The sequence below is a fragment of the Paenibacillus sp. 2TAB23 genome, from assembly GCF_052115165.1.
GTDB lineage: Bacteria > Bacillota > Bacilli > Paenibacillales > Paenibacillaceae > Pristimantibacillus.
Genome location: NZ_JBFRGD010000015.1, coordinates 1 through 57671, shown reverse-complemented (window position 1 = coordinate 57671; position 57671 = coordinate 1). Strand labels below are relative to the sequence as shown.

Genomic DNA, 57671 nt, shown 5'->3' with positions numbered 1-57671 from the left:
ATTAATTTCCTCAAGTCGGGCACTAGGCCAAAGAAGCCATGCAATCGAGTTTCTCGTATCTGAAAGGTTCACGGAGTACTTTCTGAAGGTTTGTTCGTCCAATTTTTTTATAATGGCATCATATAATGTTAGTTCGGATAAATTCCCAACGGATGAAGAATGTAACCAAGCATGTAGAGAAAAAAACAATTAAATGGCATGGGCATGTTCTTTGGGCTTTAAAATCATTTCATTCAAAGTCTTAAAATTTTCACTCCAAACTGATTGCTGCCCTTAGCTCATCGTGGATTGACTGATTAAATTATGTATGACTTGTCCGCTTGGATTTCCAGATTCTTGATTATAGAATATGAGCCTGTTCATCACCTCCAGATTGTAGAATCTATTTTCACCCATTCTCTTTGTTTGGAGCGATTCATATGCCTGAGGCAGCAGCAACACGCAAACGATTGACTTCCGCTGCGGTTACCTTACACATTTTTTAAAGTGTTCTTTCAGACAAGGAGAAGAAGACTAAAAAAGCTCTCCCAAACAATTACAATCGTGCTGTCATTGTTGATCTTATGTTGATTCGACGCTTCTAATAGAACATGTTGATTTTGCTGGTTTGTAGAAGCTGAATCTCTCAATTTGGATACACACTAAAAGCCGGCGCAGCCAATTGAAAGGCTTTCCTATCAGCCCATGTTACTTTGAATCTCGCTGGCGTGACTTGCTCCAGAAATCCGCGCTGCCTTAAATCCGGTACCATGATCTCCGTCATACGCATGCAAGTCTGCTAATTAAAAGGAAATTATTCCCAAAATTTCAAGCGAAATACTAGGACATGCAAGTGTAGGTATCACTTTGGATCGATATTCGCATACGTATGGTGTTGATTACAAAGCAGCAAAAGAATTTGATGTTGTTATTCAGCAAAGAATTCAAGATAGACTTAGTAGGTTGAAATAAAATATGGGCTATTCCTATAACAAATAAGATCTATTTTTGGAAAGATTATTTGAAACTGAAGAGGAGGATGATGAGGAATACTAAATACTGTAATCCTTCAAAACGGTCCGCAATAACTTAAACATCCTAGGCCAAATGTCACGCCTAATCGCTATTCGTATACGTATTGCGTGGACTACAAAGTTGCGAAGGAACTCAATCATTTGTTAGAGATGCAAGATAAAGGAATAGGTATGAGCGTATATTAAAACATGATATACTAACAAGACTGAATAATTCCACAATCTGGAGGGAATCCTAACAATGAAGAAAATTTCCATTATTAATTACAAGGGTGGAGTAGGAAAAACCACTTTAAGTGCTAATTTAGCTTCAGAATTAGCCTTTAGAAATAATCGTGTTCTTATTGTTGATTTAGATCCGCAAGCAAATCTTACTTTCTCCTTCTTCAAGTTGCCAGAGTGGCAACAACTTGATGCTGATTCTAAAACAATTAAACATTGGTACGATGCTTTTCTTGATGAAGATAGGGATATGTCTTTAAAAGAGCTTATTGTAACTCCTGACAAAGTAAATAATAAGTTAAAAGCAATGAATTCTACTGGATCTATTGATATTATAAGCTCTCACTTAGAATTAATTAATGTTGACATGGAACTTGCTACAAGGTATGGAGGTAATTCTGATAGAACAATCAGAAGTAGTTTTTTGAGATTATTCTCCAGACTTCAAAATGGTTTAAGAGAAGTAGAAGATGATTATGATGTAGTTATAATTGATTGTCCTCCAAACTTTAATATTGTAACTCAAAATGCTATCATCGCTAGTGATTTATATTTAGTGCCGGCAAGACCAGATGTTCTTTCGACTATAGGCATTGACCAATTGGTGAGACATATAGATGCTCTTACTGTTAAGTATAACGATTATGCTGATTCCGCAGGTGGATCTTGGGAGAAAATAACTCCAACAATTCTTGGAGTAATATTTACAATGGTTTCGATTTATGACCAGCAACCAATTTCAACTCAAAGAGAATTTATCACCCAAGTAAGAAGAAGTGGTTATTCAGTGTTTCGGACCTATATGCGAGATAACAAAACTTTGTTCGCTAAGTCCCCTGACTATGGTGTGCCAGTAGTGCTCGATGTTGATCTGACAGGAATATATTTAGACATAAGAAAAGAACTCGAAGACATCGTTGACGAAGTTCAAACCAAAGCCGGTCTGTAAAGATGTATGTTACAATGGAGCAGGAGGTGCAGAAATGAGTGATTCAAAAAAAGACTTTGAAACTGTTCAAAAGATGTTTATTGATTTTATTAGTAATTTGACCAATATTGAATATGAGAAGCTACTACGAGGTGAAGGAACGATTAAGTTTTTTGAAAAAGAAATTTCTCCTTCCCGAAAATCCGAATTGACGGGTTTGTTAAACAACCTTTTGGGTCTAAATGCTGAAAATATTCAAGCACACATCAAGTCAAATCCTGAATTAAAAACTAAAGCGCAATTAATGGAGTTTTGTGATCTATTTAACATTGATGTTAAGAGTAAAGATAAATCAGATAGTATTATATATAAAATAATCGATTTTATTGAATCCAATAGAGATTCTCTTCAAAATACCTTAAACAAAAGAAATGATATAGATTCACTAATTGAGTCGGTTGCGATTGAGTTAGAGAAAATAATGGACATGAACATAGCCCGGGAACTGATTTTAAGTTCTGCCTTCTCATCAAACAAAACAAATTTATTGAAATTAGCAAGAAGATTAGACGTACATCTAGATAAAGATGTGTCTTTGGACAATGCCAAAGAATTAATTGTTGATTCAGTTGTAGGTTCAAAAATTAGATCGCTATCTATTAGAAAGAAAATATAGATATTTTATGTTAGATGCCGTTAGAACATGTTGGCATTGATTAATTCCTTTCAGTTTTTATTTTATTTTTGTTGAATTTAAGTTGATTTATCCGCCCATCCTTTTCAATTGTTGATTCATAGAAGAGATCATTTTTTTAGGGTCGGAGCCACTCTCAAGTGAAGGGGCTACCGGCCTTTATTTTGTCTGTACAGAGGTTTGTACGGTGCTTCTTGAAGCATACGAGCGCACGCTCGGTTCAGAGCTCCATGAAAGTATTTTCAGAGAGCGAGTGTTGAATCCGTGTTGACTCGGAGCCCCGCTGAATACATCGCCCAAAACATTCGACTCATATGACGATGTACTCAGAACGCCCGTCCCACGGGACTTCTCAGCTTTTACTCCTCACCTGTAGCAACCGGATTCCCACTATCAGAACTCCAATCGCTCCAACTCCCCGCATACAACCTAACCTTATTAAAACTCGCTTCCTGCTTCTATTCATGTCTGCTGTTATACCAGAAACAAACCTTCATAATTCGCTCCTGATTGCACACCTCTACTGACTCTGCCGCTTTCTTGAAATAACGCATGGAACCAACCTCAAGGGGAAAACAGAGAAAAATACGAAACGCAAATGCGAATAGCATGCGTTCCCACATCGTGATCACTCACTCCTTCTAAGCTTCGCCTACTCCACTACAGTAACCTTCCAATAATTTCGCGGCATCCATACGCAACGAAGACATTCTATTGAACGCAGGCCGACCCCCATTCACTAGGGGACGGCCTTCTTCTGTTAGCTCACCACCGCTGTTCCCCCTAAAGGCTGCTTTCTTAATTAAACGATTGCTGCAGCTTTTCAGCTGCTTTCTTAATTAAAACAATTGCTGCTGCTTTTCAGCTGTCTTCTTTATTTCCCGCTTCTCTTCATCTAGTTCGTATAATATTGCTCCGCTTGTGTCATAGGCGAACAGACGGTTGGTGCCCGTTGCTTCCGCTTCCTTCTTCGGAATGCGATAAGACCGTGCAGCCAGATACGTACCGTTACTAATAGCCGCATCCTGTTCTTCTCCGTCCCACCATACGATTCGCACCTTATTCACCTTGGGGTCAACTACCTGTCCCATATAATAATGATGCCGATATTTGCCGAAAGTGGAGTAACCTCCTTGGAAATTAATAACCGTGTCATCCTTGAAAGGGGTGCCACTTCCTCCACCGCGATAGCTCCAAAATAGCCCTAGCGTCCTTCTTACGTATAAATGGTGGTACATTCCGTTTTCTTTATCAACGATTTGCAGCAGCTCATAACCTTGACCTGTCTTCACTCGCTCTGAGACCGGGGCATATGGCAGCTCCAGCATATTCAGCGCTTTCCGAGCCACTTCCTCCACACGAAACGAGCTTTGCGAGAATAATACGGCACATAAAACAAAGCTAGCCAGCGCAATAATCAACCAACGTATCATATGCCCTGCAAGGATTCTACTATTCATTCGCTATCTCCCCTCCCTCGAACGACACAGGAAAGGAAAAGGATTGCCCGTATGCTTCATTAAAGACGGTAATGGCTTTCATATCCTCCGGCACAGGATCAAAAATGAAGTCCCCGCGGGATTTAAACAATCTCATTGATCCACTAGACGACTTATAGTCCAGCACCAAGCCGGAATCCGTCTTGATTTGAATATTATTCGGCAGGCTTGGAACGACGAACAGATTCTTGGACGACAAGTAGACAACAAGCTTATCCTCATCGTAAATAACGCCGTCCACTCTTACCTTTTTGCCAAAGTACGTCTGTGTATCCGCGTCAACCTTATAATAATGGCCTGTTTTCTTTGCCTCGCTCACTGCCTGGTCCCGATCAAACAGATCCAAGCCGGGGATTACAAACATCAGCGCTATACCTCCAATAATAATAAGCAATGTCCATTCGATCCTCCGTAATGATTTTCTCATTCTGCCTCCTTACCCACTACCGCGCAGCAATTAAGTTACTTTTAATAAGTTACTTTATTAAAGTTATAATTTGTGATACGATATGTTCATAAAGCGAGACCGTACACGTACGCCTTTATAGTATGAACGCAAACCGCGTTTATTTCCAGTATTTTGAATAGGATGTACTTACTAGGAGTAATCTTTGGAAAGCATACAGAGGATAATGTTCTACATTTATATAGAGGAGGAATTACGATGCCAGCCATTCTAGATCCGCATATTTCGCTTGGCGAAGTGAAGCTGAAGATTAGCCAGTTGGAGAGATCCATTCGATTCTACGAGGAGGTCGTTGGTTTAAAGGTATTATCGCTCGATGAGGCGAACCGCGAGGCGTCCTTTACTGCCGATGGGAAAAACGTACTGCTTGTGCTCCAAGAGGTGCCTAACGCAATCATACCGCAGCGTCGTTCCCACGCAGGGCTGTACCACTTTGCGATACTTCTTCCGGACCGCCAAGCCTTGTCGCTTGCGCTTCGCAATCTGATTCGGAGCGGCATTCATATCGGCCAAGCCGATCACCTCGTCAGCGAGGCGCTTTATATCGAAGATCCCGACCACAATGGCATCGAGATTTATCGAGACCGTCCACGCAGCGAGTGGAAGCAGGATGCAGGCGGCAACTATGTGATGGCAAGCGACCCGCTTGATATGGAAGGCTTGCTTGCAGAGAGCATCGGACTGGAATGGAGCGGCCTTCCGGCTGGTACAGTCATTGGCCATATTCATCTGCATGTCGGCGATCTGCGTACCTCGAAAGCCTTCTATGAAGGCAAGCTCGGTTTTGACGTCGTTGGCGATTACGCTCAAATGTCCGCCGTATTTGTTTCGGCTGGCGGATACCACCATCATATCGGCATGAATATATGGGCAGGAATCGGTGCCGTATTGCCTCCTTCCAACGCAGTAGGCCTTTCTTACTTCACGATTGTCTTCCCTAGCACAGCCTCTCGCGAAGCTTGGCTTACAGCACTGCGGGCAGAAGGGATCGAGACGAAGCAGCAAGACCTTGCCGTTGTCGTGCATGATCCATCAGGCATCGCCATTCATGCAGTTGTCGCTGCCGGTTAATGGAGGGTCGCGCCCTGCCCGTATATCATTCGGTACATTTTGGGAGAAACGCCCTCGGATGAACGAAATACCCGGATAAAATAACTCGCTTGCGAGAATCCGCATCGCGCCGATATCTCTGTCACGGATAGCCCCGTTGTCGCCAGCAGCAGCTTGGCTGCATCGATCCGGCATTCCGTGACGTAATGGTTCGGCGTTTTTCCCATAACCTGTTGAAATAGCCTTAGAAAATGATACGTGCTATAGCCCGCCAGACCTGCCATCCGCTCCAAGCTCCAAGGCTCCGCACAGTGGTGCCGAATCTGATCCGCCGCTATCCGGATCGCGTTCTGCTTCTCTAAAGCAGACGAGCCCTCCAGCCTCTCCGAATGCTGAACCAGCTCTACTAATACCTCATACAGCAGCGCAGAAATACGCGGCTCATTGCTCGTCTCGAATGGCTTGCAAAGCGCGTACAGCTCCTCCGTCAGCTGCATGAACCGCTCCCGGTTCGAGAAGGTAAACAGCCACCCGCCGGTTTCGTCGGCTTCTCTAAGCATAGGCAGCGGAATTTGCGTCTCGAAGTGAATCCAGCGTACGTCCCAAGCATCGCTCGCACTTGATCCATACTCCTGGAAAGCGTTTTTCGGGAACAGAAAGCCGTCGCCTGCCCTCAGCTGCAGCTTCTCCCCCCCGCTGCCATTCATGACATAACCGCTCCCTTCAAAAATCAAATGTAAATTGTAATGCTTCAGCTGGCCTTGTTCCCTTCGCTCGGCATGCTGGGGGAATGCTTTGTATCTTCCTAACAGGTCAGGGTAACATACATACTGGTTAAAAGCCGGACTAGGTACAATATAATGCTCCCGCATCACGCTGCATGCCTCCTCTTCAAGTTCGCAATATTGTATCATTAATCGCATGATATTGTCATTTACGTATGCTTACATTGATTTTAAAATAATAGTTGAAAGCAATGATTCGCAATATATTCGCATGTTCGATCAATTCTCATACTGGAGGAGCATAATATGAAATCTATCGATGCCTTGAAAGAATTCCGCCTCGGCACCTGTTATTATCCGGAGCACTGGCCTGAATCGCTGTGGGAGGATGACTTCCGCCGGATGCGCGAGCTTCATTTCTCCATTGTCCGCGTAGCGGAATTTGCTTGGTCCATCTTCGAGCCGCAGGAAGGCGTCTTCTCGTTCGACCTGTTCGACCGCGCTCTAGATCTTGCCCACAAGCACGGCCTCAAAGTCATTATTGGAACGCCGACAGCCACGCCCCCGGCTTGGCTGACGCATAAGTATCCCGAGGTGCTCAATGTGACGCAGGACGGCGTTACGCTCCAGCATGGGCTGCGCCGTCATTACAACTACAGCAGCACCAAATACCGCGAACTGTCGGCAATCATTACGCGTCAGATGGCTGAGCATTATAAAGACCATCCCGCTGTAATCGGCTGGCAGATCGACAATGAATTCAACTGTGAGATCAGCGAGTTCTACGCGCCTGCCGATCATGATGCGTTCCGGGCTTGGCTGCAGGAGAGATATGGCACGCTGGACAAGCTGAACGCAGCTTGGGGCACCGTATTCTGGAGCCAAACGTACACGGATTGGGAGCAGGTTTTCCTGCCGCGCCCAACTCCTGCCCATAAGCAGCCTAATCCCCATCAGGCGCTGGATGAGAAAAGGTTCATTTCTGACAATACCATATCGTATGCAAAGGTACAGGGCGATATTTTGCGCGAGGTCGCTCCTCATCAGTGGGTAACGACGAACGGCCTGTTCGGACATTTGGACAGCCATCGGATGAGCGACGAGCTGCTAGACTTTTTCAGCTATGATTCTTATCCGCAGTTCTCCACGCTGTATGATTCGAAAGGCGAGGAGAATCCGCTAGCTGACCGCAGCTGGAGCCAGAAGCTGGGCGTTGTCCGCTCCATCTCGCCAAACTTTGCCATCATGGAGCAGCAATCGGGGCCAGGCGGATGGGTCAACCGAATGGATATGCCTTCGCCTAAGCCAGGCCAAATGCGGCTCTGGACGTACCAGTCCATTGCGCACGGTGCAAATATGGTCCTTTATTTCCGCTGGCGGACCGCAACCTTCGGCAACGAGATTTATTGGCATGGAATCAATGACTATCACAACCGCCCGAACCGCCGCGTCCGCGAAGCGGGGCAAATCGGCTCGGAGCTTGCGCTTGCAGGCAACCGCATCGCGGCTTCTGCGTTTAAGGCCGACGTTGCGCTCCTTCGCGATTATGACAATGATTGGGACGGCGAATACGACATCTGGCATGGCCCGTTCGCTTGGCAAAGCGCAGCGTCCTGGTTCAAAGCGCTGAGCAGACGCCATATTCCAAGCGATACGCTGTATGTTCGCAACAGTACTACGATTGAAGATCTGAAGCGCTACAAGGTTCTCATTTACCCGCATCCCGCGATTATGCGCGATGAGACCGCCGCGCTGCTGGAGCAGTACGCACGCGAAGGCGGCATTATTATTTTCGGCTGCCGAACCGGCTACAAGAACGAACACGGCCACGCCTATATGCGGCCATTCCCCGGCGCAGCTGCTGGACTTTGCGGCATTTCCGTCGAGGAATTCACGATGGTGAAAGGAACGCGTGCCGCAACCTCGATGAAATGGAACGGGGGCAATGAAGCAATTACTGGCGCGGACGCCTTTAATGAGATTTTATACGTGGAGGTTGACTCCGTCGAGGTAGTAGCCACCTACGCTTCTGACTACTATGCCGGCAAGCCTGCCGTGACGAGAAATGCTTTCGGCGAAGGCGAGGCTTGGTACTTCGGAGCCGTATTCAACGATGCTTCCGCAGGACAAATCATCGAGCGCCTCGGACTTGCTGCGCCGACTGCGGGCTGGCTGTCACTCCCGCCTGACGTAGAGCTCGCCATTCGCGAAGGAGAAGATGGACCGCTGTTCTTCCTGCTGAACTACAGCGAGCAGCCTGCTGCCATCACGATCGATGAGGAGAAAACCGATCTGCTCACCGGCAATACGCTCAGCGGAACCATATCGCTGGAAGGTTTCGGCGTTATCGTGCTTAGCTAGTTGACCATAAAGAAGCCCAAGCTCGTCATCGAGCTTGGGCTTCTTGCGTTGTGCGGACTAGGTTGTCTCTGTCGTCTATGTTGTCTTTGCGAACTACGTTGTCTCTATCGACTATGTTGCCTCTGCGAACTCCGTTTTCTCTGTCGTCTATGTTGTCTCTGCGAACTACGTTGTCTCTCCGAACTCCGTCATCTCTGCGGACTTTGTTGTCTCTTCGGGCTGTGTTCTCTCTGCGGACTTTATTGTCTCTTCGGCTGTGTTCTCTCTGCGGACTTTGTTGTCTCTTCGGCTATGTTCTCTCTGCGGACTTTGTTGTCTCACGGTCATGTTCTCTCAGCTGTACTGTCATCTATGCGAACTACGTTGCCTCTCCGAACTTCGTCGTCTCAGCGGACTTTGCGGTCTGACGTCCGCCGCTCCATTTGAATAGAACAATGCCGCCGACTATAATCAGAACGCCGAGAAGCTTTGCAGGCGTGAAAGGGACCTTTTCCAAGCCAAGCCATCCGAAGGAATCCCACAGCAATGCGAAGCCAAGCTGGGAAGACAGCATGATCGAGACGCCTAGCGTCGGTCCGAGCAGCCTTATGCCATTCACCAAGCTAATCACTACACCTACCCCGATTACGCCGCTGAACCAATACCAGAGCTGCATATCATGCAGCGCGAACATCCCTTTCCCCTCGAAAAGCAGACCTAGACCGAGCGAAGCGGCAAATCCCAAGCCCAGCACCAATGCCGTCGTTGCCCACGAGCCTGCTCGCTCGCTCACCTTGCTGTTGAATATCGTTTGTATGCCCACCAGCGAACCAGCCGTGATCGCGAGTATAAATCCTGCAATCATGATCCCATCTCCTTATTCGAGCCAGAATGGCTAGCAAGCGCGCTTAACCGTTCCCGGTCTTTAATGTAAATGCCCATCCTGCTGCGTTCCACCATGCCTTCCGCGCACAGCTTCTGTATCACTCTGTTCAGATGCCGATAGCTCGTTCCGATCAGGTTCGCCGTATCCGTAAGACTTGTCGCGCTTAGGTGTCCCCTGAACGCCGAGTCCGTTTCATCATAAGACATCGAGAGCAAATAGCTGGCTAATCGAACTTCTACGGGATACATCAAGTTCATGCTCATGGCATTGGACTTGATAAAAAACTTTTTCGTAATAATATCCAATAAGAAATGGAGCAGCTGGGGATGATGACTGTATGCCTTCAACGACCGATAGTGAACGCCGATCATGACGACAGGCGATACCGCCTCGACTGTATTGATGATATCAATCCCGCGTATATATTCGATATCTCCAATGACCTCAAGCGGTGTTTTAAATGAGATTACGAGTGTTCTGCCTTCCGTTGAGGTGTTGAAGATCTTAATCTTCCCTTTTATCAGTACGTACATTTGATGAGCGGCTTCACCTTGCGTGCATATCAGCTCGCCTTGCTCGAAGCTGCAAAGCGATAGCTGCGGTCGCAGCGGCGCTGGAAAGATCTCTTCAAGCTGATAGGCGTGCAGAAAACTCGTCAGCTGCGCATCATCCTTTATTTCGTTCATCCGACTGTACCGCCTCGCTTCGGGTAAATTATAATTTCAAAATGACTACGCCAGCGACCATCATTCCGATTCCTATCAGCTGAGGCAGCCTGATCCTTCGCTTTTCCAGACCGAACCATCCTCTCGCTTCGATCCAAAAGGTCAGGCATAGCTGGGCAATTAATACCGCTGATATCGTAAAGGTAACCCCCATATGGTGAATAGCTGTCACATTGCCAAAAATGATAACGGCAGCGAACGCGCCGCCTGTCAAATAGATCGGCTTTACCTGTCTAAAAGACTGCCACTGTCCGTCACGGACAACGAGCAGAATAAGCAGTGCTGTCACGAATCCGGTCAACTGGGTGAGGGCTGCCGCCTGCCAAGTACCGATATCCTGGCTAATCCGCGAATTAGCGACTCCCTGCAGGGTAATGAAGGCCCCCGCTAATAACGCAAACAAACTTCCTTTCATACGCTCTCTCCTTCATTCTTCGTCTCTCCATTAAAAGACAGAATGACAGGTAAAGGATAGGACATATGTCCCAAGCGTAAACGGCAGAAGCCGTCCTCTGGCGGCTAAGCTTACGTTTCGCGTAGAAATATAGAGAAAGGATGGCGAAATCATATCCTTTCTCTATATTTTCCAAAAACAGATTTACAGAACAATCTCAACTTGGTTAATAATATACTTCGTCTTTTTAATCCTGTATATTTAATAAAAATAAATTTGCTGCGAAAGAGGAAGTCTCATGCGACGCTTCAAACTAGGAAGGCTGTATATTCCTTTCACTTACAAAATGATGATCCCTTACCTGCTGCTTGTTCTGCTGACTGACCTGCTCATTGGCTATATTTCGTATACGATGCTCATTCAATCCCGAACCGAAATGGCCGAAACGAATATTCGGACAGCTATGAAGCAGACACGCAACAATATTGAATACCAAATGGATGAAATCAACCGGATGTCGAGCACCTTGTTCACCAGCCTTACCTTTCAGAACGCACTTCAGAATGCAGGAGATCCGCTTGAGGTCATGCTCAAAATGAGAGATGATATCATTCCTCAGATGAAAGCGCCGCTTCAGCTGTACGGCAACAACATCCGTCTCGTCCTCTACACCGTGAATGAAAAAATGTACGAGGTTCCCGGCGACAATATGGAGAAGGAGATTAGCAGAAGAGACTATTACGTCCTTCCTGCCAGCAGCATCGCAAACACGGATTGGTTCGAATCGATTCAAGCCATGAATCAGGATAATCTGTGGCTTCAACTGGATACAGACAAGAAACTGAATCATATTTCTCATTTCCGCAAACTGGTTTCGTCCAGCGGTCTTGCGTCTGTAATCGGCTATGTCCGTGTAACAGCAAGGTTCGACGAGCTCTTTGGCAACTTCGATACGTTCCCGATCGACCAAGGCATCAGTCTGCGGCTTGTCGATACGACGACAGGCACAACCCTATACACCCGAGGAGAGGCTGACGCACATTCGAACCAAAGCAACGAGCTCAGCATCAAAGAACAGATTACCGGAACACCTTTCATTATCGAATCTCTGGTACCCCATGCTTATTTGAACAAAGATGCCAGCAGAATGCAGAAAGTGATCGGAACCGTCTGTACGATCAGCTTTTTGGTCATGGCTTTTATCGGCTTTATCGTGGCGAGGCTCTCCGGCAAAAAAATGAAGCGAATCGTCACGCTCGTCCGTTCCTTCCAAGAAGGCAACTTTCATAAACGGATCGTGTTCACAGGCAATGACGAATTTGTCCATATTGCCGATTCCTTTAACCAGATGGCGACGAGCATACAGGAATTGATCAAAAATGAATATGTGCAGGGCATTCAAAAGAAACAGGCCGAGCTTGATGTGCTTCAAGCACAGATCAGCCCTCATTTTTTATATAATACTTTGTCTACGATAGGCAGTCTTGCCAATCTCGGCGAGGTTCAGAAGGTCACCCAGATGGTGCAAGGCTTGTCCAAGTTCTACCGGCTTACCTTAAATGGCGGCAATGTCTATATCTCGCTGGAGAAGGAGCTCGAGCAGATTGAAGCCTACCTCGATATTCAGCGGGTCAAATATGCGGACACGTTCAAGGTCTATTTCGATGTCGAGCCTGAAATTTTGCATACGCCGATCATTAAGCTGATCCTGCAGCCCTTTGTTGAGAATATATTCAAGCATTCATGGTTCGGCAAATCCATAGCCATTCGAATTACCGGGAAACGGCTTGGCGACCATATTGAGCTCAAAGTCATCGATAACGGCATCGGAATGAGACCGGATACCCTTAAGAAGATGCAATCCAATACGCTTCAGCCGGACAACCAGTCGGATAAGTACGGGCTCAAAAACGTGGAGGAACGAATTAAGCTACGGTACGGCAATGACTTCGGCATTCGCATAGGCAGCCATTACGGAGCAGGAACGACCGTACAAATTATTCTTCCGATTGCCAATGCAGAGATAAAGGAAGATGGCGATATCATCGCCTGAACGCAGACAACGATGAGAGGAGCAGACGCATATGGAAATCAATATTTTACTCGTGGATGATGAATCCATTGATTTGGAATGGCTTCGTCGGCGCGTTGTGAGCAACAAGGCTATGCAGCAGCAGAATGTGAGAACGGCGGTCAGCGGCTTCGAGGCGCTTGAGCTCATGGAGCAGCAGCCCGTTGATCTTATTCTCTCCGACATACGTATGCCGATTATGACCGGCATGGAATTCGCGCGCAAAGCGAAGGAGATCAATCCGCAGGTTCATATCGTTTTTATAAGCGGTCACCAGGACTTCAGCTATGCCAAAGAAGCGATTCAATTGAACGCTTCCGGCTACCTTCTTAAACCTGTCGAGGACCGTGAGCTGCATGATATGCTGGATCAGATGTGCAGCAAGATCGAGGAGGAAAGAAAACAGCGCTCTTCCCTCTCGGAAACACTCAGCCTCGTGCATCAGGAGCTGCTGCTGCGCTGGTTCAAGGAGCCTACCCCGGGACAGGTAGAGGATCATCTTCATCGCTTCCTCGCACCGATCCTTGAGAACGGAGCGACAGTCGCCATTATCGAAGTAGATGATCTAGCCTGGAAAATTCATCTTACGACGGAAGAGGAACGGCGATTGTTAATCGCAAGCATCTCCCTCTTCATCCGAGAATTTGTGAACGCGAAAAGCCTAGGAACCTTAATGGCGAGCCACGACGACCATTTCGTGCTGCTGACCACGATTCCGGAAGAGCATATAAAGGCTGTGCTCGAACAATTAATCGAAGCATTCTACAAACAATTCGCCTACTCCATTACGATTGGAACGGGCAAATATACGTCAGAAGTCAATAAGCTGCATGACTCCTATCGGCAAGCCCAAGCGGCGCTAAGCATCAAATGGGTGTTTGGCAAAAACAGGCTCATTCAGGATGCTTCGGCATGGTCTCCCAAGCAGGCAATGGCTTTGAACTTGGAGAAGACCGTCGACCGGATGCTTCAAGCGATGCTCGAATATGACCTGACTGCGATCGACGATTGCTTGCTTGAGCTGTTTAACGGGGATCAGCCCCTTACTCAGAAAAGCGACATCTATGATCTTATCATTCGTATTACCTCCAAGCTTCATGCTGATCTTCAGCAGATGAACGAGCATTTGTACGAAATTTTGAAATGGGAGTCGCATCAGCCCTTTATTTTGTTTCAATTTGAAACGGTGCATGATATTTTATCGTGGCTGCGAAGACGATTTTTTGAATTGTCAGAACTGCTGTATTTGAAGAAGCAGCGGCAGAAACGCAAGCTTATAGATGAGATTACGCGATTCGTCGAGCAGCGGCTCGACCAGAAGATCACGCTGAATGAGGTAGCTTCGCATTTCGACTTCACGCCCAACTACTTAGGACAGCTCTTCAAGGCTGAAACCAATACGTTGTTCACCGATTTCCTTATCGATCTGCGCATGAAGCGTGTATGTGAATTGTTGAAGGATCCGACTCGAAAGGTATATGAGATCGCAGAGCTTGCCGGCTATAAAAACATTGTGTATTTCAACCGGCAGTTCAAGCTGTCCACCGGCATGTCGCCTGGAGAGTATCGCAAGCAGCATAAAATTTAAACTAATCATATGCGAATGCCCGCGTCTGCACAGGACCGGGCAATTTCTTTGCCCTTATACAGGCAATCGTTGAATTAGTATTGGTTTTAGTTGATCACCTTAATTATGCTGCTCTTTTCTATTTCTTATAATGAATGTAGACAAGAGATGAGAGAGGGAGCGCACATGAAACGAAACGGATTTATAAATGATGTAATCAAATACCGCACGATTCTGCTGATGCTAACGCCCGCTGTTTTGTTTTTCCTGCTGTTTGCCTATGTACCGATGGCAGGAATAATCATTGCGTTCAAGCATTATGATTACGCCGGCGGCATTTTTGGAAGCGCTTGGAACGGGCTCGATAATTTCAGATTTTTCTTTGAATCAGGGGACGCTTGGAGAATTACGAGAAATACGGCGCTTTATAACGTCGCATTCATCGTCGTAAATAACGTCTTGCAAATTTTCACCGCGATTCTATTGTTCGAGGTCGGAGGCAAATGGTTCCGCAAAATCACGCAATCCATTCTGTTTCTCCCCTACTTCATTTCATGGGTCGTTGTAGGCGCAATTGCTTATAATTTATTGAACTTCGATATTGGTACCGTCAATTCCCTGCTAAGAGGAATCGGCATGGAGCCAATCGATATCTATAATACACCTGCTTATTGGCCATACATTTTGACGATTGTGTCCGCATGGAAGATGCTTGGTTACGGTACGGTCATGTATTTGGCGGCCATTACGAGCATCGATACGGAAATGTACGAAGCCGCTGAGATCGACGGAGCGAATGTGTTCCAGCGTATCCTGAAGGTGACGATTCCTAACCTTTATCCAACCGTAATCATTCTAGTGCTGCTTGCAGTAGGCAATATATTCAGAGGAGATTTCGGAATGTTCTACAACATGGTCGGCAACAACGGTGTTCTGTTCTCATCCACCGACGTCATCGACACATTCGTATTCCGGTCACTGATTACCTCGAATGATATCGGTATGTCGGCCGCAGCAGGCGTTTTCCAATCCGTTCTTGGATTTACAGCCATTATGCTCGTGAACTACTCCGTTCGCAGATATGACAAAGATCGGGCCTTATTCTAATGGGAGGTGATATGAGATGAGTGGAACTGAGCTTGAAACGAAACCAGTAAGATCCAATCAACGGGACCGCCAATTGCTTTCCGTTATCGGTTATATATCTTTATCTGTCCTGGCTGCACTGTGCATCCTGCCTTTTATTCTAATCCTATCCTCGTCACTATCCGAGGAAAGCACGATTGTAACGAAAGGTTATCAATTTTTCCCGAGTGAGTTTTCATTCGAGCCCTACAAAATTTTGTTTAAGTATCCCGAGCAAATTTTACGTGCATATTCGGTGACGCTGGCTGTTACCGCAATCGGAACCGTAATCGGATTATTCCTGACCGCGATGACCGCGTATTGCTTGTCCAGAAGAGATTTCAAATGGCGGAATCAATTCTCGTTTTTCTTCTTCTTTACCACCTTGTTCAGCGGCGGCCTCGTGCCTTGGTACCTTCTAGTCGTCAATTACCTGCATATGAAGGATACGATTCTAGCCTTGATTCTTCCGCTGCTGCTCAACGTGTTCTATATCATTGTCATGAAATCGTTTATGAGCAATATTCCAGAAGCGATTGTGGAATCGGCTAAAATAGACGGCGCAGGCGACTTTCTCATTTTCCTTCGTCTGATCCTTCCGCTCTCGAAGCCCGCACTCGCAACAATTGGACTCTTTCTCGCACTCGGTTATTGGAACGACTGGTACAACGCCTTGCTTTTTGTCTCGGATGAAAAGCTGATGCCGCTCCAATACTACCTGTACAAGATGCTCGGCAATATGGATGGCATGCGCAAAGCGATGATGGGCTCAGGCGCAGTCGTGACCAACGTGCTCCCTACTGAAGGCTTGAAGATGGCAATGACCGTTGTCGCCAGCGGCCCGATTCTAGTCGCGTATCCGTTTATCCAGAAGTACTTCGTTAAAGGCTTGACGATCGGCGCTGTAAAAGGATGATTCCAAGGAAACTTGGTTTATCGATAAATACGATTCATCACAAGGGGGATATTTCAAATGGTTAAAAAGAAAAGTATAATCATGCTGGCTATGATCATGGCAATGGTGATGATCATCAGCGCTTGCGGAAACAAAAACAATAACGCACCTGCTGCTACAAAGGCACCTGACGGTGGAGAGACAAGCACGAATACAGAGCAAGGCGCGTTAGATACATCTGAAGCGGTTAAACTGAAAATGGTATTTGTAGGACCTAAACCGGTTGATTACGACTCCGTGTTTGCAGCTGTTAACGAGAAATTGAAAGCAAAAATCAACGTAACCCTTGAAGGTGAATTTCTGGATTGGTCCGATTGGGCACAGAAATATCCGTTGAAGCTGGCTGCTAATGAAGATTTCGACCTTATCTACACGGCTAACTGGGCAGGATACAATGACCAAGCGCTCAAAGGCGGCTTCCTTGAATTGACAGAAGATATGCTGAAAACTTATATGCCTACTACTTGGAAAGAAATGTCCGAAGTAAACTGGGATCAAGCTAAAGTGAATGGCAAGCTGTTCATGGTTCCACAGAACCTTGGCGAATCCGTTGAGAAGCTTATCCTCTACCGTGAAGATTTACGCAAAAAATACAATCTTCCTGCCATTGACAGCCCTGAAACTTATGCTAACTATTTGAAAGCAGTAGCAGCTAACGAGAAAGGAATTACGCCTTTCACACCAGAAACAGGCGACTGGAAGATGCACAACCTAGACCGCATTATGTTGAAGCAGCAATATGACTGGAACCTGTTCGATCTAGACATTCCGCTCGGCTTTAAAATTACAGATGAAGCTGGCAAGATCTTCAATGTCTATGAAACACCAGAATTCAAAGATCTGCTCGTTTACTACAAAGATCTTGCAGACAATGGCGCTTGGTCCAAGAACGTACTGAACAACAAAAATGATCATCAGCAAGATTTCAGAGAAGGTAAAACGGCATCTATTACGCATAATATGGGTACGCTCGGCTCACTAATGGCCTTGATGCGCCAAACGAATCAATATGAAGTTGCACTTGCTGACATTAACCCAAACAGCAAGAAGTCCCAAGCTGTCGCTACACAGAACGGGGTATCCGTACATGCGACATCGAAGTACCCGGAACGCGCTCTTATGTTTATTGATTTGATGCAAAATGACCAAGAGCTGCATGACCTTATCAATCTCGGTATTGAAGGCGTTCACTACACAGCTGTTGGCGATGAGAAATTCCAATCGACGGACAAAAGCCCGAACTACACTGGCTTCTCCTTCTGGGGCTTCAACTCCCCTCTAAACCGTGATAACGAGTCATTCCCTGAGGAAGCGACTGCAATGCAAAACGGTTGGGACAGCAGCGTGTACCACTACCCGCTTGAAACGTTTGTATTCGATAACAGCAAAGTAAAAACAGAAGTGGCCAATGTAAGTAACGTCATGCTTCGTTATGCAATTCCTTTAGAGTATGGCGTAATCAAAGACGTAGATAAAGGCCTTGCAGATTTGAACAAACAAATCAAAGCAGCAGGTATCGAGAAGATTCAAGCTGAGCTTCAAACTCAAATCGATGCATTCCTTGCAGCGAAAAAATAATACAAAAAGGAGAGAAGGCGATTGCCTTCTCTCCTTTTATTTTGCCCGCAGCATCCTTTAATAAAATGGCGGAACCTTATTCTCGAAGAGAAATAATACTCATTGCCGAATCCCGTATTTTGGGCAATATCGCTGCCATCCGACCTACTGTCCATGATCTCTATATTACTAGCATTACCCTTGACGTTTAAAATAGTCCGATGTTATGCGTTCTGAAATAATAGCTAAACATAAAACCAACTAAAAACGCAGGAGAGATTAGAAAAAAATAAAATTTCTTTCGTACTCCAGTAACCCGAAGGCATCTTATGTTAGTCATAAACGAAAACCCCGCTTAAGTTAGCGAGGTCTTATTTACAGCTCATCCATAATCAAGTCAACAACTTGTTTTGCGAAAGCAGCGTAGGATTCAACCCGGTCGGGACTTTTATCAATAGCCCATCTGAGGTTATCGATTGCTTTTAATAGCAGCAAGCTTCTCCCATCTGCAAGGTCTTCTGCATTTATGCCATACCCGTCTAGAAATGCATTCAAATCTTCCATTCTCGGGCCTTCTTCTGAACCTAGTAGTTGGTACTGCATCAATTGATTAACAGCTCCATGCGGTACTACGCTTACTTCTGCATTTTCCCAATCCAGCAGTATCACTTGGTTTGCCTGATTGATAATCGTATTCTTTAAAGAGATATCTCCATGATTTAAACCGAAGCGAAACGTTCTTTCCTTCAGATTTTCAAACAGCTTCCGCACTTTTAGCGATTCTGTCTGAGTAAGTACGCCAAGCTCAATCAACCGATCATACTCCGTCAAACTATTGATATTATACTGCACATACCCTAGCCAGCTGCCGTCCGACCCTGGATGAGGAGGTGAGTGAAACTCACCATGGACGGGGTCAATCAGATTTTCCCCGTATCCCTTCACTTGAATCGCATGAATACGTTTTGCATATTCGCCCAGCTGCCTCCAAACATCGGATTTGAGAATCGTACTATCTAGCCCGTTTTCACCATCAACAAAAGCTTGAATCATATATGCGGTTTCATCCACTATGCCAATGGACAACACCGTAGGTCCGGGAATACCAACAGTGGCAGCTTGTTCGATACACCATTTTTCTTTCATATAGCTTGAATATGCATCTTTATTGTTCATGCGAACAACGACTTTACGACTCTCTGTTTCGACTACGCAAACCTGATTTACGAAGCCTTTTCCTATAATCTGATATGAAGTTTTTACTTGCTCAAGAAGAAAATCGCTTGCAATTCGCACTGCTTTTGTAACGATAGAATCTTCCATCCTTGCTTTCATCTCCTCCTGTTTCATGCTTTGAACTAGTTTACCATAGACATGTTGGAAAGTTCGGTTATAACTAAACGACTCTGCCCTACTAATTTCCCACGATCGGTGTTAAAGAAGGGAATCTGGCAGACTTGAAAATATTTAACGCTAGAATTTTATGGTAATTTATATTAAAATACTATTTACTGATTGTTAAGCAATCATTAATAGATGAGGGGTGTCGGATAGAATGAAAAATTTAATTTCTTGGAAAACGCACGCGAAAAAATGGTCGGTCGCATTGCTTGCCAGTACAATTTTGCTATCGCCTGTAGGCTTGCCTGTGTCAAAGGCGGAAGCAGCTTCAAGCCAAGCGGTTGATTCCGTTCAGGGTACGGTGAACAAACAGGATGCTGCCAAATATCGGATTGTTACTTTGGGTGATTCGATTACCGTAGGCTATGAACCAAATTTGACAGCGTTACCATACGGTTATGTAGAGCGTTTATATGAGCAAGGGCTTCTTCACGGACGTACAACGGTTAGCAACTATGGCATAACCGGTTTGAAAACAGGCGGACTAAAAACATTTGTCGATGCGATTCAATTAGGCACAAAAGTAGAGGCTGACGCTATACAGCCTAACCTGTCCGATCCTAATGCAGGGAAACTCGGAGCAAATACGGTGCAAATTCGTGAGAGCATAGCCGCTTCCAATCTTATTGTAGTTACAATCGGAGGAAATGATGTCGCCCAATTGCTTACGCTTGGTGCAACGTTAAATGACCAGCAATTAGCCGAAAGCACATCTTCCTTATTGAATAGCTATGCAGAAAATCTAAATCAAGTCATTCAGAATCTATATAAAATCAATCCAACTGCTGAAATTATTATAGCTGACCAGTATCAGCCCATGCCGGAAATCGCTAACGCAACCTTGTATCCTAAGCTAAATGAAGTATCGAAAAATTTTACTGCTACCGTAGATAAACTTGCTGCAGCTTTTGCTGCCCAAGGCTTGAAAATTAAAGTTGCGCATGTTTCCGAGGCGTTTTTAGGTAAAGAAGCTCAATTGACTCACATGATTTCAGATCGTGATTTCCATCCCAACCAGTCCGGTTATGAACTCATTGCCAAGATTTTTGCGGAAACGATCTGGGGTTCACACACAACGCTAGCAGCAGCCGGCGGGCAATCGATTAATGTGATCGTTAATGGGAAGAGTCTAGAAACACCTTATAAACCAGTCATTAAAGCAGACAGATCTTTTATCGCCATCCAAGATATTGTCCAAGTGTTTGGAGCCGTTACCGTTTGGGATGCAAAGACCAAAACAGCAGCGATTACATACGGTGATCACAAGCTGACGGTTCAAATCGGAGCCTCCCACATTCAATTGGACGGAGCAGCAATAAAGCTGGATACGCCTGCTTTCTTGAATAAAGTAGGCAAAGAACATAAAACGTATGTCCCGCTTGCCGCAATAGCTCAGGGATTTGGACTGGATGTCCAATATTTGGAGAAGCTGAGAACGGTATTTATCAACGCTTAAGCATGTGGAATCGAAATGGCAAAGAAGATGCATCCTTCATGGATTGCATCTTTTTTTGTCTTCCCAGGTCCGAAAAATGTAGCTCTCAGATCATATAACATTTATGAACTAGTACATCCGTAGTAAGTAAGGCAGCCCAAACCGTTGTGTTCATCGACGTCGTCCTCTTAAGGTTATGAGCAGCAGAATGCATATGGCTAGAAAAACCACAAGTAATGAAACGACCATGAACCGATTATTCGACTCCTTTGTTGCAATAGTTTTATCCAAATATTCCTCAGGAGTGCTTGTCATTTTAGAAGGATCGTATCCTACTCCCAATGCTTTTATTTCCTCTTGTGCGGATTCAAGTCTCTTATTCCCCTCACAAAGACCTGTTTCTAGTCGATCTGCGTCGCCATAAGCAAAAACGATAAATTGTTCATTTAATTCGAATCCACCGTATCCGCAACTTGCCGAACTCCTTGCTGTGTAAACAGTCGTTTGAGAACCCAATTCCCCTTTCCAAACCTCTTTTACCTCGAATTCAACTTTTACAGCGTCTGCGGTAGACCAAATTTTCCCTTCAACAGGTTTTGTCAAACGCAATACTTTGCCCGTGAATATTGCCGTTTTCCGTTGCAAATGATCTTCTATACTTGGAGTCTCTGCGCAAGAGCATGCATGGGCTTTTAAAGGCGCGAACGCAAACCACGTACCGAACAAGAACAAAAAACTTAGGATGGTCATCGTTATTTTTTTTTGCAATTAATTCACCTCGTTTAAATGGAAGCCAATTCCAAACTACGATACCTGCTTCGTAATCATCTTTTGTCCGGATTGGGTGCCAACCTCTACATTTGAGTCACGCCTACTCCAAAACCGCGAAGCTTGTAAATAAGATGAACGATTGAAATCGACCTTTTCTATAAATCCTCATATCCGACCAGCAAGAAAATAATAACGCCTACAACAGCAATATGAACGAATGAAGAAGCAACGAGGAGGCCGGCTACACGCCAATCCTTCACCGACAGGCGGGTATTCGAACTTAGTTTATACATGGAAAAACCAATTACATTCGCTATAAGTAAAGACTGCGCCAACCCTCTGGAAACCGTGATGAACGCAGGCGTATTGTTGACAATCGGGTTTAAGAACCAGCTAAACGGCTCCACTAACATCACAATAGGAACTACAATCCATGCCAAAAAATGAACAGGCAAAATATAAACGATTTTTCGTAACGCCATTCTCTTACTCCTTTGTTGGGTTATATAAGATACAACGTATTTTCTTGGAAAAATGTTACTCTTTTTACATCCATCCTCGTATAAATATTCTTTTAGCCGTATAAGCAATGCTCCATACGTCCCCCTCCTTCTTCAGGCTGAGTTTAAAGCATGCTCTGGTCCCTACTCTCATAAACTGGATACGGTTAAAATTACGTTAACTGTTCCACCATTCGGATATACTTTCGAAGCGAGTTTTGCTTCACAAAACTTAAGCGTATGCTTTCGAAGCGAGTTTTGCTTCACAAAACTTAAGCGTATGCTTTCGAAGCGAGTTTTGCTTCACAAAACTTAAGCGTATGCTTTCGAAGCGAGTTTTGCTTCACAAAACTTTAAGCGTATGCTTTCGAAGCGAGTTTTGCTTCACAAAACTTTAAGGAGGTTACATAATGCCCGTGTTAGAGGTGCGTCATTTGCGGAAAAGCTTTGGTGCGGTAAACGCAGTGGAAGACATCAGCTTCACCGTCGAGGCCGGCGAGGTGTTTACGATAATCGGACCGAACGGCGCTGGCAAGACGACTACGCTGGAAATGATCGAAGGCTTGCAGGTACCGGATAGCGGCCAGATCGAGTTCGGCGAGCTTAGCTGGGTCAAAAACAGTGACCAAATTAAAACCTCAATCGGTGTTCAGCCGCAATCAAGCGCTCTATTCGATCTGCTGACTGTTGAAGAAAACTTGGATTTGTTCGCAACCTTCTATCCGAAATCCAAGCCGGCTTCGGAGGTACTGGAGATGATCAGCCTGACCGATCAGCGGAACAAGCAGGTCCGCAAGCTCTCCGGCGGTCAGAAACAAAGGCTCGCAATCGGGCTTGCGATGATAAACGACCCGATCCTTATTTTTCTAGATGAACCGACCACAGGACTTGATCCGCAGGCTAGGCGCAACATTTGGGATATCATACTGAAGCTGAAGGCGCTCGGCAAAACGACTATTCTCACGACGCACTACATGGAGGAAGCCGAAAAGCTAAGCGACCGCGTCTGCATCGTTGACCAAGGCAAAGTCGTCACGCTCGACACGCCTGCCGCCTTAATTGACCGCCTTACGCAGGAGCGCGAGGTTAGGCTCACCTTTATCGATGGTGCCGCAGCTGCGATAGAGACCGAAAAGATTGCGCAGACTCAATCTGCCGTCGTTCGCACAAGCCGCGATGGGGATGCCCTTCAGCTATGGACAACGCAGCCTGAAGAAACCCTGTACGAGGTGTTCGGCTTTACGAAGGAGCGCGGATTCCGGGTTGAGCAGATTTCAATTCGTGAAATGAGCCTGGAAGACGTATTCATTGCCTTCACTGGGAAGGAGTGGAGAGATTAGATGAACAGTACAAAGCAGTTTTCCAAAATGTTTTCCGCTCAGATCAAAATGATGTTTCGCGAGAAACAGGTATGGTTTTGGAATATCTTTTTCCCCGTTATTCTGATGGTGCTGTTTATGGTCATATTCGGAGGCGGCTCCAGCGAAAGCTTCAAAGCCAAAATAGCAATTGTTGATTCCCAGCCGAATGCAGCCTCCGCCATGCTGTTTGAGCAACTGCAGCAAATTCCTGTATTTGAATGGGAATCCGAACAGCCGGTTACTTTAGAGGCAGGCAATAAGCTTGTCGAAAAGCAAGACATTGATGCACTCATTATTCTTCCTGAATCCGAGAGCGCAACGACGATCAAGCTCGTCGTGAACAAAGCAGACGAACAAGGGGCAACGACCCAAGCCGTCTCAGGCATACTGGATCAATTCATTCAACAGACGAATTGGACGGTTGCAGGCACAGCACCAACGTTCAGCCTCGCCAAAACCTCCATTTCCTCCGGCGCAGACGATTTGAATTATGCCGATTTCCTGTTAACGGGCATGATTGGCTTGTCTGTGGCGCAGGGCGGATTGTTCGGCATGGTCGGACTCGTTGAAATGCGCAGGAACGGCTTGATGAAAAGGCTTCGCATGACACCTGCCAGAATGGGACTTTACGGGCTTGCCGGCATGCTGGTAAAGCTGCTGCTCGGCATCGTACAGATCATTATTTTGACACTGATTGGCGTGTTCGGGTTCGGCGCAAACCTCCATATCAACATATTCAGCTTGGTTATCGCCTTCCTTGCGGGTGGATTGGTTTTTAATGCGATGGGCTACCTGTTCTCTTCGTTCAGCAAGTCGATAGAGGCCTATATGGGGATGTCGAACATCGCGAGCATGCTGATGATGTTCCTAAGCGGCGTTTTCTTCCCGCTCGAATCGCTTCCGACCTGGCTGCAGCCTGTTACGCAAATGCTGCCCCTTACCTATTTCGTCGAAGGCATGCGAGATGGACTTATTTATGACTCCGGTATCGCATCAGGCGCATTCTGGGCCGGAATCGGCGTAATGGTCATATGGGGCGTCGTTTCCTTCCTCGTAGGATCACAGGTTTACAAAGCTAAATCCGTTTCGGATGCGCAATAACATGCATATGATGCAGCAACAGCAGGCACAGCAGCTTATCGACTAAGCTGCCGTGCCTGCTGTTTTCGTCATGTTATTTTAAAAATGCAGCCTACACTTTACATTCAGAATGCTTCAGCAAAGACTTCTCTACTTGAATCGTCGTATGCTCAATGTGAAATTCATCCGCAATCTGACTGATCGCTTGCTGCAGCACAGATTGGCAATCGACGGAATCGTCTACCGTGAGATGGCAGCTTAAGGAATCAAGCCCCGAGGTAATCGTCCAAATATGCAGGTCATGCACATCTTTTACTCCCGGAATACGAAGCAGTGTCTTCTCGACTTGCTCCGCATCCACATTGGCAGGCGTACCTTCCATGAGGATATGCACCGTCGACTTAATGATGCCCCATGCACTTTTTAGAATGAGCAGCGCGACGATGACGCTAATAATCGGATCGGCAATGTACCAGGAAAATAACGACATCAGAATACCGGCAATGATCGCTCCTACTGAGCCGATTGCGTCTCCTAGCACGTGCAAATATGCGCTTCGCACATTTAAATTGTCCTTTACGTCAGCTTTCCGCATGAGGAACCAAGCACTCGCCAGATTGGCAAGCAAGCCGATCCCTGCTATGATCATCATCGTTCCGCTGGCTACAGTCGGAGGTTCGCCGAAACGTTTAATCGCCTCGACCACAATGAACGCTGCAATGACGAAAAGTGTAACCCCGTTCAGCAGCGCCGCCAATATTTCGAACCGATGAAAACCGTAGGTACGGCTGGAGGATCTCGGCCGCACTGCGAACCACATCGCAGCAAGGCTTAAAGCCAGCGCTGCTGTATCGCTCAGCATATGTCCGGAATCGGATAATAACGCGAGCGAATTCGTTACCAAGCCGCCTACAAATTCCAGCACCATAATTCCCGCCGTAATGATCAATGCGATCAGCAGGCCGGCCTTGTTGTTAGGTGCATGAGAATGCCCGTGATGGCCATGCGAGTGCCCGTGATGATGGCCATGTTGGTGACCGCTATGGCTATGTCCGGCTTGGCTGTGCTTTCCGCTTTTTAGTGACTGCTTTCCTGTTTCATCATGATTGTAGCCATGCGAATGGCTGCAGGACTCTCCCTCATGGTTATGCTCATGCAGCCCATCCCCGCTTTCATTATCCACTTTCTTTTCTTTTCCCTCATGCTCTCTGTCCGATGGATTGCTCATCTCATTCTCCCCCGTTCCCGACGCCCAGACTCGCTTAGTCTGCTTCCTAGCGGATCTTTTCATTAATACTACCCGTATCCCGATAACATATGAACATGTGCTCATATGTATTATATGTAATATATGCCTCCGTTGCAACCATTTTTGATGATTGCGATACGAATCACTCATCAAAAAGCAAAAAGAGACGCATGTCTGCGTCTCTGATTACCGTTATTACAACACGAGCATACAACCGTGAACAATTAGCTACGAAGCGGCTCAACGGCCTCTACAAGCTTCTCTTCAAGCTCTGCCGAGTAGACAGCATACTGTTCCTCGCTCCAGCCAAGCAGCTCCGCCATAGCCGACATCGCCGCTTCTTTCCACTGCTTCACATGGTCGATCCGGAAGAAAAGATCGCCGGTACGGCGAATGAAGAAATCAGCAGGCTTCACAGCCATTTCCGCTTCTATCGCGTAGCGAAGCTGAACCGCCAGCATTAACGGAAGCTTGAACGCAACCGCCCATTCAGCTGTGCTCTGCGCAAGCTTGAACAACTGATCCACGTTCGAGCCGTAACGCTCCGCCAAAAACTTCGACTCTTCTTTTGAGAAGCCGAATTTGGAGCCTTCCGCTGTTTTTTTGTTCACAAAGGACTCGAATCCGCCCGATCCGCCCAAGTCTCCGCCTGACATCGGAATCGATTTCGTATCGCCTTTGGCAAACTGCAAGCCGCTTCCTTCCTGCCCGAGCAGCTCCACCACTTTATCGACAACGGTCTCAGCCATTTTGCGGTAGCCTGTCAGCTTGCCCCCTGCAATAGAAATCAGCCCGGAATCGGATACGAAAATTTCATCGCGCCGAGAAATTTCCGAAGGCGATTTCCCTTCCTGCTGAATAAGCGGACGAAGGCCTGCCCAGCTTGATTCGACATCGCTTTCTACAAGCTTTAGCTCAGGGAACATGAAGTTGACCGCTTGCAGCAAATAAGTTCGGTCCTCCAGCGTCATGACCGGATTGACGGTGTTGCCTTTGTAATTGGTATCGGTCGTACCGAAATAGGTTTTGCCGGCGCGTGGAATCGCGAAGACCATACGGCCATCCGGTGTATCAAAGTAAACCGCTTGGCGCAGCGGAAATCTACTTTTGTCGAATACGAGATGAACGCCTTTGGTCAGACGAAGCGTTTTTCCTTTTTTTGAGCCGTCCATTTCGCGGATATCATCCACCCAAGGACCTGTCGCATTTATAATTTTGGCAGCTTTAAGCTCATATTGTGCGCCGCTGATGTTATCTTTAACCAACGCGCCGGTAATCATCCCATCATTGCCATAACTCAGCGTTTCTACCCGCGCGTAATTGACGGCCAGCGCGCCTTTTTCGACCGCTTTTTTCATGACTTCAATCGTCAGACGAGCATCGTCCGTGCGGTATTCCACATAATAGCCACCGCCCTTCAGCCCATCGCGCTTAAGCAGCGGCTCCTTCGACAGCGTATCCGCAGCGCTCAGCATCTCGCGGCGCTCTTTCCGTTTCACCCCAGCCAAAAAATCATAGACACGCAAGCCGATCGAGGTCGAGAATTTGCCGAACGTACCTCCTTTGTAAAGCGGCAGCAGCATCCATTCCGGTGTCGTTACATGCGGCCCGTTCTCGTAAACGATTGCCCGCTCTTTTCCTACCTCAGCCACGACGCCGACTTCGAATTGCTTCAAATAACGCAATCCGCCGTGAACAAGCTTCGTCGAACGGCTTGACGTTCCTGCCGCATAATCCTGCATCTCCACGAGCGCCACCTTCATGCCGCGCGCTGCAGCATCAAGCGCGATTCCCGCACCAGTTATCCCGCCGCCGATTACCAGGACATCTATTTGTGATTCCTGCATGTGCTCCAATACCTGCTCACGATTTTGCGCGGCAAAATCCCCATTACCGAGTTTGCTTTTCATTCTAATTTCCTCCTAGTTCTCATGCATCTATTGTTCTGCGATAACCCCATCGCTACTCGCGAATTAATGAATTTAATAAGAAGAAACGCCTGACGGCGTCCTTTCAATAGACGCCATCGTTTCAGCGAAACGTATAGAGTAAGGATGAGCAAACCCATATTTTTCCTATACGTCAAAAAAACCACTCAAACCGCTTCCTGCCCCGAAAAAGGGTATGGAAGCGGTCTTCGTGGTTTCTCCTGATCTCCAACCGTTATTAACTTAGCCGTAGTATACCATAATTATTGCGCAAAAGCCATGGCCGCTTTCACCGCGCGATGCCAGCCTCCGTATAGCTCAGCTCGCCGCTCCTCTTCCATTTCGGGCTCGAACACGCGATCAACCTGTCTAAGCCCCGCCAGCTCCTCACGGCTTTCCCAGAAGCCTACCGCAAGCCCGGCCAAATAAGCGGCGCCTAACGCGGTTGACTCATTAATAACGGGACGTTCAACCGGCACGCCGAGCAGATCGCTCTGGAACTGCATCAGCAAATTGTTATTCACCGCTCCTCCGTCCACCGACAGCGATTGCAGCGGCAGACCCGACTCCTCCTCCATCACGGAGAGAACATCTTTTGTCTGATAGGCCAACGACTCGAGCACCGCCCTAACGAAATGTGCTTTGGTCGTACCGCGAGTCAGGCCAAATGCCGCTCCTCTAACATCACTATTCCAATAAGGCGTTCCAAGTCCGACGAAGGCAGGAACGATATATACGCCGTCCGTCGATTCAACCTGCCCCGCCAGCCCTTCGGTTTCCGTCGCCGATTCGATTAATTCCAGGCCGTCGCGCAGCCACTGGATGGCCGCACCTGCGACAAAAACGCTGCCCTCAAGCGCATACTCCAGCTTGCCGTCGATTTCCCAAGCAATCGTCGTAAGCAGCCCTTTTTCGGATACGATCGCTTTGGTTCCCGTATTCATCAGCATGAAACAGCCTGTTCCATAGGTGTTTTTGGTGCTGCCTTCTTCATAGGCATTCTGGCCGAATAAAGCAGCCTGCTGATCCCCAGCTGCTCCTGCTACCGGAATGCAGCAGCCGAACAGCTTCTCATCCATTTGTCCGTATACCTCTGATGATGAGCGCACGTCAGGGAGCATTTCTTTCGGAACCTGCAAAATGCTTAACAGCTCCTCATCCCAGCTCCGCTCATGAATGTTGAACATAAGCGTCCTAGCGGCGTTGGATACATCCGTCACATGTACTGCTCCGCCTGTCAGGTTCCAAATAAGCCAGGTATCGATCGTACCGAACAGCAGCTCGCCCTTCTCCGCACGCTCTCGCGCTCCTTCCACCTGCTCCAGCAGCCAGTGCACCTTCGTGCCTGAGAAATAAGCGTCGATAAGCAAGCCTGTTTTTTCATGAAACGTTTGGGCATATCCTTCCTGCTTCAGCCTGTCGCTAATGGCTGCCGTTTGACGTGATTGCCATACGATAGCGTTGTAGACCGGTTCCCCCGTTGCTTTGTCCCATACCACCGTCGTCTCCCGCTGGTTCGTAATCCCTATGCCCGCAATCTGATCGGCAGATACGCCTGTTTTGTCCAATACCTCGGCAATGACCTTCTTCGTGGATTCCCATATAAACAGGGCATCCGCCTCAACCCATCCGGCATGTGGATAAGTGAGCGGCAGCTCTTCGCGAGCCATGCTGACGATGGTGCCGCTGCGATCGATGAGCAGCGCTCTTGTGCTAGTTGTCCCCTGATCAAGCGACAGCATATAGGTTTTCATCATTATTCCTCCTTCACCATTACGGTTGGGTTTCCTCTGCTGCTCTCCAAAGCTCCTTGCGCGATGTCGTTATCGCTGAAGCCCCTGCATCCAGCGCTTGCTTGACATGCTCCTGCGTTCGAATTAAGCCTCCTGCAATGATCGGAATGCCGCTCCGCTCCTTAACCTCACGCATAATATCAGGGATCACACCCGGTAATACTTCAATAAAATCAGGACGGTTTTTATCGAGCACCGTATAGCTCCGCTCCAGCGCATCCGAATCAATGAGAAAAAGCCTCTGAATTGCGATAAGACCATTTTGCTTGGTCCGTCCAATTACGCTGGAACGAGTCGAAATAAGGCCTGCCGGCCGTATCGATTGGCATAGAAACTCCGCCGCGTATTCATCGTTTTTCAGACCGTCGATCAAATCGGCATGCAGCAGCACTTTTTTGCCATGCTGGCTGGCCAAATCGACAATGTTTTTTATTTGTCCCAAATGTCCGCCCAGCAGTACCATATATGAAAAAGGGGAGGCAAGAACGGCCTCCACATCCTTCAGCTTATGGACTGCCGGCAGCAATGTTTGTCCGTTCAACTGCAATGACAAAGCCTGCCACCTCCACTCTTTGTCTGGAGCCTCTTCAAACTAATAGCAGTGAAACAGCTATTTCCTCACAAGCTGTCCGCTGCTCTCGCGTACTTGAATGCAAGTCGGCAATACGATTTTTTTGGCGATTTCGCGTTTGGCGGCAAGCCGATCTGTCAGCAGCTCAACCGCGGTCTCACCCATATGCTCCATGTGGACCTTGACTGTCGTCAGCGGCGGCTGCAAAAAAGCCGAGATGGCGATATCGTTATAGCCAACGATAGATATGTCTTCAGGCACCTTCAGGCTCGCTTCATGCAGGGCGCGGAGAGCGCCTACTGCCATCGAATCATTTTCGATAAAAAAGGCTGTGGGAAGCTTCTCTTGGGCAATCGCCTGCTTCATCAGCTTGTAGCCATCCTCGGAATAGAGATTCTCTCCCGTATAGACCAGCTTCGGATCGAACAGCCCTTGAGCGGTAAGCCGCTCCATGAAAACAAGCTCACGCTCATCCCGCACCCGCTTCTGATTGACCATATTATGCCCTCCAATATACCCGATAGACGTATGGCCAAGTCCCGTCAGATAATCGAGCACCTCCGAAACGGACTTGCGAAGGTCGATTACAACCGAGTCGAACCGATTATCGTCAGGCGAAGAATCGACAAATACGATATTGTCCAAGCCTCCCGGAAATATTGCGATATCTTCCTTCTCGAACCTGCCAATCGCAATGATGCCGTCGAATGCTTCACCGGTCCACTCTTTCCCGTCCGGCTCACCGTGCAAAAACAGCTTAACCAGGTCGATCTGGCGTTGAAAGCACTCACGCTCAATGCCAAGCCTAATCGCCATATAATACGGATCCAGCATCTCTTCCTGATCCGAATACCAGTTGACTAGCCCGACCCGGTAACGATCCTTGACCGCCACACCATTGCGCTGCCGCAGCGTCTTGTAGTTCAGCTGCTGCGCCGCTTCAAATATGCGCTTGCGCGTCTCGTCCGCAACGGAGATGCCGGGGTCATAATTAAGCACCCGTGACACCGTCGCAATCGAAACCTTAGCTTTCTGAGCAATATCTTTAATCGTAGCCATACTCCCGTTCCTTCCCGTAACCGCCTCATTACATTCAATATGCCAGATTATGTGCGCGTTTACAATAGAACGACAACGTTTGGCAGACTGTTTCGCGGGTCTATTCCTATAATAAATTGAAACTCATAGATGTATGACGCAGCATGGCTGTATGCAGGCTATCCTTGAAGCCCAAGTAAAATTATACTTTATTTTTAGTAAAAATAAAGTGCTGATTTCCATTTCTTTTACCTACACTCGTTTATAAAATAAATAAAAGACTGCCCCGACAKGTAAATACCCTGTAGAGCAGTCTCACTTCAACCCATTATTCATGCTTCAAATGCTGAAGCGTTAGTAAAAATATTTGCTCCACATGATCATCGTCTAGCGAATAAAAGACGGTCTTGCCGACCTTCCTCCGCTTTACGATCCGCATATTCCGAAGCAGCCGCAGTTGATGGGAAACCGCAGATTGCCCCATGGAGAGCACCTGAGTCAGATCATGTACGCAAAGCTCTGATTGCACGAGAGCATGTATCATCTTCACCCGTGTCGGATCGCCAAGCGCCTTGAACAGGTCTGCCAGCTCGCCAGCTGTTGTTTCCGGTATCAATTTGCTTCTTACGCTCTCTATATTTTCTTCCGAGCCTGCGCATGAATCATCGCATGCCGCGGTAACCTGATTATCCATTATCATCCCACCAGCCCTATTTGTCCTAAAGCACATTATAACATGTTTCGGGTGGCTGGGTGAGTCCTCTTCGCTCGTCTATCCGATTACGCTTCTTTCAACCATTCAAATCGGTAGCTGCCTGAACCGGCATCAATGACAACGCCCGTCTCCGACTGAGAAACGGTTAGTACGCCTGCCGAATCTTGTAGCCTCGTTCCACTTTCGGTTACGATCTCCTGATCATACGCCGATGGCAGCTTGATTAAAGCCGTTGTATTCGCCGGAATCGTTACTTCCAGCGAATAGGCTCCGTCTCCTGCTCTTTCCCATCTCGAACGAAGTTCGCCATATTGTGTTTCAAGGATGCCTTCCGCCCAATCAAGCCCATCACCCGGCTGCGGAGCAATGACGCTCCGTTTATAGCCAGGCGCTTCCTCCGTCGTTTGAATGCCAGCCGCTACCCGGTACATCCAATCTCCGATCGCGCCATAAGCATAGTGATTGAACGAATTCATATCCTTGCTCCAGAAGCTTCCATCCTCCTTGATTCCGTCCCAATGCTCCCAGATCGTCGTCGCGCCTTTCGTTACCGGATACAGCCAGGATGGATAGGATTGCTGGAGCAACAGCTTATAAGCCGCCGCGTTCTGACCGAAAGCGCTAAGCACATGATTTAAATACGGCGTCCCTACAAAACCGGTCGTAAGATGGAAGTCACTTTGCTCCAGCAGCTCGGCAAGCTTGGCAATCGCGCGCTGTTCTCCCTTCTCATCCAGCAGGCCGAACATTAAGACGAGTACCTGCGCCGTTTGCGTAGGCACAGCAAGCCTTCCTGAGGCTGTGACGAATTCCGCACGGAACGCAGCCACAATCTGATCGTACAGCAATTTGTATTCGGCAGCTTCTTCCATTCGGCCAATCAGCACGGCTGTCTTCTGCACGATTGATACCGAATAAGCGTAGAACGCCGTTGCAATGAGATCACGGTCCGTTGCTCCGATGTAATCGCCGGATTTGGCATCGAGCCCCAGCCAATCGCCAAAGTGGAAGCCCGTATTCCACAAAAATTCATTCTCGCCTTGCCGGCGAATGTATTTGACCCAAGCGGTCATGCTGTCGAATTGCTCGGCTAGAATTCGCTTGTCGCCGTAGCACACATACAGCGTCCATGGACAAATAACGGCCGCGTCTCCCCATGCAGCCGACGAGCGCTCATGATCCTTCAAGACATGGGGCACAACGAACGGAACCCCGCCTTCCTCGGTCTGATCTGCCTCTAAGTCCCGCAGCCATTTCGTAAAAAAGGGAGCAACGTTCGTCAAGTAGGAGGCTGTCTGGATAAACATCTGCGCATCGCCCGTCCAGCCCAATCGTTCGTCCCTTTGCGGACAGTCGGTCGGCACATCGAGGAAGTTGCCCTTGAGGCCCCACTTGATATTATGCTGGAGCTGATTGACCAGCGGCTCCGAGCATGCGAATTGGCCGGTTTCCTCCATGTCCGAATGAAGGACTACGCCAGTGAAATCCTCCATCTGAAGCTCTTCGGGAAAGCCAACAAGCTGGACGTACCGAAAGCCTTGAAACGTAAATCGGGGCTCATACATCTCTTTCGTGCCGCCTTTAAGCACGTAACGAATGCATTGCTTCGCCGAACGAAGGTTTTCGGTATAGAAGTTCCCTTCATGATCCAGCACCTCGGCATGCAGCAGCGAAACCTCGGTACCTGCCGTGCCCTCGACCGAGAATCGCACCCAGCCGACCATATTTTGGCCAAAGTCGAGCACGCGCTCTCCCTTCGGCGTCGTAATGAAAGCCAGAGGCTTCAGCTGCTCCTGCTTGCGAACGGGTTCATTGATCTGAGGCTTCAATATCTCCTTCGAATGCTGTACGATTTCGACCGCGTGCCAGTCGTTGCCAGCCTCGTTATAACCGGCAGTGCTCCAGCCATCCCGCTCGAGGCGCGCATCATACGTTTCGCCGTGATAAATTTCGGATGCCTGAATCGGTCCGACTGCAGCGGTCCAGCTGTCATCCGAAACGATTCGCTCTTCCTTCCCGTCGGAATAAACGATCCGCAGCTCCAGCAGCAGCGCCAAGCGGTCGCCATACAGACGGTTTTGCTCACCCCAGCCCAAATACCCCTTGTACCATCCATTGCCAAGCCACGCGCCGATCGCATTGCCGCCTGCTGCAAGCAGCTCGGTAACATCATAGGTCTGAGTCTGAAGCGCATGGCCGTAGCTGGTCCAGCCTGGCGTAAAATAACTATCGCCTACCCGATGGCCGTTCAGCTCCAGCTCATATATGCCAAGCGCCGTCGCATACAGTCTCGCCTCCTTTACCGTCCCGGAAAGCTCAAAGCTTTTTCTCAGAAGCGGCAGCGGTTCAGCCTGAGCAGGAAGCAGCTCGAGCGGCGCAGCAATCCAATCCGCCGACCATTCCTCCGAATGGAGCAGCCCCATCTCCCAATAGCCTGCTTCCGACCACGGCGATAGCTCATCCTTATGATTCCAAGCACGCACATGATAGTAGTAGCGCTTACAAGATTCTGCTAGAGGGAAATCCAGCTCTACCAGTACCGACTGGCTCGACTCCACACGACCCGACTGCCAGATTAAACGGGTGAAATCCTTTTCTTCCGCAAGCTCAATCTCATAGGCGCTCTGACTTGTCCCCCGCTCCGCAGCTTCCAGCTTCCAGCTCAGCCTCGGGCTTGCCGTACCGATACCGACCGGGTTTTTCTGATATTCGACTCTCGTATCTTTAACGATAAACATATTCGAATCCTCCCTGTATTCATTTTTGCGTGTTCGCCTTCCTTGCTTTGCTGCTTTCCTCTATAATTATAAAAAAGCACAGTCATCTATTTGCAGGCAAAACGGACAATATGATGGGGTATTTCGGACAGCTTTAGAGGCCGAACAATAAATAGGATAGGGAGCGCTTGCAGGATGAACCATCCTTTAGAAACGTACCGCGGCGAGCACTATTTCCAGAACAACCAGCTGCTTTATATTAATCGGGCTGCCGAGAGCATAATGAGTCCTTATCATGACCATGACTTTCTCGAATGCGTATATATAACGGAAGGTGAAGGGTATCATCATATCGGTGATCAAGTGCATAAGGTGCGAAAAGGACAGGTGTTTTTCATCCCGATCGGCATATCTCATGTATTCAGGCCGCTTTCCTCTAGCAAAACAAACAATCCGTTAAGCGTGTTCAACTGCGTCTTTTCACCGCTGCTTCTGCATAAGCTGAGTGCGTTCGCTTCCGATTACCGCAGCATGCAGTTCATTGCGGATATGGAAGGCGGAAGATGTCCCTATTATTCCTGCATGGATACCAATGACCAATACGAGAAGCTTTTTCTAGCCATGCACCGTGAGTTTGAGCTTCCGCGTACCGGCTCGGCGGATTACTTGCATTCCCTGCTGCTGCAGCTGCTCATTATGCTTCAGCGCTCGATGGAGGACAGCAGCCCTGCGCCTGCGCCGCGTCAAACGGCTTTCAGCCTGCTTCTCAATGAGCTTGACCAGCATTACGGCGAGGAGCTTACGCTCACAAAGCTTGCCATGGCAAGCGGCTGGAGCGAGCGCCATCTGCAGCGCCTTTTCCTGCAATATACGAAGCAGAGCTTTCATCGTTATCTCCAAAATGTCCGGATTCAAAAAAGCCAGGAGCTGCTGCGCGGATCTACCCTCAAAATCAGCACGATCGCCGAGATGGTAGGCTACAAGGACATCCACTCCTTCAATGCCTTGTTCAAAAGGTGCACCGGAATGACGCCAAGCGTCTATCGCAAAGAATCGACTGCGGCCGAGAGCCCTGTCAGTTAGGAGGCTGCATGCCCGCATGTTTACACTGAAAGAAAAGCTCTATCTGCTCGAACTGCTCAAGCAGCAAAACCGGAAACGCTTATTCGGATTCCGCAAAAAGAATCCTTCGCATGACCGGCTCGTTGAGAAGCTGGAGCAAATGGTGCGCAATGAACAAGTCAATCGCGAGCAATTATAATCATCCGCTGCATCCGTTCGCAATCATCGTCAGTCACAGGAGGCATTATGACAGGAAAGACCCATCTTGCAATCGGAGCCGCCGTGGGCGCGGCCGCATCCGTGTGTTATCCCTTTACGTTGGAACATGCCGCTTTATACATCGCCGTAGCCGGATTCTCCGCCTTATGCGCAGATCTTGACGGTCCAAGCATGTTGAGCACCAAGCTCAGCAAATTATCCAAGCTCATCCGCGAGCTCACCCTTTGGTCTGGCTTCTTGCTTGCAGGCATCGTCTGCTATTATTATTTCACCGACCGTAGTCCTTCGGCTGTTTACATCGGCGTTGCCGCTGCGATGTTCCTGCTCGGCCTGATTGCCAAGCAAGGCATCATTCGGAATGTGCTTGCCAGCGTCGTAGGCTGCATCGTCATGTATGCCGGTTATTACTATCAGATGAACTGGCTGATTGGATTCGGATTATTTGCCGCATGGGTGCCGTGGCTTAAGCACCGCGGCATGACTCACACGGTATGGGCGGTTCCCATCTGGGGAGCGATCGGCTGGGGACTCGAGAACCAGCTGCAAATCGAAGGCGTTGCAATCGTGGCCATGCTCGGCTATTTATCCCACCTTGTTGCGGATACCCTTACGCCGAGCGGCGTGAAATGGCTTTATCCGCTAACGAAGAAATCATTCAAAATAAAGCTGTAGCTCTTCTATAAGAAATGGCTTTGCCGTCCTCTGCAAGAGGAGGGTATCCGTTTCTCGTAGAATTAGAAGAATACTTATCGCGTGAAACTTATAAAGTCTGATATTTACAAAAGGCGCAAGCAAGAGGCTGTCTAGCCGCTGCTTGCGCCTTTCGAATGAAGCATGATGAGTTGGACTAGACGGTACCCGTCAGCTGTCCCCGAATGACATTGGAAGCCGACAGTACGTTTGAGAGCTGGCTCCATACGAGAGCATCCTCTTTAAATACAATTTGGCTCGTATAAGCAAAAGGCGTTTCAATCAGCCTCATCGTGAGCTCAAGCGTGTCCTCCTGCAGCCAGGTAAAGCTTGCAGCGATCCGTTTCTCCTCCTTCTGAAAAAAGCTCGTCTTTCCTTCCACCCACTCGCCTCGTCCGAGGTTAATCGTATAATCGTTTTCCAATTTCCTTATTGCGATGCTTGCTTGATTCCCTGCAAAGGATATTACAACCTTGTTCCAATGCTCGTTATTGTCTTCAAAGCTATAGGCGCTGCCCGAAATCGTTTCTTCCAGCCGCGAATTCATCTGAAGCTGAGGTATGGGAAGAGTCAGACTCTTCAGCTCCGCTGCAAGCTTCGCTTGTGCTCTCTCATCTGGAGATAGCGGCTCCTGCTCCATTGCGGGCAGCAAATGATCCCAAACGGCATCCATGACACCCTGTAGATCGTTCGTGCCGCTTGTCATGGCCAACACCGCATCGTGCTCTGGCATCACGATGCAAAATTGCCCAAACGCTCCGTCGCCGCGGTACAGTCCATGCCTGCATCGCCAGAACTGATAGCCGTAGCCTTGTGCCCAATCGCTTGCCCCGCCGTCTCCGTTAGCGATTTGCTTGGACGTTGCTTCATCAATCCAAGCCTCAGACAAAAGCCGCTGACTATTCCAAACACCTCTCTGCAAGTAGAGCTGCCCGAACTTAGCGATATCCTCCGTCGTTATGCTCAGCCCCCAGCCGCCGATCTGAATGCCGCGAGGGCATGTTTCCCAAGTAGCTCCTTCAATACCGAGTGGTTCTAATAAACGCGGCTGTAAATAGTCGAGCAGCGTCTGGCCGGTTACCTTCTGAAGAATGGCAGCCAGCATATACGTAGCTCCGCTGTTATAGACAAAATGTGTACCTGGCTCATGCTCGACAGGCACTTGGAGAAACGCCTTGACCCAGTTCCCGTCCGCGCTCTGATGCAACCCCTCCGTTGTATCCAGCGCATGGCCTGTTCCCATCATCAGCAAATGCCGTATGCGCATAGATGCCAGATTCGGCCCTGCTTCCTCCGGAGCGTCCGCTGGGAAAAACGAGATGACCTCATCGTCCAACGACAGCTTCCCTTCGGCAGAGGCAAAGCCAATCGCCGTTGAAGTGAAGCTTTTGCTGAGAGAAAACAGCATATGCGGAATATCCGGCGCATAAGGAGCCCACCAGCCCTCCGCTGCCACCCGTCCGTGTCTGAGCAGCATGAGGCTGTGCACCTCCAATTGGCGTTCTTTTATCGCATTTAGAAACGCAGTCACAGCTGTAGAAGAAATACCTTGTTCCTCCGGCTGGCTTCTTGGCAAATGAAAAGTCGTCTGTTCCATCCTTCATTCCTCCTTCATACCCATAATTTACTGCAAGCGAAGCGGACTGGCAAGTCAAATTGTTAGCGCTCTCATATGCTACAACATCGCCAAGCTTAATTACGTCGTTAAAGGGAGCTCTTAAACGATGCCCTTTCTTGTGGAGGGAATCGGTGCTTTGTCGCCTGCTCATATCCGTAAGCCAGCTTAATGAGCGTAGGCTCGCTGAAGGCGGTCCCGATAAAGGTTATACCCTGCGGTCCTTTGGTCACATAACCTTCATCCGCCGTTATTCCATGCTCTGCATAGCCGCCGGGAACCGTTATGACGGGATAACCCGCTCTTGCCGCCAGGTCGTCGCCGCTCTCATCGCCAAGAAATAGAAGCGCGTCCAAACGATGCTCCTCCAAAGCAGCATCAAGCCCCCGCTTGCCTGCCAGCTCCTTATTTTGCCGCAAGCTATCCACATATTCCTGCCCTGTCAGCGTCCCGCTCGTTTCCTCCGACGAAATCAGCGTGTCTTGACCATACTTTAATGCGATTTCGGCATGCTCCTTGTTATAAGCAATCAGCTCCGCAAGCGTATGGACCGGAACCGATGCCGCAAGACCGCCCAAGTAGTCGTTCAAATATTTCTTAAACTCATATCGCAGCACATGCCAATCCCACTCCACCTGCTCGCATGCCAGCTCAACGGGGTCAATGATGACGGCACCTGCCGCCTTCAAATCCGCGATAGCCGCTTCGATGACAGCCAAGCGCTCCTCATCCAAATCCTTATAGTAAAAACGCGGAATTCCGATTCTAGCCTGCTTCATATATTCCGTGTCCAAGAAGACCGTGTAGTCGCTGAAGCCATGCTCCGCACCGGTCAATGTAACCTCGTCCCGCTCATCTGCTCCGACGATCGCACCGAGCAGAATGGCTGCGTCCGTTACGGTTCTCGCCATCGGCCCAGCCGTATCTTGGCTCGCCGTAATCGGAATAATGCCCGCACGGCTGACTAATCCTATCGTCGGCTTGATACCGACCAATGACGTTTGGCTTGCCGGACTAACAATGGATCCCGAGGTTTCCGTCCCAATGGCAGCAGCTCCCAAATTGGCGGCAACCGCAGCAGCAGAGCCAGAGCTGGAGCCGCCAATAAACAGCTCCCCCGGGCCGTACGGATTAAGCGTCAAGCCGCCTCTGGAGCTATATCCCGCCCACATCGAACCGGACATAAAGTTTGCCCATTCCGTCATATTCGTTTTGCCCAGCAGTACGGCTCCCGCTGCCCGCAGCTTGGCGGCTACGCCTGAATCCGAAGCGGCGAAAGAGCTGGCTAGCGCTACAGAACCTGCGCTCGTATGCATAAGGTCCTGCGTATCGATATTGTCCTTCAATAGGATTGGAATCCCATGCAGCAGCCCGCGCACCTTGTTTGCTGACCTTTCGCGATCCAACGCCTTGGCTATTTCTATGGCATCCGGATTCACTTCCAAAATAGATCGAAGCACAGTATCCTGTATCGCAATACGCTCCATATACAACTGAACCAGCTCTTCCGAACTGAGCCAGCCCTCCTCCATCGCCTTCTGCATGCTCATGATATCTGCTTCTATAATCCAGTCCTGCTTATTGATTTTCATGGATATCCTCCTATAACACCTCGTACTTGCAGCTCTACTCCTCAAGAATATCCAGTTTATGGGGATCTGTCACCGTAACGAATAGGTATAGTTAAACTTTCCCACGCAAAGCGCAGCTTTCATCGATTATCCTGCTGTAATTACGCAAGCCTTGATTTCCTCCACCTGCTACGCCTGCTGCCAGGTCCATCGTGTCGCTTTTAGCCCAGCATGCTACAATAGATGAATAGGCATCTGTATCGGTACAGAATTCGGAAGGAGCTTGCCCATGTATAGGTATATGCAGCTCATGAACAATCTGGAGGAGCTTATTGCAGCTACTCCCTATAAGGACGGCCATAAGCTTCCTTCTATTCGCACGCTCGCCAGCCAATTTGCATGCAGCAAAAGCACGATTATTAAGGCATTGGAAGAGCTTGAGAAGCGTCATCTCATTTATGCTATGCCGAAGAGCGGCTACTATGTAGTAAAAGGAATAATCAGCGCTGACGACAGCACAGGCAGCATGCTGGATTTTGCCCAGACGGCGCCTGACCCCGCCTTGTTTCCCTATCTGGACTTTCAGCACTGCATCAACAAGGCGATCGACACCTACCAAAAGGATTTGTTCCTTTACGGCACCTCCAAAGGAATGGATTCCCTCATTGAAATGGCGCGCAAGCAGTTAACGAGCTACCAGGTGTTCGCAGCAGAGCAGCACGTGTTCATCGTATCCGGCATTCAGCAGGCGCTGTCGCTGCTTGCCGCGATGCCCTTCCCGAATGGCAAAAGCCAAATTCTTATCGAGCAGCCCGGCTATCATCTATTCCTCTCGTATTTGGAGACGCGCCGCTTGCCGGTCATTGGCATTGAGCGCGGTCATGCGGGGCTTGATTTCGACCGATTGGAGACCCTTTTCCGCACGGGAGATATTAAATTCTTCTATACGATGCCCCGCTTTCACAATCCGCTGGGCTGTTCTTACACACGCAAGGAGAAGCAGCTGCTTGCCAGACTCGCTGCCAAATATGACGTATATATCGTCGAAGACGATTATCTCGCGGATTTCGAGCAGGACAGCAAAGCAGATCCGATCTATGCCTACGACAGCTCGTCCCATGTCATTTACTTGAAGAGCTATTCCAAAATCATTTTCCCAGGGCTGCGCATCGGTATCGCCGTCCTGCCCGACAGCCTAACGGAGCCGTTTCGCGAGTATAAGCGGCAAAATGACATCGACAGCTCCATGCTCTCGCAGGCGGCGCTGGAAATCTACTTGCGCAGCGGCATGTTTGAGCGCCACCGCTCCAGAATCCGTGACCGCTACGCTGCAAGAGCCGCGCTGCTTGATTCGGCGCTTACGCGAGAAGCCTCTGTCGGCGGCGCCTTCACTTATATTCGCCCTAAGCAGCCGATGATTCATACGCATATCTTGCTTGATCCCTCCCTATCGGAAGCAACAATCATCAGCCGCCTGCAGCAGGAATCGATTCTACTCCAGTCCATTGAGCCCGACTACTTGTCCGGTTTCCCGCGAATGAATCTATTAAAGCTGAACGTAACCAACGTGAAGGAAGATCGCATCGAAGAAGGAATCGGGCGGATTATCGGCTTAATCGCCCAATCCGCCCGCAAGTGACCTTACCACTTCTCAGATATGACCTTCGCCTGCGTGAAGAGCAGCAGATAGTCGCGGCCGCCGGCTTTCGAGTCCGTGCCTGACATATTAAAGCCGCCAAAGGGATGAACGCCGACCAACGCACCCGTGCACTTGCGATTCAAATAAAGATTGCCCACATGGAACTGCTCGCGTGCTTGCTCAAGGCGGCTGCGGTTCCGTGAGATAACCGCGCCCGTCAAGCCGTATTCCGTATTATTGGCAATCGCGATCGCCTCATCGAAATGCGCAGCCCGGATGAATGCCAATACAGGCCCGAATATCTCCTCTTGTGCTACCCGAGCATGAGGATCAACATCCTTAATGATCGTCGGTTCGATAAAATAGCCGCTGCTGTCGCCAATTTTCCCGCCCAGCACGATCGTTCCTTCGCTTCGGCCGACCTCGATATATTTCAGAATGCTCAAATACGCACGCTCATCGATAACTGGTCCCACGCAGGTGTCCTGCTCGCTTGCTTTCCCCAGCTTAAGCTGCTTCGTTCTCTCCACTACCTTCTCGATAACCTCGTCGTAGACAAGCTCATCCACGACCGCTCTTGAGCAAGCGGAGCATTTCTGTCCGGCATAACCAAAGGCTGAGGCCGTAATCGCGTCGGCGGCAAGCTCCAAATCCGCATCGGCATCGACGATAATCGTATCTTTGCCGCCCATTTCCGCAACGACCCGCTTCATCCATCGCTGCTCCTGCTGAACGCCGGAAGCCTTCTCGTTGATGCGAAGCCCAACCTCCCGCGAGCCGGTGAAGCATATAAAACGGGTAAGCGGATGCTCCACTAGAAAATCGCCCACCTCGCTGCCCGCACCAGGCAGGAAATTGACGACGCCACCTGGCAAACCCGCTTCATCCAGCAGCTCTGCGAACTTGGCAGCAATAACGGCGGTTGCGCTGGCAGGCTTCAGCACGACGGTATTGCCCGCCACAACAGCGGCCATCGTCATGCCTGCCAGAATGGCAAGGGGGAAGTTCCAGGGCGGAATAATAATGCCGACTCCGAGCGGGATATACACGAGTTCATTGTCTTCCCCGCCGATCGCGACAAGCGGCTGACGTTCTGCGAGGCGCTCCATCTCGCGCCCGTAGAACTCTAGGAAATCAATGGCCTCAGCCGTATCCCCATCGGCCTCCGCCCAGCTTTTTCCCGCTTCGTATACGAGCCATGCAGAGAATTCATGCTTGCGCCGACGCAGCAAGGCGGCAGCTTTGTAGAGCACTCTTGCCCGGGCAGACGGTTCAACCCTTTTCCAATCCTCAAACGCCTCCGCCGCAGCAAGAACAGCCTGATGCGCAAGTGCCGTATCCGCTTGGGATACGATGCCTACGAGCTGATTGACATCGGATGGATTGATGGATTTGCGTTTTTGTATCGTTTCGATCCGTTCACCGCCGATCTTCAGCATATACTCCTGTCCGAGCTCCAGTTCAACCTTCCGAAGCGCCTCCTGAAAGTCGTTGATGCTGTCGGCCTTGCTGAAGTCGGTAAACGGCTCGTTCTGGAACGGCTCTCGCATAGACGTTGCCCCCTGTCGCTAGAAATCGATTCATGTCTTACAAGATTTGTTCTCCCAGCAGCGAACCGATCAGCTCTACCGCTAGACGAGCGGTTTGGTCATGCTGGTCCAGCACGGGGTTGACCTCAACGAATTCGGCTGAAGTCACAATGCCCGACTGATAGAGCAGCTCCAGCGCAAAATGTGCTTCCCGGTAGCTTAAGCCGCCTTTGACAGGCGTCCCCGTACCAGGCGCCTCCAGCGGATCAAGGCTATCGATATCAAAGCTGACATGCACCCCGTCCGTAGCCTGCTTGAAATGACCGATCACTTTTTCCATTACACGGGCAATTCCGAGCCGGTCGATATCATGCATCGTATAGCAGGCTATGCCTAATGAGCGGATATATGCTTTCTCTCCCGTATCTAGCGATCTGGCGCCTACTATCGCCACATGCTCCGGTTTTATTTTGGGAATAATGCCCCTCAGGCCCGTAAGCAGCGGGATTCCGCTACCAAGGCTAATGCCGAGCGACATGCCATGGATATTGCCGGACGGACTCGTGATCTCCGTGTTCAGATCCGAATGGGCATCGAACCAGATGACGCCCAAATTCGTATAATGCTCGGCTAATCCCGCAATCGTCCCGATCGAAATGCTGTGGTCGCCTCCAAGCAAAAGCGGGAATGCGCCATCAGCTACCAGCTCCGATACGCGCTCCGCTAATTCGCTGCTCATCTGATGAACCTCTGCCAAATGCTTGGCATTGGCCGATTGAAGCGGCGGCGGCTGGACCGCAGGTCTCAGCTCGCCCGCAAGCCGGTAATCAATGCTCAGCTCCGCTAATTTGGTCTCGAGCGAAGCTGCGTGCAGGATATGCGCCGGACCAAGTTCTGCCCCCGCCGTGCCGGCCCCTTTTCCAAAAGGAACCGATAACACGGCTACCTCTTTCATCCTCATAGCATTCACTCTCCTGCTGCTTCTCCATTGTGGAAAACCGACTGAATACGTTCAATCGCCCAATCGATTTCATCGGATGTTATCGTCAGAGGCGGCGCCAGCCTAATTACGAATTCATGGGTCTCCTTGCACAGCAGCCCTGCAAGCATAAGCTGCTCGCAATAAGCTCTTGCCGGTACAGATAGCTCAATGGCAATAAACAAGCCGCGCCCTCTAATTTGCACAATATCCGGATGCGTAAGTGCAGCCAGCTTGCTCTTGAAGTAGCTCCCAAGCGAAAGCGAGCGTTCCGCAAGCTCCTCTTCCTCGATCACGGCCAGTGCAGCAATCGCAACGGCGCAGCTTAGCGGATTGCCGCCAAAGGTAGAACCATGCGATCCCGGCTCGAATACGTTCATAATGTCAGCATTAGTTGCTATAGCAGACACAGGCAATACCCCTCCGCCAAGCGCCTTGCCAAGGATGTATAGATCCGGGACGACCGCTTCCCAATCGCATGCGAATCTGCGGCCTGTTCGCCCGAAGCCGGTCTGAATTTCATCAGCGGCGAGCAGTACGTTATTGTCCTTGCACAGCGTAGACACCGCTGCAAGAAACCCATCAGGAGGAATCCGAATGCCTGCTTCACCCTGGATCGGCTCAAGCAGTACAGCTGCTGTATTGTTGTTCATGGCCGCCCGAAGCGCCTCGATATCACCGTATGGAACGATTAGGAAGCCTGGTGTAAACGGACCGAAGCCTGCCCGGTAGCCCTCGCTCGATGAAAAAGAGGTTACGGTCAAGGTGCGCCCATGGAAGTTTCCTTCAAAGACGATAATCTCCGCATGATCCTCAGGTATTTGCTTAACCCTGTACGCCCATCGACGAACTGCTTTGATTGCCGTCTCAACCGCCTCCGCCCCCGAGTTCATGGGCAGAATCCGCTCCTTGCCTGTATAGGCGGCGAGCTTCGCGCAGAAAGCGCCCAGCGTTTCATTATGAAAGGCTCGCGACGTCAGCGTAACCTTATCGGCCTGCGCCTTTAATGCCGCAATAATGCGGGGATGGCGATGTCCTTGATTCAAGGCGGAGTATGCGCTCAGCATATCCATGTAGCGCATGCCGTTCGAATCCTCCACCCATACGCCTTCTGCGCTGCGAATCACGATCGGAAGGGGATGATAATTATGGGCGCCGTATTGCTCTGCCAGTTCGATATGCGTATGTGCCCTATCCATCACCTGCTCCTTTCCGCAAGCTTTGCAAATATAGCCTTTTTTGAATGTTATGCGGCGACACGGCGACAAATAACAATGGAAGCAGCCAGAGAGCTGAAGAAAGAAATATTTCTCTTGTGTGGAGGCTGAATGCTTGCTTTAATATGAAACGGGGGGATTGTACACGATGAGAAATAAAAAGGTTTTTTTTACGATGCTTATTAGTCAAATTTTGTTCGGCCTTTTTACGCTGATTTGGTTTTTTGTTTCATTAATGTCCTTTATGATCTTTGACAACCCGAACGGCGAGAATATGTTTTGGCCGCTTCTGCTGTTCATCTTGAATTGGCTGTATCCGGTAGCCTTAATCGCATCCATTATTATCAGCTGGGTGCTGTACCGCCGCGATAAAATGAAAACAGCGGTAACCATATCACTGGTTCCGCTGCTTTGGGTGCTTGCTCTCGCAAGCTTATTTCTATTCGCCTAAGGACGATCATGCTCTGCGGCTTCTAGAAACCGCGCCCAGCCTTGAGTTACGTTATCCTGCGCCCATTGCAGATGCGCCTCGTCCTCGTACTGCCTGAACGGGCACTCTATGCACATAATAAGATCCAAATACAAATCATAGAGTGCTCTTCGGCGCAGCTGCTCCGGAGACAGCTCCTTCAGTCCGTAACCCGCCAGGAAAGCTGCTGATAGATTAAAATGGCTGAAATAATGCTCCATCAGCGGATCGCCCCAGAGAGCCCGCTCGAAATCGATAATGCCGGATACTTTGCCATCTTTGATAAAGACGTTCCCGTCCCATAAATCCCATGAAATAAGTCTAGGCTCCGTTATTTCATCTAAAGCGGCCGCTCTCCTCTCCGCTTCGCTTCGAATCGTCGCATAGCTCGCAGGCAATACCACCCCTTCTCTTTCTCCGTCGGCAAGCACTCCGAGAAGAAGATTCATGAATGTCTCTCGCCAGGATATGAAGACTTCCTCTGCAGCTGCGTACAGCCCAAACCGTTCTCCGCGAATTTCATTCAGCTCGCGGTTATATACGCCCAGCTGGTAGTCGATTCGGGCTTTCTGCTCCTCTGTCAAGCTGGATTTAACCTTGTTATACGGCTCTCCCTCCAGCTTCTCCATGATGAAATATTCGCAGTCTACCAGAGATTCGCTGACGTCATGTGCATAGACGGACGGCACAGGCACCTTTCCGGCCTGCTTCACCAGCTGCAGCACCTCTACCTCCGTTTTCATCAGCCCTCGCTCATAGCTCATCAGCTTCGTGCCTGCTGGCGGGGCCGCCTTTACGATGACTTGCTTCCCGTCCTCCAGCGTAACGAGATAAGCGGCATTCGCCCAGCCGTCTGTCAGCTCGACAGCCGCTGACGCGCCTTGACCAAGAGCCTTCCGCGCGATCGCGGACAATTCAGCTTCGGTCAGCTTTCTTTTCGTTGAGCTCTCCATTCCTAGTCACTACCCTTCATCCATAGTAAGGGGCATCCTGTTTCGACATGACTTAGCTATGTTATTACTCGGCTTTGTCGTAGTGCTCGGTACAAAATGCGAGCACCGTTTGCTCCTCGTCCTCTTCAAGCTCGAAATCCAGATAGGCATTCGTCGCCCTCGTCAAAAACTCATATTTGGCTACTCTTGAGCCCGCTTCTTCCACGACAAAGATAACCCTTAAAGAGATTCCGTCCTCCTGGTAAAGCTCATCGTCCTCTTCTACCTCCAGATCCAGGACCATTTCGTATCTCTTCCCTGTCAAAATGCCGTAAGGATCCTTCACTAGCTCACTGCTGTATTCTGTTATCGTAAACATGCTATGTCCGCTCCCTTTTGGTTGATTCATCCATTCGTATAGTGTAACAAAAACAGCCTGAAACTTGAAATACAAGTTTCAGGCTGTTTCTCTGCTGCGCAATCTATCTTCTTACAGGCTGCTAAGCGTTTCCGTAAGAACAGGTACAATTTGCGATTTACGGGATACAACGCCCTTCAATACCGCTTTGCTATCGGACAGCGTTACGTTGTACGCTTTCTCTACAGCCGCAGCTTGAGCGCCTAGCGCAAGCGCCACGGAATCGTTGTTAAGAATATCCGTAACGACCAGCAAGAACAGATCCAGTCCTTTTGTTGCGATAATATCGTTAAGAGCCGCTTCCAGCTCAGCTTGACGGGAAAGAACATCGTTTGTGTCCACCGCGTTTACTTGCGCGATTTCAACCTTGTAGCTGCCCATCGAAAACTCTTTCGCATCAAGGGAGATCAGCTGCGCGATCGTTTTGTCGCTTAGGTCTGCACCTGCTTTAAGCATGTCCAATCCATAGCTGTCTGCGTCAACACCAGCGATTTCAGCAAGCTCGCGAGCTGCTGCAACGTCCTGCTCCGTGCAAGTCGGCGATTTGAACAGCAAGGAATCAGAGATAATTGCAGACAGCATAAGGCCGGCAATTTCTTTGCGAATTTCCACGCCGTTCTCTTTGTACAATTTATTCAGAATCGTTGCTGTGCAGCCTACGGGCTCCGCGCGGAAGTAAAGCGGCGCGCTTGTCTCGAAATTAGCAATACGGTGATGGTCGATAACCTCAAGCACCTGTACTCTATCGATATCGTTCGCGCTTTGTTGACGCTCATTATGGTCAACCAAAATAACCGTGTCGGTCTCGTCAGCCACGTTCTCGATCAAGCGAGGTGCTTTGATTCCGAAATAATCAAGTGCGTATTGGGTTTCGCCGTTTACGTCTCCAAGGCGAATCGCCTCAACGTCAGCGCCTAGCTTTGTTTTCAGCTCAGCATAAGCAATAGCGGATGTGATGGTGTCAGTATCCGGGTTTTTGTGCCCGAAAATAAGTGTTTTAGTCATTTCGAGTACTCCTTAAAGGTTATTTGTCGGGAGAGCCATAACAACGATTAGCGGCTCAAGTCCTTTGGTACAGTATACACCAGACGCGTGGGCGGCGGCAGATTAGATACCAGCTTGTCTACTAAAAACCATTATAGCTTTAAGTGCTTCTTATTCCTATAACTTTACACCGAATTAAATCATGAAATTTGTAAAATATATGAGCAACTACACGATAAAACGCTTATTCAATGAAGTAAGCTCATTGGACATTTCGCGAATTTGCTCCGCCGACGCGCTGACTTCATCCATCGAAACAATCTGGGCGCCCGAATTCGCCGCAATGCCTTCGAAATGCTGAGCCGCAAGCCTTGAGATTCGCTCCATCTCCTCAACTGAGGCTGCTACCTCCTCGGATTCTGCGGATACTTCCTCCGAAGCAGCCGACACCTCCTGCAGCTGTACGTTAACCTGCTCCAGACCGGTCACAATCGACCGGAAAGCCGCTCCTGCATCCTTGACCAGATGAAGCCCCGTCTCGACCGACTGCGTATTCGATTCCATATCAGAGGACAGCTTCGCCGTTTGCTCCAGAGTCGCGGAGATTAATTCCCCTATCTGGGTCGCCGATAGCTGAGATTGCGTCGCAAGCTTGCGAACCTCCTCCGCAACGACAGCGAAGCCCTTGCCGTTCTCACCGGCATGAGAAGCTTCGATCGCTGCGTTCAGCGCAAGCAAATTCGTCTGCTTCGCAATGCTTGCCATCACGTTCGTAATTTCACCGATCTCCCCCGATCGGCTTGCCAAATGTTTCGTTGCTGCCAGCATAGACGAGGCGGTCACGTGGATCGCTTCCATCTCGGCCATCGCATGAAGGATGAGCTCGTTGCCGCGCTCCGTCTGGTCCATTGTCTCCTTGGCTACATCCGACACGATAGCAGCCGACTCTGTAATCCGAAGCATACTGTTCGTCATGCCTTCAACCGCCTTGGTCATATCCGCCGCTCGAACGACCTGGATGTTGGCGCCTCCAGAAGCATCCTGAATGCTGGCTGCAATTAATCGACCGGCTTCAGTCGTGTTCCTTGCATGGCTCGTGACGCCTTCCGAGGTGTGGAGCAGCCGCTCGGAATTGTCACGCATGCTGCGAATAACCGTGCGCGTGTTCGTAACGAGCTGATCGAAGGTATGGGCGAGATGGCCGATTTCATCCTTGCGGCTCGCCCTGATTTCTACCGTCATATCTCCTTCTCTGACTCTGGCAACCTGTGAGGTCAGCTTCAGCAGCGGTCGCGTCAAATAGCTGGCCAGCAAAAACACGAGCACAATGCCTGCGGCGATGATACCGCTCGTCACATAAAGGGTGGCCTTGCGGTTATCGTCCATCAGCGCGTAGACATTCGTTGCGTCAAAGTCTGCTCCCACGATGCCGAGCAGCTCGCCCGCCTTATTTTTCAAAGGCACGTAAGCCGTTATCGTCGCCCCGTATTCAGAATCGTTTGTCAGCTCGCCGATTTGCGGTACGCCTTCCTCGAACGTTGCCACCATTCCCGGGTATTCGTTCTCCTCGGGATCGCCAAGCGCCGAGAAATCCTCTGGATCTATGTCCAGTGGCGCCCCGTCGACTACATAATAATAAACAGCCTTGCCGTCCTGCTCCGACTTACCCAGCGTATAGACGTATTTCAAACCGTTCATTTCTCTCATTGCGTTCAATTGCTCCCGGAGCTGGAAATAATAGTCCGTTTCTCCTCCTTCCACGCTAAGCTTTGCGAAAGCTTCCACGTCCACCAGCTTTGCTGCGCTCTCCGCAACCAGCTGCGCCTGTGCGCCTAAGGATTGCTCAACGAGCCCCGTCGACGAGCGATAAATGGTTATACCGAGCACCGTCCCAGCAAGCAAAATCAACATGGAGAAAAATAAAACCATTCTCGTCAATAAGCGATTCAACCAAAATGCCCCTTCCCGAATAACAAACTAATGTTGACACTATTTTACAAGATTCGACGGCATATGTTCTACTATTAGTTTTCAAATAATATGCCCATAGACGCAAAAAAAGCCGTCCCTTGCCATCAACGATGGCTTTCGGAACAACTTTTTTAGTTGTCTACTCAATCTGTTTCATTGACAATATCTGCCACACAAGTATTGCCCTATCTTATCCTGGCTTCCTTCATGTGTGTAGACATACTTCCAAACTATTCGTTTAACCATGCTTCCAACGTACCGAAGGTGCTTTTAGCTGCTTCAATGACTTGCTGAGCCGCTTCCTCTGAATTAATCGACTGCTCAACTTGCTCACGGAATTCTGCCCACTTGGCGCGTGTTTCGGTGCCGTATGCGTTAAAATATTCCGTTCCTTTGTTTTCCTGCTCCGCTAGGGGAAGAAATTTACGAACCTGCTTTGTAATGATTTGTCCACCTAGTGTCGACCCTTCAATGACATACATATAGCCAAGCGCTTGCGGCACCGTGTAAAGCTCCGGCAGCTTGCTGCATTCCGGCAAACCGTTAATTTCTTGTGTGCTTCGTCCAAGCGTAAGCAAATCACGCTCGAGAAGAGGGGATTTCGTTCTCTGCCCCATAGCCTCTCCGAATTCGCCCCAGCCTGACAATTGAGCAATCAGCCGCTCCGCAGGCTTAATGAAGCCATAAAACTTTTCCAAATAGAGAATGTATTCCTCTTGCGTCAAGGTTTGATTCATAATGGCTTTGGCATAGCGATTGCTCTCGATCTGAACATGATTCGAGGCTGTTTCTTCGCGCAAACGGGTCATGATGCTCATTGGTCATCTCTCCTTTTTAATAAATAAACAAGTATGGATAATCAATAACGTTAAAATGGCTTCATAAACAAGTCCATTTGATCCAATTTCCATTTCTCACAGCAAGTGGCATATCTTTTATTATAAACGCTCGCATTTCAATACCCAAATAGAAATATCTTATACAACTTTGCGAAGCGCGCAGACGATCGGATGGCTTCAATTTGTCTGTGAATGCCATCATCCTATACTGCTGCGAGCCCTCTAATACACCTGCTCCTGCTCCCATTCCCCGGCAAGCAATCCCGTATCCGGCAGCGGCAAACGCAGCGCCTGCAAGGCTTCTTCCAAATAGCCCGCATCATGCTTGATAGCTGCATCATGTATAAAAAAACCGCCCTCAAGCCGTGCATTCTCTTGCTTCAGCAGGTTAAGCGTATGGATATCTTTCTTATATAAAGCCGAATCCCATCTTATTTTTTTCACGACACGGCTCATCAGATCTGAAGGAATCCCTTTCATTCGCCCAATGATCTTCCCGGCTTGTGCCGGCTCGCTGCGAAGAAACTGATGTACGCGAAGATGCGCCTTCAGATAGGCCACGACGACCTCGCGGTTCTCACGGGCCCAGCTCTCTTCGGCAATAACCCCGGCCAAGTAGTCCTCGCCAAGCTCCTCCTGGAACAAAACCTGTCCCGTCCCATGATATTGCACGATGCTTAAGTAGGGCTCTACCAGCATGCCGCACTCTACCTGCTTGTGAACAATACCGGCCATCGTCGCATCCATGTTCTGATGTACGATTTGATTGGGACTGCCGCCGACCGCGCTGAGCAGCTTCGATAAGCGATAGCCAGGGCTTGATTGTGCTACGGTACGCATCTTGAGCTTTGATATATCGGATACCTCGCGAATGTGAATGCCTTTGCGCACAACAAGCGAGATTCCATTCCCACGCGCCGACTTACCATCGAAAGCGAGCAGGATAGACTGGAACGATGGAAACAGCTGTGCCAAAGAGCTGCTGAGCGCAATGGGATAATCCCCCATGGAAGCAATCTGCACATGTCCGCCGATCATACCCTTCAATAGCTCCGGGCCGTTGGCGGCATCCACCCATCTCACATCGCCCTTCCGTCCCGGCAGCATTCGCTCCAGCTCCTCTTCGAACCAGCCAAGCTCCTTCATTAGTGTAGAACCCCATACGTGGGCATAACCGCTTTGATAACCAATTGTTATGATTCCCTGCTTCTGGCTTGCACCCTGCTGAGACGCGGCTAAGTCAATGGGCGATTGCTGCGGTATGCCAGAGGAATGATGCTTGATCCAGCTCTCCAGTTCTAATTTATCGATCAGGATCTCTTTGCCAAGCTTCGTGAAAGGCAGTCGTTTCTGCTTGCGCCATCTGTCAAAGGTCGATCTGCTGACCCCAAGCATATCCATTGCCTCATGTATCGATAGTAGATTGAGCCGCTTGTCGACCATTCAATGCCCGCCTCCTTTGAAATGCCAAAGCCTATATCGTCATTCAACTTCATTCATGGTCATTCGTCGTCATTTCGTTGACACTAACTCTGGATGGATCATATAGTCAATTATAGAAATTAATCCTTAGTAAGTCTATAGGATTATTATACATTCGAACCATAGGAGGGTTATTACATGAAAGTATCATCGAATAAAACCATTCATATCCTGCTCATCTTGCTGCTTGCTTCCGCCTTGGCGCTCTCAGCCTGCGGCAAGAAGGAGGAAGCCGTTACTGCAAGCTCCTCGGCCAATGGAGAGCCTGAGGTAGCAGAGCTCCGCTACCAAGGCTGGACCGGCTCCGTATCCTTTCCGGAGCTTGCGGAGGATCTGGGCTATTTGGCGCCGCTGAAGCTGAAATATATCGGGAACACCATAAGCGGACCACAGGATATTCAATCTGTCGTCACGGGCGACACTGACTTTGGCGGTGCCTTTAACGGAGCCATCGTCAAGCTGATAGCAGCAAAAGCCGAGATCACCTCCGTGCTTGCGTATTACGGATCTGATGAAAGCACCTGGACCGGCTATTACGCTCTCGACGACAGCCCTATCAAGACAGCGAAAGATTTGATCGGCAAAAAAGTCGGCATGAACACGCTCGGCGGTCATCACGAGGCCGTTATCAAGGAATATTTGTACCGTGCAGGGCTTACGCTTGATGAAATTAAACAAGTAACACTCGTCGTTGTACCGCCCGTATCAACAGAGCAAGCGCTGCGCGACAAGCAAATCGACATCGCATCGCTCGGCGGCATTTTGCGAGACAAGGCACTTGAGCGCGGAGGCATCCACCCCCTCTTTAAGGATACAGACCTGTTCGGCGTTTTCAGCGCAGGCAGCTATGTGCTCTCTAACAAATTCATTAAAAAGAATCCGAATGCGACTCGTTTGTTTGTCGAAGCGACAGCCAAAGCGATTGAATGGGCTCGCATTACGCCAATAGAAGAGGTCGTTGCAAGATACGAGTCCATCATCAATAAACGCGGCAGGAAAGAGGACACCTCATCGGTTAAATATTGGCGAAGCACCGGGGTTGCCGGCAAAGGCGGCTTCATTTCCGATAAGGAATTCGACACATGGATCAACTGGTTCGAAGCTGAAGGTTCGCTTAAGAAGGGCCAGGTCAAAGCAGCCGACTTATATACGAATGAATTCAGTCCCTACTTGAATGAAACCAAATAATTCACCAACAGGAGGAGATTGCGCATGACAGCCAAAATCAGCATCCAGCATGTCCAGAAATCTTTTCGCATCAAAAGAAACCTGGGCCACCTCGCGGAAAACACTCAGCCCATATCGGCTTTGCAGGATATTAATCTGGAGGTGAAGCAAGGAGAATTCATGGTCATCGTCGGGCCAAGCGGCTGCGGCAAATCCACCCTTCTTGATCTGCTGGCAGGCCTTACGAAGCCAAATAGCGGACAGATTCTGCTTGATAACAAGCCCCTTGCAGGTCCTAACCTGGATCGGGGAATCGTATTCCAGCAATATGCGTTGTTCCCTTGGAAAACGACAATCCAGAATGTCGAGTTTGGACTTGAGGCAAAGGGAGTAGGCAAGAAAGAACGCCGCGAGATCGCTCAGAAGCATATCGAACTCGTCGGACTCGCGGGCTTTGAGAACCGCTTTCCGCATGAGCTCTCCGGAGGAATGAAGCAGCGCGTAGCCATCGCTAGAAGTCTCGCTTACGATCCCGAGGTGCTTCTTATGGATGAGCCCTTCGCCGCGCTGGATGCCCAAACGCGGGAGACCCTGCAAAGCGAGCTGCTGCGAATATGGGAGGCAACGAAAAAAACGATTATTTTCATTACTCACGGCATAGAGGAAGCCGTCTATCTAGGTCAACGCGTAGCCGTTATGACTTCCCGGCCTGGGCGTATCAAGAAGGTTATTACCATCCCTTTTGAGGCCCGAACAAGCGAGGAGGATTTGCGTGCCAAACCTGAATTCGTGCAGCTTCGCCATGAAATATGGGATTTGCTCAAGGATGAGGTTAGCAGAGCCCAGGAGCAAGAGAAAACCAAGACGTTAAACAGCTTCTCAAACGGAAAATCGACTTTGAAAGGGGTGGCCGGCGATGGCTAACAGCAGCACAGGGGAAACGGTCGTTTTACGAGAGAACAAGAGCTTAGAAGCCGTGGAATGGTCACTGGCTAAGCTGCGAAGAGCCTTCAAATTTTCCATCGTCATTTTGTCGCTGCTTGTTTTCTGGGAGATCGCGCCGCGTGTCGGTCTCGTGAATGTGACGTTCTTCCCGCCGCTTACGGAGGTGCTTCAAGCATGGTGGCAGCTGTTCATTTCCGGGGACCTCGCGGAGCATATGACAGCCAGCCTGCTCAGGTCAGGCGGAGGCTTCCTGCTCGCCATCGTCATCAGCATTCCGCTCGGCCTCGCAATCGGCTGGTGGAAGCCGGTAGCGGAATATTTGAACCCGCTGCTGGAGCTTATGCGGAATACGGCAGTGCTCGCTCTTCTCCCCGTGTTCATTCTCTTGCTTGGACTTGGCGAAACGTCGAAGATTGCAATCGTGCTGTATGCTTGCTCCTTCCCGCTTCTGCTCAATACGGTAAGCGGCGTCAAGAACGTCGACCCGCTCTTGATCAAATCGGCACGCTCCATGGGGCTCACTTCGGTTCGCCTGTTTTACAAGGTCATCCTCCCCGCTTCGCTGCCTACGATATTCGTAGGCATACGCCAAGCAGGCGCCAGCTCTATTCTTGTGCTGGTAGCCGCAGAGATGGTAGGCGCGCAGTCTGGGCTCGGCTATTTTATCCAATATGCCCAGTTCAACTTTCAAATTCCGGGGATGTACGCAGGCATCATTACGATTTCCTTTATCGGTGTTGTCGTGAATTACTTATTGGTTGCGCTGGAGAAACGTTTAACGAGCTGGAAACAAACCTATAACGAATAGAAGGGTGCGATCGATATGAGTCAATCGAACAGGCAGCTGCATTTGAATTTGTTTATTATGAACGCGGGGCATCACGAGGCCGCATGGCGCCATCAAGGGACGGAGCCCCATAACATTACGGATATTGAATATTTTACAAGACTGGCTAGAACGGCCGAAGCCGCGAAATTCGATTCATTGTTCCTGGCTGACGGATTAGCGATTAACAACAATATCAAGCATGGGGCCTTCATCGGGCTAGAGCCCTTCACCCTGCTGTCCGCGCTCGCTTCCGTCACACAGCGAATCGGCTTAATCGGCACCGTATCCACCACGTACAACGAACCGTTCCATGTCGCTCGCAAGTTCGCTTCGCTTGACCATATTAGCAAGGGAAGAGCCGGCTGGAATATCGTAACCTCTGGAAGCTCTGTTGAAGCGAATAACTTTAGCAAGGACACGCATCTGGCTCACAGCAAACGCTACGAGCGTGCGAATGAATTCCTTCAAGTAACCACAGGATTATGGAACAGCTGGGAGGATGATGCGCTTATCATTGATCGTGATTCCGGCACGTTCGCTGACCACCATAAAGTGCGCAGCATTGATCATGTAGGTGATTCCTTCAAGGTGCGCGGCCCGCTCAATATTCCGCGGTCACCGCAGGGCTATCCCGTACTCGTGCAAGCCGGCTCCTCCGAGGACGGCAAGGAGTTTGCGGCGCAATACGCGGAGGCAATCTTTACTGCGCAGCAGACGCTGCAAGAGGCGCAGCGCTTTTATTCCGATGTGAAATCGCGGTTAGCCCATTATGGCCGTACAGCGGATCAACTGCTCATTCTCCCTGGCATCTGCCCGATTATCGGCCGTACGGAGTCGGAAGCAAAAGAAAAGGAGCAGGAGCTAAACGAGCTGACGGTTATCGATTATGGACTAACCCAGCTCTCCCATATGCTGAATGTCGACTTGTTCACCTATCCGCTCGATGGGAAACTCCCCGAGCTGCCGCGCCTTGAAGAAATCAACGGCAATAAAAGCCGCTTTCAATTAGTCGTTGATTTGGCAGCCCGGGAAGACCTGACGATCCGCCAGCTGCTGCACCGCCTTGCCGGCGGACGCGGGCATCGGACCTTCGCGGGAACGGCGCTCCAAATTGCGGACCAGCTGGAAGAATGGTTCGTGAACGGCGCCAGCGATGGCTTTAACGTCATGCCGCCTTACCTGCCGGCTGGCCTTGAGGAGTTTGCGGAGCAGGTTATTCCAGAGCTGCAGCGGCGCGGTTTGTTCAGAAGAGAATACAGCGGCCATACGCTTCGCGAGCATTTCGGCTTGGAGCGCCCGGCCAACCCGCACTCGGTTGCGAGTACGCCTGCTGCAGCTTCCCAAGCTGCGGCAAGCTTGTGAGGCTTGCAGGCACCCAGTAACGTCTGCCCTACGTTGCAGTTTCTGCAGTAGAATGACCAGTTAGCTCGGTAACAACCACTCTACATTGCAGTTTCTGCAGTAGAATGACCAATTAGCTCGCCAACAACCACTCTACATTGCAGTTTCTGCAATAGAGTGACCATTAGAACGCCAACAACCACCCTACATTGCAGTTTCTGCAATAGAATGACCATTAGCACGCCAACAACCACCCTACATTGCAGTTTCTGCAATAGAATGACCATTAGCACGCCAACAACCACCCTACATTGCAGTTTCTGCAGTAGAATGACCAGTTAGCACGCCATCACCCCTCTACATTGCAGTTTCTGCAGTAGAATGACCAGTTAGCACGCCATCACCCCTCTACATTGCAGTTTCTGCAATGAAATCAGCAGATTCTAGCTTGTTTCAGAGGAATTTCCCGTTTTCGTTGTACTTTGTACAACGTAGCCCCTCAGGTGGCAGCACATATGAGGTTTCTATTGTTCTTTCTGCAGCGTAGCTTTCATGATAGCTCAGACTAAACTAGGTTACTCCAAAACCCTAGTAACGTCTGAGCTACGTTGCGTTTCTGCAGCGTGGTTCCACTTTAGCGCGGACAACACTAAGAAACTCCCACCAAGTAGCCTTGGTTACTCCAACACCCTAGTAACGTCTAAGCTACATTGCGTTTCTGCAGCGTGGTTCCACTTTAGCGCAGACCATACAAGGTAACTACTAGGTAACTTGAATTAACCCAAGTAACATCCGCCCTACGTTGCAGTTTCTACAGTAGAATGACCATTTAGCACGCCATCACCCCTCTACCGGTCCAACCCCCTAATATTGGACACTGGGCGACTAAAGTGTGTGTTCTCTTATTAAACCGCCAGTTTGAAAGGAGTTACTTCGTTTTTCGCTAACTTCTCCAGAAATTCAACGGGTGAGTAGTCATACAAGCTCGAATGAATGC

General features: G+C 49.1%; 49 protein-coding genes and 1 pseudogene. 21 read left to right on the top strand and 29 right to left on the bottom strand.

Translation table 11 applies throughout. The features are described 5' to 3' along the window. Positions 1 to 1254 precede the first annotated feature (1254 nt). On the top strand, positions 1255 to 2184 hold the full coding sequence (locus AB4Z29_RS20635; RefSeq protein WP_441944875.1) for a ParA family protein: 930 nt from the start codon (positions 1255 to 1257) through the stop codon (positions 2182 to 2184). Positions 2185 to 2218: 34 nt separating this feature from the next. Beyond that, positions 2219 to 2839 carry a hypothetical protein gene (locus AB4Z29_RS20630; protein WP_441944874.1) on the top strand — a complete coding sequence of 207 codons (621 nt, stop codon included), beginning with the start codon at positions 2219 to 2221 and terminating at the stop codon, positions 2837 to 2839. 377 nt (positions 2840 to 3216) lie between these two features. Here AB4Z29_RS20630 and AB4Z29_RS20625 read toward each other — a convergent pair. The 4 genes and pseudogenes from AB4Z29_RS20625 to AB4Z29_RS20610 form a co-directional block, all read right to left on the bottom strand. Next, positions 3217 to 3309 (bottom strand): annotated as a pseudogene (locus AB4Z29_RS20625) (sulfurtransferase); the annotation flags it as partial. 6 nt (positions 3310 to 3315) lie between these two features. Then, on the bottom strand, positions 3316 to 3480 hold the full coding sequence (locus tag AB4Z29_RS20620; protein WP_441944873.1) for a hypothetical protein: 165 nt from the start codon (positions 3478 to 3480) through the stop codon (positions 3316 to 3318). 216 nt (positions 3481 to 3696) lie between these two features. Next, complete coding sequence (locus AB4Z29_RS20615; protein WP_441944872.1) at positions 3697 to 4317, bottom strand: hypothetical protein; 621 nt, start codon at positions 4315 to 4317, stop codon at positions 3697 to 3699. After that, entirely contained in the window at positions 4310 to 4783 is a 474-nt protein-coding gene (locus AB4Z29_RS20610; protein ID WP_441944871.1) for a hypothetical protein, read from the bottom strand. Before AB4Z29_RS20610 ends, AB4Z29_RS20615 begins: the two co-directional genes overlap by 8 nt. A gap of 237 nt (positions 4784 to 5020) precedes the next feature. On the opposite strand from AB4Z29_RS20610, the gene AB4Z29_RS20605 reads away from it, so the two are divergent. Further along, positions 5021 to 5893, top strand: a complete 873-nt coding sequence (locus AB4Z29_RS20605) for a VOC family protein (protein WP_441944870.1) — start codon at positions 5021 to 5023, stop codon at positions 5891 to 5893. On the opposite strand, the gene AB4Z29_RS20600 is transcribed toward AB4Z29_RS20605, so the two are convergent. Continuing rightward, on the bottom strand, positions 5890 to 6744 hold the full coding sequence (locus AB4Z29_RS20600; protein WP_441944968.1) for an AraC family transcriptional regulator: 855 nt from the start codon (positions 6742 to 6744) through the stop codon (positions 5890 to 5892). The two genes, AB4Z29_RS20605 and AB4Z29_RS20600, sit on opposite strands and share 4 nt — an antisense overlap. 159 nt (positions 6745 to 6903) lie before the next feature. On the opposite strand from AB4Z29_RS20600, the gene AB4Z29_RS20595 reads away from it, so the two are divergent. Continuing rightward, positions 6904 to 8958 (top strand): beta-galactosidase, encoded by a 2055-nt coding sequence (locus tag AB4Z29_RS20595; RefSeq protein WP_441944869.1) that lies wholly within the window; start codon positions 6904 to 6906, stop codon positions 8956 to 8958. Between the two features lie 358 nt (positions 8959 to 9316). Here AB4Z29_RS20595 and AB4Z29_RS20590 read toward each other — a convergent pair whose 3' ends face one another. From AB4Z29_RS20590 to AB4Z29_RS20580, 3 genes are read right to left on the bottom strand one after another with little or no spacing between them, the layout of a single operon-like run. Continuing rightward, positions 9317 to 9802 (bottom strand): DMT family transporter, encoded by a 486-nt coding sequence (locus tag AB4Z29_RS20590; RefSeq protein WP_441944868.1) that lies wholly within the window; start codon positions 9800 to 9802, stop codon positions 9317 to 9319. Next, positions 9799 to 10509, bottom strand: coding sequence for a Crp/Fnr family transcriptional regulator (locus tag AB4Z29_RS20585; RefSeq protein WP_441944867.1), 711 nt, complete (start codon positions 10507 to 10509; stop codon positions 9799 to 9801). The genes AB4Z29_RS20590 and AB4Z29_RS20585 overlap by 4 nt, the downstream gene beginning before the upstream one ends. Positions 10510 to 10537: 28 nt before the next feature. Beyond that, positions 10538 to 10963 carry a DMT family transporter gene (locus AB4Z29_RS20580; RefSeq protein WP_441944866.1) on the bottom strand — a complete coding sequence of 142 codons (426 nt, stop codon included), beginning with the start codon at positions 10961 to 10963 and terminating at the stop codon, positions 10538 to 10540. 277 nt (positions 10964 to 11240) lie between these two features. Between AB4Z29_RS20580 and AB4Z29_RS20575 the strand changes: the two genes are divergently transcribed. From AB4Z29_RS20575 to AB4Z29_RS20555, 5 genes are all read left to right on the top strand, one after another. Further along, positions 11241 to 12995: a sensor histidine kinase gene (locus AB4Z29_RS20575; protein ID WP_441944865.1), complete on the top strand. Its 1755-nt coding sequence runs from the start codon at positions 11241 to 11243 to the stop codon at positions 12993 to 12995. Positions 12996 to 13026: 31 nt separating this feature from the next. Next, positions 13027 to 14601, top strand: coding sequence for a response regulator (locus AB4Z29_RS20570; protein ID WP_441944864.1), 1575 nt, complete (start codon positions 13027 to 13029; stop codon positions 14599 to 14601). A 165-nt stretch (positions 14602 to 14766) separates the two neighbouring features. Then, positions 14767 to 15687, top strand: coding sequence for an ABC transporter permease (locus AB4Z29_RS20565; protein WP_183570239.1), 921 nt, complete (start codon positions 14767 to 14769; stop codon positions 15685 to 15687). 16 nt (positions 15688 to 15703) lie between these two features. Beyond that, positions 15704 to 16621: a carbohydrate ABC transporter permease gene (locus AB4Z29_RS20560; RefSeq protein ID WP_441944863.1), complete on the top strand. Its 918-nt coding sequence runs from the start codon at positions 15704 to 15706 to the stop codon at positions 16619 to 16621. Positions 16622 to 16678: 57 nt separating this feature from the next. Next, positions 16679 to 18238, top strand: coding sequence for an ABC transporter substrate-binding protein (locus tag AB4Z29_RS20555; protein ID WP_441944862.1), 1560 nt, complete (start codon positions 16679 to 16681; stop codon positions 18236 to 18238). 354 nt (positions 18239 to 18592) lie between these two features. On the opposite strand, the gene AB4Z29_RS20550 is transcribed toward AB4Z29_RS20555, so the two are convergent. After that, entirely contained in the window at positions 18593 to 19540 is a 948-nt protein-coding gene (locus AB4Z29_RS20550; RefSeq protein WP_441944861.1) for a phosphotransferase, read from the bottom strand. A 232-nt stretch (positions 19541 to 19772) separates the two neighbouring features. On the opposite strand from AB4Z29_RS20550, the gene AB4Z29_RS20545 reads away from it, so the two are divergent. Beyond that, positions 19773 to 21074: a stalk domain-containing protein gene (locus tag AB4Z29_RS20545; RefSeq protein ID WP_441944860.1), complete on the top strand. Its 1302-nt coding sequence runs from the start codon at positions 19773 to 19775 to the stop codon at positions 21072 to 21074. Positions 21075 to 21224: 150 nt separating this feature from the next. Here AB4Z29_RS20545 and AB4Z29_RS20540 read toward each other — a convergent pair whose 3' ends face one another. Then, entirely contained in the window at positions 21225 to 21821 is a 597-nt protein-coding gene (locus AB4Z29_RS20540; protein ID WP_441944859.1) for a hypothetical protein, read from the bottom strand. A 158-nt stretch (positions 21822 to 21979) separates the two neighbouring features. Then, on the bottom strand, positions 21980 to 22306 hold the full coding sequence (locus AB4Z29_RS20535) for a hypothetical protein (protein WP_441944858.1): 327 nt from the start codon (positions 22304 to 22306) through the stop codon (positions 21980 to 21982). 428 nt (positions 22307 to 22734) lie between these two features. Here AB4Z29_RS20535 and AB4Z29_RS20530 point away from each other — a divergent pair, with 428 nt between their 5' ends. Beyond that, complete coding sequence (locus AB4Z29_RS20530) at positions 22735 to 23664, top strand: ABC transporter ATP-binding protein (protein WP_441944857.1); 930 nt, start codon at positions 22735 to 22737, stop codon at positions 23662 to 23664. Further along, positions 23665 to 24786 carry an ABC transporter permease gene (locus tag AB4Z29_RS20525; RefSeq protein WP_441944856.1) on the top strand — a complete coding sequence of 374 codons (1122 nt, stop codon included), beginning with the start codon at positions 23665 to 23667 and terminating at the stop codon, positions 24784 to 24786. It begins immediately after the preceding gene. A 91-nt stretch (positions 24787 to 24877) separates the two neighbouring features. Here the strand turns inward: AB4Z29_RS20525 and AB4Z29_RS20520 are convergent, their stop codons facing one another. The 7 genes from AB4Z29_RS20520 to AB4Z29_RS20490 form a co-directional block, all read right to left on the bottom strand. After that, on the bottom strand, positions 24878 to 25993 hold the full coding sequence (locus AB4Z29_RS20520) for a cation diffusion facilitator family transporter (protein ID WP_441944855.1): 1116 nt from the start codon (positions 25991 to 25993) through the stop codon (positions 24878 to 24880). A 245-nt stretch (positions 25994 to 26238) separates the two neighbouring features. After that, positions 26239 to 27924, bottom strand: a complete 1686-nt coding sequence (locus AB4Z29_RS20515; RefSeq protein ID WP_441944854.1) for a glycerol-3-phosphate dehydrogenase/oxidase — start codon at positions 27922 to 27924, stop codon at positions 26239 to 26241. A 281-nt stretch (positions 27925 to 28205) separates the two neighbouring features. Beyond that, positions 28206 to 29696: a glycerol kinase GlpK gene (gene glpK / locus AB4Z29_RS20510; RefSeq protein WP_441944967.1), complete on the bottom strand. Its 1491-nt coding sequence runs from the start codon at positions 29694 to 29696 to the stop codon at positions 28206 to 28208. A gap of 19 nt (positions 29697 to 29715) precedes the next feature. Further along, on the bottom strand, positions 29716 to 30282 hold the full coding sequence (locus AB4Z29_RS20505) for a glycerol-3-phosphate responsive antiterminator (protein ID WP_441944966.1): 567 nt from the start codon (positions 30280 to 30282) through the stop codon (positions 29716 to 29718). A 63-nt stretch (positions 30283 to 30345) separates the two neighbouring features. After that, complete coding sequence (locus AB4Z29_RS20500) at positions 30346 to 31365, bottom strand: LacI family DNA-binding transcriptional regulator (protein ID WP_441944853.1); 1020 nt, start codon at positions 31363 to 31365, stop codon at positions 30346 to 30348. A 307-nt stretch (positions 31366 to 31672) separates the two neighbouring features. Next, a complete protein-coding gene (locus tag AB4Z29_RS20495) occupies positions 31673 to 32038 on the bottom strand; it encodes an ArsR/SmtB family transcription factor (protein ID WP_183570261.1) in 366 nt (121 codons plus the stop codon). Positions 32039 to 32124: 86 nt separating this feature from the next. Continuing rightward, positions 32125 to 34797 carry a family 78 glycoside hydrolase catalytic domain gene (locus AB4Z29_RS20490; RefSeq protein ID WP_441944852.1) on the bottom strand — a complete coding sequence of 891 codons (2673 nt, stop codon included), beginning with the start codon at positions 34795 to 34797 and terminating at the stop codon, positions 32125 to 32127. A 174-nt stretch (positions 34798 to 34971) separates the two neighbouring features. Between AB4Z29_RS20490 and AB4Z29_RS20485 the strand changes: the two genes are divergently transcribed. From AB4Z29_RS20485 to AB4Z29_RS20475, 3 genes are read left to right on the top strand one after another with little or no spacing between them, the layout of a single operon-like run. Next, complete coding sequence (locus AB4Z29_RS20485) at positions 34972 to 35859, top strand: helix-turn-helix domain-containing protein (RefSeq protein ID WP_441944851.1); 888 nt, start codon at positions 34972 to 34974, stop codon at positions 35857 to 35859. Positions 35860 to 35875: 16 nt separating this feature from the next. After that, complete coding sequence (locus AB4Z29_RS20480; RefSeq protein WP_441944850.1) at positions 35876 to 36037, top strand: hypothetical protein; 162 nt, start codon at positions 35876 to 35878, stop codon at positions 36035 to 36037. 47 nt (positions 36038 to 36084) lie between these two features. Then, the gene (locus AB4Z29_RS20475; protein WP_441944849.1) at positions 36085 to 36729 is read left to right on the top strand and encodes a metal-dependent hydrolase; all 645 of its coding nucleotides are present in this window, start codon (positions 36085 to 36087) and stop codon (positions 36727 to 36729) included. Between the two features lie 175 nt (positions 36730 to 36904). Here the strand turns inward: AB4Z29_RS20475 and AB4Z29_RS20470 are convergent, their stop codons facing one another. Together AB4Z29_RS20470 and AB4Z29_RS20465 are read right to left on the bottom strand one after the other, a co-directional pair. Further along, complete coding sequence (locus AB4Z29_RS20470; RefSeq protein ID WP_441944848.1) at positions 36905 to 38344, bottom strand: serine hydrolase domain-containing protein; 1440 nt, start codon at positions 38342 to 38344, stop codon at positions 36905 to 36907. Positions 38345 to 38451: 107 nt separating this feature from the next. Continuing rightward, positions 38452 to 39954, bottom strand: a complete 1503-nt coding sequence (locus AB4Z29_RS20465) for an amidase family protein (RefSeq protein WP_441944847.1) — start codon at positions 39952 to 39954, stop codon at positions 38452 to 38454. 268 nt (positions 39955 to 40222) lie between these two features. On the opposite strand from AB4Z29_RS20465, the gene AB4Z29_RS20460 reads away from it, so the two are divergent. Continuing rightward, positions 40223 to 41572 carry an aminotransferase-like domain-containing protein gene (locus tag AB4Z29_RS20460; protein ID WP_441944846.1) on the top strand — a complete coding sequence of 450 codons (1350 nt, stop codon included), beginning with the start codon at positions 40223 to 40225 and terminating at the stop codon, positions 41570 to 41572. A 2-nt stretch (positions 41573 to 41574) separates the two neighbouring features. Here the strand turns inward: AB4Z29_RS20460 and pruA are convergent, their stop codons facing one another. From pruA to AB4Z29_RS20445, 3 genes are read right to left on the bottom strand one after another with little or no spacing between them, the layout of a single operon-like run. After that, entirely contained in the window at positions 41575 to 43122 is a 1548-nt protein-coding gene (gene pruA, locus AB4Z29_RS20455; RefSeq protein WP_441944845.1) for an L-glutamate gamma-semialdehyde dehydrogenase, read from the bottom strand. A gap of 37 nt (positions 43123 to 43159) precedes the next feature. Then, entirely contained in the window at positions 43160 to 44062 is a 903-nt protein-coding gene (gene rocF / locus AB4Z29_RS20450; RefSeq protein ID WP_441944844.1) for an arginase, read from the bottom strand. 5 nt (positions 44063 to 44067) lie between these two features. Continuing rightward, complete coding sequence (locus tag AB4Z29_RS20445; RefSeq protein ID WP_441944843.1) at positions 44068 to 45279, bottom strand: ornithine--oxo-acid transaminase; 1212 nt, start codon at positions 45277 to 45279, stop codon at positions 44068 to 44070. Between the two features lie 166 nt (positions 45280 to 45445). Here AB4Z29_RS20445 and AB4Z29_RS20440 point away from each other — a divergent pair, with 166 nt between their 5' ends. Beyond that, on the top strand, positions 45446 to 45748 hold the full coding sequence (locus AB4Z29_RS20440) for a hypothetical protein (protein ID WP_441944842.1): 303 nt from the start codon (positions 45446 to 45448) through the stop codon (positions 45746 to 45748). Here the strand turns inward: AB4Z29_RS20440 and AB4Z29_RS20435 are convergent. The 6 genes from AB4Z29_RS20435 to AB4Z29_RS20410 form a co-directional block, all read right to left on the bottom strand. Then, complete coding sequence (locus AB4Z29_RS20435) at positions 45745 to 46719, bottom strand: phosphotransferase family protein (protein ID WP_441944841.1); 975 nt, start codon at positions 46717 to 46719, stop codon at positions 45745 to 45747. The genes AB4Z29_RS20440 and AB4Z29_RS20435 overlap by 4 nt on opposite strands. A 64-nt stretch (positions 46720 to 46783) precedes the next feature. Beyond that, positions 46784 to 47077 (bottom strand): DUF6509 family protein, encoded by a 294-nt coding sequence (locus tag AB4Z29_RS20430; protein WP_441944840.1) that lies wholly within the window; start codon positions 47075 to 47077, stop codon positions 46784 to 46786. A gap of 111 nt (positions 47078 to 47188) precedes the next feature. Continuing rightward, the gene (locus AB4Z29_RS20425) at positions 47189 to 48121 is read right to left on the bottom strand and encodes a manganese-dependent inorganic pyrophosphatase (protein WP_441944839.1); all 933 of its coding nucleotides are present in this window, start codon (positions 48119 to 48121) and stop codon (positions 47189 to 47191) included. A gap of 207 nt (positions 48122 to 48328) precedes the next feature. Next, on the bottom strand, positions 48329 to 50050 hold the full coding sequence (locus tag AB4Z29_RS20420; protein ID WP_441944838.1) for a methyl-accepting chemotaxis protein: 1722 nt from the start codon (positions 50048 to 50050) through the stop codon (positions 48329 to 48331). Between the two features lie 251 nt (positions 50051 to 50301). Further along, a complete protein-coding gene (locus AB4Z29_RS20415) occupies positions 50302 to 50889 on the bottom strand; it encodes a biliverdin-producing heme oxygenase (RefSeq protein ID WP_441944837.1) in 588 nt (195 codons plus the stop codon). Positions 50890 to 51132: 243 nt separating this feature from the next. Then, positions 51133 to 52353, bottom strand: coding sequence for a helix-turn-helix domain-containing protein (locus AB4Z29_RS20410; protein ID WP_441944836.1), 1221 nt, complete (start codon positions 52351 to 52353; stop codon positions 51133 to 51135). A gap of 177 nt (positions 52354 to 52530) precedes the next feature. Here AB4Z29_RS20410 and AB4Z29_RS20405 point away from each other — a divergent pair, with 177 nt between their 5' ends. The 4 genes from AB4Z29_RS20405 to AB4Z29_RS20390 are packed head-to-tail and all read left to right on the top strand — an operon-like array spanning position 52531 to position 56695. Then, positions 52531 to 53580 carry an ABC transporter substrate-binding protein gene (locus AB4Z29_RS20405; RefSeq protein ID WP_441944835.1) on the top strand — a complete coding sequence of 350 codons (1050 nt, stop codon included), beginning with the start codon at positions 52531 to 52533 and terminating at the stop codon, positions 53578 to 53580. Between the two features lie 24 nt (positions 53581 to 53604). Continuing rightward, complete coding sequence (locus tag AB4Z29_RS20400) at positions 53605 to 54483, top strand: ABC transporter ATP-binding protein (RefSeq protein WP_441944834.1); 879 nt, start codon at positions 53605 to 53607, stop codon at positions 54481 to 54483. Further along, positions 54476 to 55312, top strand: coding sequence for an ABC transporter permease (locus AB4Z29_RS20395; RefSeq protein WP_441944833.1), 837 nt, complete (start codon positions 54476 to 54478; stop codon positions 55310 to 55312). The genes AB4Z29_RS20400 and AB4Z29_RS20395 overlap by 8 nt, the downstream gene beginning before the upstream one ends. Positions 55313 to 55327: 15 nt before the next feature. Next, positions 55328 to 56695, top strand: coding sequence for an LLM class flavin-dependent oxidoreductase (locus AB4Z29_RS20390; protein WP_441944832.1), 1368 nt, complete (start codon positions 55328 to 55330; stop codon positions 56693 to 56695). Positions 56696 to 57671: the final 976 nt, after the last annotated feature.

Coding starts and splice junctions, on each gene's coding strand:
- AB4Z29_RS20635 (WP_441944875.1), top strand. CDS start 1,255: ATGAAGAAAATTTCCATTATTAATTACAAGGGTGGAGTAGGAAAAACC.
- AB4Z29_RS20630 (WP_441944874.1), top strand. CDS start 2,219: ATGAGTGATTCAAAAAAAGACTTTGAAACTGTTCAAAAGATGTTTATT.
- AB4Z29_RS20620 (WP_441944873.1), bottom strand. CDS start 3,480: ATGTGGGAACGCATGCTATTCGCATTTGCGTTTCGTATTTTTCTCTGT.
- AB4Z29_RS20615 (WP_441944872.1), bottom strand. CDS start 4,317: ATGAATAGTAGAATCCTTGCAGGGCATATGATACGTTGGTTGATTATT.
- AB4Z29_RS20610 (WP_441944871.1), bottom strand. CDS start 4,783: ATGAGAAAATCATTACGGAGGATCGAATGGACATTGCTTATTATTATT.
- AB4Z29_RS20605 (WP_441944870.1), top strand. CDS start 5,021: ATGCCAGCCATTCTAGATCCGCATATTTCGCTTGGCGAAGTGAAGCTG.
- AB4Z29_RS20600 (WP_441944968.1), bottom strand. CDS start 6,744: ATGCGGGAGCATTATATTGTACCTAGTCCGGCTTTTAACCAGTATGTA.
- AB4Z29_RS20595 (WP_441944869.1), top strand. CDS start 6,904: ATGAAATCTATCGATGCCTTGAAAGAATTCCGCCTCGGCACCTGTTAT.
- AB4Z29_RS20590 (WP_441944868.1), bottom strand. CDS start 9,802: ATGATTGCAGGATTTATACTCGCGATCACGGCTGGTTCGCTGGTGGGC.
- AB4Z29_RS20585 (WP_441944867.1), bottom strand. CDS start 10,509: ATGAACGAAATAAAGGATGATGCGCAGCTGACGAGTTTTCTGCACGCC.
- AB4Z29_RS20580 (WP_441944866.1), bottom strand. CDS start 10,963: ATGAAAGGAAGTTTGTTTGCGTTATTAGCGGGGGCCTTCATTACCCTG.
- AB4Z29_RS20575 (WP_441944865.1), top strand. CDS start 11,241: ATGCGACGCTTCAAACTAGGAAGGCTGTATATTCCTTTCACTTACAAA.
- AB4Z29_RS20570 (WP_441944864.1), top strand. CDS start 13,027: ATGGAAATCAATATTTTACTCGTGGATGATGAATCCATTGATTTGGAA.
- AB4Z29_RS20565 (WP_183570239.1), top strand. CDS start 14,767: ATGAAACGAAACGGATTTATAAATGATGTAATCAAATACCGCACGATT.
- AB4Z29_RS20560 (WP_441944863.1), top strand. CDS start 15,704: ATGAGTGGAACTGAGCTTGAAACGAAACCAGTAAGATCCAATCAACGG.
- AB4Z29_RS20555 (WP_441944862.1), top strand. CDS start 16,679: ATGGTTAAAAAGAAAAGTATAATCATGCTGGCTATGATCATGGCAATG.
- AB4Z29_RS20550 (WP_441944861.1), bottom strand. CDS start 19,540: ATGGAAGATTCTATCGTTACAAAAGCAGTGCGAATTGCAAGCGATTTT.
- AB4Z29_RS20545 (WP_441944860.1), top strand. CDS start 19,773: ATGAAAAATTTAATTTCTTGGAAAACGCACGCGAAAAAATGGTCGGTC.
- AB4Z29_RS20535 (WP_441944858.1), bottom strand. CDS start 22,306: ATGGCGTTACGAAAAATCGTTTATATTTTGCCTGTTCATTTTTTGGCA.
- AB4Z29_RS20530 (WP_441944857.1), top strand. CDS start 22,735: ATGCCCGTGTTAGAGGTGCGTCATTTGCGGAAAAGCTTTGGTGCGGTA.
- AB4Z29_RS20525 (WP_441944856.1), top strand. CDS start 23,665: ATGAACAGTACAAAGCAGTTTTCCAAAATGTTTTCCGCTCAGATCAAA.
- AB4Z29_RS20520 (WP_441944855.1), bottom strand. CDS start 25,993: ATGAGCAATCCATCGGACAGAGAGCATGAGGGAAAAGAAAAGAAAGTG.
- AB4Z29_RS20515 (WP_441944854.1), bottom strand. CDS start 27,924: ATGAAAAGCAAACTCGGTAATGGGGATTTTGCCGCGCAAAATCGTGAG.
- glpK (WP_441944967.1), bottom strand. CDS start 29,696: ATGAAAACCTATATGCTGTCGCTTGATCAGGGGACAACTAGCACAAGA.
- AB4Z29_RS20500 (WP_441944853.1), bottom strand. CDS start 31,365: ATGGCTACGATTAAAGATATTGCTCAGAAAGCTAAGGTTTCGATTGCG.
- AB4Z29_RS20495 (WP_183570261.1), bottom strand. CDS start 32,038: ATGGATAATCAGGTTACCGCGGCATGCGATGATTCATGCGCAGGCTCG.
- AB4Z29_RS20490 (WP_441944852.1), bottom strand. CDS start 34,797: ATGTTTATCGTTAAAGATACGAGAGTCGAATATCAGAAAAACCCGGTC.
- AB4Z29_RS20485 (WP_441944851.1), top strand. CDS start 34,972: ATGAACCATCCTTTAGAAACGTACCGCGGCGAGCACTATTTCCAGAAC.
- AB4Z29_RS20480 (WP_441944850.1), top strand. CDS start 35,876: ATGTTTACACTGAAAGAAAAGCTCTATCTGCTCGAACTGCTCAAGCAG.
- AB4Z29_RS20475 (WP_441944849.1), top strand. CDS start 36,085: ATGACAGGAAAGACCCATCTTGCAATCGGAGCCGCCGTGGGCGCGGCC.
- AB4Z29_RS20470 (WP_441944848.1), bottom strand. CDS start 38,344: ATGGAACAGACGACTTTTCATTTGCCAAGAAGCCAGCCGGAGGAACAA.
- AB4Z29_RS20465 (WP_441944847.1), bottom strand. CDS start 39,954: ATGAAAATCAATAAGCAGGACTGGATTATAGAAGCAGATATCATGAGC.
- AB4Z29_RS20460 (WP_441944846.1), top strand. CDS start 40,223: ATGTATAGGTATATGCAGCTCATGAACAATCTGGAGGAGCTTATTGCA.
- pruA (WP_441944845.1), bottom strand. CDS start 43,122: ATGCGAGAGCCGTTCCAGAACGAGCCGTTTACCGACTTCAGCAAGGCC.
- rocF (WP_441944844.1), bottom strand. CDS start 44,062: ATGAGGATGAAAGAGGTAGCCGTGTTATCGGTTCCTTTTGGAAAAGGG.
- AB4Z29_RS20445 (WP_441944843.1), bottom strand. CDS start 45,279: ATGGATAGGGCACATACGCATATCGAACTGGCAGAGCAATACGGCGCC.
- AB4Z29_RS20440 (WP_441944842.1), top strand. CDS start 45,446: ATGAGAAATAAAAAGGTTTTTTTTACGATGCTTATTAGTCAAATTTTG.
- AB4Z29_RS20435 (WP_441944841.1), bottom strand. CDS start 46,719: ATGGAGAGCTCAACGAAAAGAAAGCTGACCGAAGCTGAATTGTCCGCG.
- AB4Z29_RS20430 (WP_441944840.1), bottom strand. CDS start 47,077: ATGTTTACGATAACAGAATACAGCAGTGAGCTAGTGAAGGATCCTTAC.
- AB4Z29_RS20425 (WP_441944839.1), bottom strand. CDS start 48,121: ATGACTAAAACACTTATTTTCGGGCACAAAAACCCGGATACTGACACC.
- AB4Z29_RS20415 (WP_441944837.1), bottom strand. CDS start 50,889: ATGAGCATCATGACCCGTTTGCGCGAAGAAACAGCCTCGAATCATGTT.
- AB4Z29_RS20410 (WP_441944836.1), bottom strand. CDS start 52,353: ATGGTCGACAAGCGGCTCAATCTACTATCGATACATGAGGCAATGGAT.
- AB4Z29_RS20405 (WP_441944835.1), top strand. CDS start 52,531: ATGAAAGTATCATCGAATAAAACCATTCATATCCTGCTCATCTTGCTG.
- AB4Z29_RS20400 (WP_441944834.1), top strand. CDS start 53,605: ATGACAGCCAAAATCAGCATCCAGCATGTCCAGAAATCTTTTCGCATC.
- AB4Z29_RS20395 (WP_441944833.1), top strand. CDS start 54,476: ATGGCTAACAGCAGCACAGGGGAAACGGTCGTTTTACGAGAGAACAAG.
- AB4Z29_RS20390 (WP_441944832.1), top strand. CDS start 55,328: ATGAGTCAATCGAACAGGCAGCTGCATTTGAATTTGTTTATTATGAAC.